The organism is Streptomyces sp. HmicA12 (assembly GCF_000373565.1).
GTDB lineage: Bacteria > Actinomycetota > Actinomycetes > Streptomycetales > Streptomycetaceae > Streptomyces.
The window spans coordinates 229,030-282,902 of the sequence record NZ_KB891801.1 but is presented as its reverse complement, the minus strand read 5'-3'; the positions used below and the strand labels follow the sequence as shown (position 1 = coordinate 282,902).

Here is a 53,873-nt window from a genome sequence, read left to right as displayed (position 1 = left end):
GTTTCGGTGGTCATAGCGTGAGGGAAACGCCCGGTTACATTCCGAACCCGGAAGCTAAGCCTTACAGCGCCGATGGTACTGCAGGGGGGACCCTGTGGGAGAGTAGGACGCCGCCGAACAAATTTTATGGGAAACCCCCGTGCTTTTCAGCACGGGGGTTTTCTGCGTTTAGGGTCCCTATATGCGCTACGAACTGGTCATTTTCGACAACGACGGTGTGCTCGTCGACAGCGAGCCGATCTCCAATACGCTCCTCGCCGGCTACCTCACCGAGCTCGGGCACCCGACCTCGTACGAGGACTCCCTGCGGGACTACATGGGCGCCGCCATGCACCGCGTACACGATCTCGTCCTCGAACGGACCGGGGAGCGGCTGCCCGACGACTTCGACGACGTTTTTCACGCGAGAGTCTTTGCCGCGTTCGAGCGGGAGCTGGAGCCGGTGGCGGGGGCCGTGGAAGTGCTGGAGAAGCTGACTGCGGACGGGGTGCCGTACTGCGTGGCGTCCTCGGGGAGCCATGAGCGGATCCGGGTCGGGCATCGGAAGACCGGGCTCGACCGGTGGTTCGGGGAAGGCCGCGTCTTCAGTTCGCAGGACGTGGGGCGGGGGAAGCCGGCGCCCGACCTGTTTCTCCATGCCGCCCGGCAGATGGGGGTCGCGCCGGAGAAGTGCGTCGTGGTCGAGGACAGCCCACTCGGGGTGCAGGCCGCTGTCGCCGCCGGGATGGACGTGTACGGATTCACGGCCATGACGCCGGCGGAACGGCTCACGGGAGCCGACCGGCTCTTCGCCGACATGCGGGAACTGCCCGGACTGCTGAGCGGATGACGAAGTCGGCGCCGCACCCCGGGAATTGAGTGCTTGATCTATCTACCCAGCGGTAGGTCTGGCGCATACGCTGAGCCGCCATGACCGATGGGAACGCAGGCATAACAGGTGCGATGCGGTGGGGGCGAAGAGCGCTGGGATTCAGCTTCTTCGCCCAGGGAGCGGCGTTCGCGCTGCTGGTGACCCGGATCCCTGCCATTCAGGACCAGTACGGGATCTCCGACGGGCTGCTGCCCGTCTTTCTGGCCGCCGTGCCCATCCTGGCCGGTGTCGGGAGCGTGTGCACCGAGCAGCTGGTCAAACGGGTCCGGCCGAGCCGGGTGCTGCGGTGGTCGCAGCCCGTCGTGCTGCTGGCGCTGCTCGGCGTCGGGGCCGGGGACAGCCTGGTCGAGGTCGGCGTCTCGCTCGCGGCCTTCGGTCTCGCCGTGGGAGCGCTCGACGCGTCGATGAACATGCTCGGCGTCAGCCTGCAGCGGGCCTACGGGCGCAGCATCATGCTCGGGTTCCACGCCGCGTACAGCCTGGGCGGAATCGTGGGTGCGTCGCTCGCATGGGCCGGGGCGCACTGGGACCTCTCACTGTTCGTGTCGTACCTGCCGGTCGCCGCCGTGCTGCTGCCCGCCTGCCTCGTGGGCAGCCGGTGGTACGTGGACAAGGGCGACCGGGTTGCCGACGCCGCGGAGAAGGCGGCCGAGGAGGCGCAGGCGAGCAAGATCGTCTTCAAGATGCTGCTGCCGCTGTGCCTGGTGATGTCCTTCGCCTACATCGGCGACTCCACCGTCTCCAACTGGAGCGCCAAGTACCTCCAGGACGTGCTGGGCAGCTCGGAGCAGCTGTCGACGGTTCCGTACAACGTCTACATGGTCATGACCCTGGTCGGGCGGGCCGTGGGCGATGTGGGAGTGCGGCGGTTCGGGGCCGTGGCCGTGGTGCGGGTCGGGGCCGTCGTGGCCGCCGCCGGGTTCGGTGTGGTGGCCGTGGCGCCGGGGCCGTGGGTCGGGATGCTCGGGTTCACCCTGCTGGGGCTCGGGCTCTGCGTGATCGTGCCGCAGACCTTCGCCGCCGCGGGGCGGCTCTTTCCCGGCGCGTCCGATGCCGCCGTCGCCCGGCTCAATATCTTCAACTACGTTGGTTTTCTGGTGGGTTCGCCGCTGGTGGGCGCTTTGGGTGATGCGTGGAGCTATCGCGGGGCGATGCTCGTACCGATGGCGTTGGTGCTGGTGACGCTCGTGTACGCCCCTTCGTTCGGTACGGGCGGCGACCGATACGGTGGCGGGCATGAGCGGCCGCGTGCAGTTGATGTGGGACCCAGCGGTAGCGGGGTATGACTTCGGGACCGGGCATCCGATGGACCCGGTCCGGCTCGAGCTGACCCGGAGCCTGGTGGGGGCCTTCGGGCTCGACCGGGACGAGAACGTCGAGGTGGTGGCCGCGGCGAGGGCCGGGGACTCGACCCTGCGGCTCGTCCACCGCGAGGACTACGTGGAGGCGGTCAAGGCCGCCTCCGTCGACCCGGACGGCGCCGACCAGGCGTACGGGCTCGGGACGATCGACGATCCCGCCTTCGCCGGGATGCACGAGGTGTCCGCGCTGATCGCCGGGCAGTCGGTGGGCGCCGCCGAAGCCGTGTGGCGGGGGAACGCGCTGCACGGCGTGAACTTCGCCGGTGGGCTGCACCACGCGATGCCGGGGGCCGCCTCCGGGTTCTGCGTGTACAACGACGCCGCGCTCGCCATCGCGCGGCTCCTGGAGCTCGGCGTGGAGCGCGTCGCGTACGTCGATGTCGATGTGCACCACGGGGACGGCGTCCAGGCCGCGTTCTGGGAGGACCCGCGGGTCCTGACGATCTCCCTGCACGAACACCCGCGGACGCTGTTCCCGCAGACCGGGTGGCCCGAGGAGACCGGGGCCGGCGGCGCCGGTGAGGGGTCCGCGGTGAATGTGGCGCTGCCGGCCGGTACGGGGGACGCCGGGTGGCTGCGGGCGTTCCACTCCGTGGTGCCGGAGCTGCTCGCCGAGTTCCGGCCGCAGGTGCTCGTCTCGCAGCACGGGGCCGATACGCACTTCGAGGACCCCCTCGCGCATCTCGCCGTGTCCCTGGACGCGCAGCGGGCCGTGCAGGTCGCCTGCCATGAGCTGGCGCACGAGTACGCGGACGGGAAGTGGGTCGCGCTCGGTGGCGGCGGGTACGCCGTGGTGGATGTCGTGCCGCGGTCGTGGACGCATCTGGTGGGTGTCGCGGCGGGGCGGGAGATCGCGCCCCAGACCGTGATTCCCGAGTCGTGGCGGCAGGAAGTCTTCGCGCGTACACGGCAGTTGGCGCCCGGGCGGATGACGGACGGGCGGTGGCCCGTGTCGTTCCGGGAGTGGGAGGAGGGGTACGACCCCGCGGACCGGCTGGATCAGGCGATCCTGGCCACGCGGAAGGCGGCCTTTCCGTTGCGGGGGCTGCTGCCGTAGCTCAGCGGGGCGGGGCCGGTGGCGGATCGGTTACTCCGACGGTGGGGTGTTTTCCCGGTTTTGGGGTGCTCAACGTGGTCAATGCAGCAGCATTTCAAGCGTGTTGAGCACCGGCGCCCTCCGCGCGCATCTGTTGGCGGCTCGGCTTGCCGGGCCCGTGGCGACCTCCCGCGAGGAGAGTCTGCGCAGTTACCGGCTCTTCGAGGCGAGGGACCCCCGTGTGCTTCTCGGGCTCGATCCCGAATGGTCGTGGGGGCAGCGGGACTTGCTCGCACTCATGGCCGACAAGTGTGGGGTGTCGCCGGATCCGGGGCACACCTCGGGGAACGATGTCATCGATCCCGAACGCACCCTGGCGGCTCTGGACGCCTTCGCGGACCGGCTCGGGAGAGCCGCAGGAAGCCGGTGTCCCGTGCTTTTCGGGACGGGACATCCGCACCGATTGCTCGGTTTCTACGCTTCGTTGGCGGACGCCTTGTCGGCGGCTGGATGCCCTGTTCTCACCCCCGCGCAGGGTCTCAGTGTCGACATAACGACCCGGTTCGGTCTACGCACGTACAACCTTGACTACGTACGAGGAGTCGCGCTGGTGCGAGAACCCGGCGCGTGGCCCCCCGGAAGCGAAGCCGGCGCGCACACCCACTCACCCCTCCCGGTTCGTACGGCTCTGACCGCTCTAGCGGAGGCCGGCGACCCCCTGCCGGGGCTTGTCGTGGGGGACCACGGATGGGTCTGCGGTGCAGGTCAGTTGGGGTTCGACGCCATCGGCCTGGCCGATACGGATGATCCCGCGCTGTTCGTCGGTGAGGCCGAGGGGCTGGTGTCCGTCGTCGTTCCGCTTGATGACGCTGTGCGGTCTGATTACTACCGACCGCTTACTCGCTATGTACTCAATCGAGCGTGTCTGTCACAGTAGGCGGCCGATCGCATCTCCTCTTCCCCACTCGCATCACACGCCCCTACATTGGGGAGTGAGCACGCAACGACGTTGAGTCACCGGAAGGGGAAGCCGGTGGCCGTCGAGTGCGGAAGGTTCAGGTGTGACATGGCTGCTGGTGAGAGTAGGCCTCTGAACGAGGTGCAGTTCCTGACCGTGGCGGAAGTCGCTTCGGTCATGCGAGTGTCCAAGATGACCGTGTACCGGTTGGTGCACAGTGGTCATCTGCCCGCGATCCGGGTGGGGCGGAGCTTCCGCGTCCCGGAGCAAGCGGTTCACGAGTACCTCCGCGAGTCCTATGTGGGGGTGGATGCGGGCTGATCCGCAGTCCGGGACGGCCTCGATTTCTGGCTCGGCGCTCGGGCGGGGTAGGCTGGCCCCCCGTAGGTCGTGTGGGCCCCAATGCAGCCCCGCACCGAGTGATTGTCCCCGCGATGCGGGGGTTGTCCGAGAAGTGAGCGAGGGTAGTCGTGGGCTCTGTTATCAAGAAGCGGCGTAAGCGGATGGCTAAGAAGAAGCACCGCAAGCTGCTGAAGCGCACCCGCGTGCAGCGTCGCAACAAGAAGTAAGCGATCGTTGCGTCAAAGCGCGCTCTCTGTGGCCCTTTCACCGTTCGGTGGGAGGGCCACAGTGCGTTGCTGGGCCTGGTGGTTCACGCCTGGCCGGTGGGCCTTTGGTTCACACCTGTACGTACAGCTGTGGCTGTCGTCACTTCATGCATCGTCCGGTCATCACAGCGCAACATCGAACCGCTAACGTGAGGCGCGAGCAGTGATTGCGGAGCGCGGCGGGCTGGGACGGAAGGTAGGCGCTGATCTTGGGCAAGGTCGTGCTCGTGACCGGGGTGGCCCGGCAGCTGGGGGGCCGGTTCGTCCGACGCATCCAGCGGGACCCGGAGGTGGACCGGGTCATCGGGGTGGATGCCGTGCCGCCCGCGCACCATCTGGGCGGGGCGGACTTCCTGCAGGCCGACATCCGGCAGCCGGCCATCGCGCGGGTGCTCGCCGAGCACTCCGTGGACACCGTGGTGCACCTGGACGTGACCGGGACCCCGCTGGCCAGCGGCGGTCGCGGCTCGGTCAAGGAGACCAACGTCATCGGCACGATGCAGCTGCTCGGGGCCTGCCAGAAGGCGCCCAGTGTGAAGCGGCTCGTGGTGAAGTCCAGTACGAACGTCTACGGCTCGGCGCCGCGTGATCCGGCCGTCTTCACCGAGACGACACCGCCCAAGTCGCTGCCGAGCGGCGGCTTCGCCAAGGACACGGTGGAGGTCGAGGGGTATGTGCGCGGGTTCGCCCGGCGCCGCCCGGACGTCGCCGTGTGTGTGCTCCGCTTCGCCAACATCCTCGGCCCCACCGCCGATTCACCGCTCGCCCAGTACTTCTCGCTGCCCGTCCTGCCGACCGTGCTCGGCTACGACCCGCGGCTGCAGTTCGTGCACGAGGACGACGTGATCGAGGTGCTGCGCATCGCGTCGCACGAACCGGAGCGCGGGACGCTGAACAGCGGCACCTTCAATGTCGCGGGGGACGGCGTGCTGCTGCTGTCGCAGTGTTCGCGGCGGCTCGGGCGGCCCACCGTTCCCGTGCTGCTGCCGGCCGTGACGTGGGTGGGCGGGGCTCTGCGTACGCTGGGTGCGACGGACTTCTCGCCCGAGCAGATTCGATTGCTCACGCACGGGCGGGTCGTCTCGACGGCGCAGATGCGCGACACCCTCGGGTTCCGGCCCAAGTACACGACCGCGGAAGCCTTCGCGGACTTCGTACGCGGCCGGGGACCCGGGCTGCTGCCGCCCCAGGCACTGGCGTCAGCCGTGGACAGGATCGCCGCTCTGCCGTTCGTGGGCGGCGGCGCCGGTACGCCCAGCCAGCCCCCGACGCAGAGCGCCAACTGAGGAGCGCATCAACGATGGCGGATGCCAAGGTCATTCCTTTCGACGACGACAGGTCGCGGGGGGCGACCGGCAAGGGTGCCGCACGCCGTAGGGGCACGGGCGGCAGCGCCGGCCGGCGCAAGGGTGAGCCCGCGGCTGTACGCGAGGTGAAGACCTTCCCCGCGCAGCAGCGGCAGCCGTCCGAGTCGCCGGAGACCGCCCCGGAGCCGGAGGCCGTCGAGGAGAAGCGCGGTGGGTGGGACCGGAAGATCGCGGGCGGGCTCGCTTTCCTGCGGCGCCGGATCACCGGTGATTACGACGTCGACGAGTTCGGCTACGACAAGGAGCTCACCGACCAGGTCCTGATGTCGCTGCTGCGTCCGATCGCGGAGAAGTACTTCCGCGTCGAGGTGAAGGGCATCGAGAACATCCCGTCGGAGGGCGGCGCGCTGATCGTCTCCAACCATTCGGGGACGCTGCCGCTGGACGGCCTGATGATGCAGGTCGCCGTGCACGACAACCATCCCGAGGGCCGCCATCTGCGGCTCCTGGCCGCCGACCTGGTGTTCATGCTGCCGGTCGTCAATGAGCTGGCCCGCAAGGCCGGGCACACCCTGGCCTGCGCGGAGGACGCGCAGCGGCTCCTGGAGAGCGGTGAGCTGGTCGGGGTGATGCCGGAGGGCTTCAAGGGCATCGGCAAGCCGTTCAGCGAGCGCTACAAGCTGCAGCGGTTCGGCCGCGGCGGCTTCGTGTCCACGGCGCTGCGGGCCGGGACGCCGATCGTGCCGTGCTCGATCGTCGGGGCGGAGGAGATCTACCCGATGATCGGCAACGCCAAGACGTTGGCGCGGGTGCTGGGGTTCCCGTACTTCCCGATCACGCCCACGTTTCCCTGGCTGGGGCCGTTGGGCGCGGTGCCGTTGCCGACGAAGTGGACGATTCAGTTCGGGGAGCCGATTCCGACGGACGGGTATCCGCCGGAGGCGGCCGAGGACCCGATGCTGATGTTCAACCTGACCGATCAGGTACGGGAGCAGATCCAGCACACGCTCTACAAGTTGCTGGTGCAGCGGCGGTCCGTGTTCTTCTGACGCGTGGACCGATGCGACGACGAGAAGGGCCCGGGGCGAACCCCGGGCCCTTCGTCGGTACGTCTCGGCGCTAGCTCGCGTCCTCGCCGTCGATGCCGATGCCGGGGAGCAGGCCCGGCAGGAGCGGGGGCAGAGTCACGTCAGGCTTGGGCGAACCGGTGCTGCCCTCGCCGGACTTGCCCGACTTGCCGTCGGACGGGGTCGGGGTCGACTCGTCCTTCGGGGGATCGAGCAGGCCGCCCGTGGTCTCGCCGAGCAGACCGTCCTCGTCCTTGCCGCTGTTGGAGCTGGACGGCTTGGGCTTGTCCGGGGACGTGCCGCGGTCGCTGCCGGTGGTGCCGGAGGGTGCCGAGCGGTCGCTGCCGGGCGAGCCCGGTGACGTACCGCCGCCGCGGCCGGGGCTGCTGGAGCCGCCCTTGTCGGGGACCTGCGGCAGCAGCGAGCGCAGCGGGCCGACCTCTTCGTCTATGGCGTCGAAGACCGAGCTGACCTGGTCCCGTACGTCACCGAGCTGGACCGGGAGCCGGTCGCTCAGGGCGCTCCAGCTCTTCCGGTGCGACTCGGAGAACGCGGACAGGGCCTGGATCGGGCCGAGCGAGCCGTCGCGCTTGTACGCGCCGCTGAGCAGCCGGTGGCCCTCGGAGGCGTCGTACTGCATGCCGGACAGGGCGCGGCGGACCTCGCCCACGGACTCGTGGTCCAGGTGTCCGGTGCGGCCGCGCTCCATCAGTCGCCGTGCCTCGTTCAACCGCGTCGAGGCCTGGTCCAGATAGATCTGGCCGCGGTCGGAGTCGCCGTCGGCCATGCCGAGCTTGAGGTCCTCCATGCCGCGCTTGAGGCCGTAGAGGTGGTCACCGGGCAGCGCGTCCGAACTCGCGGCCGCCACGCCGCTGAACGCGCCCGCGGCCACGCCGACCGTGAGGCCGCCCGCGGCGATGCCCTTGGTCAGGCGGGAGCGGGGCCGCAGCTTGCGCAACGGGCTCGCCCGGTGGGCGCCCTTGGCTTTGGACCGCTGTTCAGGAACGGAAGGGCTGCCGGCGGCCCCTTCCTTGAACATGGCCTCCATGGCGGCAACGAGCTGCGCTCGCTGCACCACTTTGACCTCGGGATCCATCTCGGGTTTGGGCAGCTCGCCGAGGCCCGCGGACAGGGACAGAAGCCTGCCCTGCTCGGACCGGTCGGACTGTTCGGCCTGGTCGCTCTGCTGAGCGGCCGGTTCCTCCGGCTGCTGAGCCGCCGCGTCCCGGTCGGACTGGTCCTCCAGGGCCTGGGCGAAGGCGTTCGCCCGCCGGTGTGCCGAGACATTCGCGATCACTGGCGGCACCTCCTCTCGTCATGACGGTCGACTCCCCAGGGGGTCCTGGGGTTGCACGCCGGAAGAGCTTGCACACGATCGAGTGAGTATCGCGCGTGTGCTGCCGATCCGTACGTGACCACAGGGAGCCTGCATCCCGCACAACGAGCGGCGCGGTACTTGGGTTACGGACGACTGATGATCCGACCGCGATCGCATCTCTCTTTCACAGAAGGTGAGTTGAGAGACGCGGTCAGTGACGGCTTCGGTCAGCGGACATCGTCGGGCAGCAGCCGGGCCAGGGTGCGGACGGCGCGGTACTGGAGGGTCTTGATCGCACCCTCGTTCTTGCCCATCACGCGCGCGGTCTCGGCGACGGACAGACCCTGCAGGAAGCGAAGCGTCACGCACTCCTGCTGTTGCGGGTTGAGCCGGCGCACGGCCTCCAGGAGTGCCGCGTTCGAGAGCGACTCCAGGACCGAGTCCTCGGGCGAGCGCTCCACCTCGTTGGCGTCGAGCATCTCGCCCGTGGTCACTTCCAGCCGGAAGCGGCTCGACTTGAAGTGGTCGGCGACCAGGTTGCGGGCGATCGTGACCAGCCAGGCGCCGAAGTCGCGGCCCTGCCAGGTGAACGTGCCGATGCGGCGCAGGGCGCGCAGGAAGGTCTCACTGGTGAGATCCTCCGCCGTCGCCTTTCCGCCCACGCGGTAGTAGATGTACCGGTACACGGTGTCGCTGTACTGGTCGTAGAGCCTGCCGAACGCGTCGGCCTCGCCGGCCTGGGCGCGCTCGACCAGCTCCATCATGCGGGCGCTGTCGCTGTCCGCGGCGGGACGGCGGGCGGTAGTAGGAGTGCCGGACGTGCCGGCGGCGCCGGAGCGCGCTCGTCTGCCCGCCGTGGCCGCACCTGAGTCGGCCATGGCGAAGCACGGACCGGCCGGTGCGGGGACAGCGAGGGCGGGGACGGCGTACGCGGTGGGGACGAAGCCGCGCAAGCGGTCCACGACCGTTGCGCGCAGCGTAGCCAGGCCCGAGGCGTCAACCCCGACGTGTTGAAACACGGGACTCCCAGAGGCAGAGCTTCCATCACGTGCAGTGCCGGACCGTTCACTCGTCGTACTGGCGAGTGGGTACCGGAATGCGTCTGAGGAGAATAACGCTTCGTGCAGGGAGCGCTACACCCAGTTGCTCAAATCATCGATTACGTCACTTCTGTAGCTGATCGACGATGGTTCAAGTACCTGAGAGTGACCACTTGTTGATCGGATTAGGTCATGTTCCGGCAGCTGTGATGACGCGTTGTGGTCGAGTGGTATCCGCGTGACTGGCGGGGGCCGGTGCCGGGTAAGACGTTCGGAATGCCGTCAGCGACGGCGGCGCTGGAGGGCGATCACGGCCGCGGTGCCGCCCGCGACGGCGCCGACGCCGGCCGCCGCCGGGATGCCGACCTTCGCCGCCTTGCGGCCCGTGCGGTAGTCGCGCAGCCGCCACTCCCGCTCCCGCGCGTAGGTGCGGAGCTTCGCGTCCGGGTTGATCGCGTACGGGTGCCCGACGAGGGAGAGCATCGGGATGTCGTTGTGGGAGTCGCTGTACGCGGCGCAGCGGCCGAGCTCCAGGCCCTCGGCGGAGGCGAGGGCGCGGACGGCCTCGGCCTTCGCGGGGCCGTGCAGCGGCTCACCCACGAGCTTGCCCGTATAAACGCCGCCGATGGACTCGGCGACCGTGCCGAGGGCGCCGGTCAGGCCGAGGCGGCGGGCGATGACCGTGGCGATCTCCACCGGGGCGGCCGTGACGAGCCAGACCTTCTGTCCCGCGTCGAGGTGGGCCTGGGCGAGGGCGCGGGTGCCGGGCCAGATCCGCTCCGCCATGTACTCGTCGTAGATCTCCTCGCCGATCGACATCAGCTCGGAGACGCGGTGGCCCTTGACGATGGACAGCGCGCTGTCGCGGGCGTCCTGCATGTGCTCGGGGTCCTCGACCCCGGCGATCCGGAACCACGCCTGCTGCCAGGCGAACCGGGTCAGCTCGCGGCGCTGGAAGAACTTCCGCTTGTAGAGGCCGCGGCCGAAGTGGAAGATCGCCGCGCCCTGCATGACGGTGTTGTCCAGGTCGAAGAAGGCGGCGGCCTTGTCGTCGCCGACGACCGGGAAATCCGGTTCCTGTTCCTCTTCACCCGGCGGCGCCTGCTCCTCCAGCTCCATGGAGGACTTGCGGGCGGCCTCCGCAGAAGCCTCGCCTGCCAGCACGCTCCGCGCGGTGGCGGAGCGCCTACGGGGTGTGAGCCATCCGAGAGCGGCCATGGCGTGAGCATAGCCAGTTTGTTCGGTGGTTCCGGAGTCGAGCGGATTTCGGGAGTCTGTCGTTCTGTGAAATCCGGGCGTCGTAAGGGGGGCGCGGGTGGGGCCAGAATGGCCGGTATGAGTCCCATTTTTCGGCGCAGTGAGAAGAAGAGTCCGTCGGAGCGCGTCGTCACGCTGATCGGGAAGCCCGGGTGTCATCTGTGCGACGACGCACAGGCGGTGATCGAGAAGGTGTGTGCCGAGGTCGGCGCTTCCTGGGAGAAGAAGGACATCAACGAGGACGAGGAACTGCATCGCAAGTACTGGGAGCAGATCCCGGTCGTTCTCGTCGACGGGGCGCAGCACGACTTCTGGCGCGTACAGGAGGAGCGGCTGCGGCGGGCGCTGACGGGCTGATCCGCCGCACAGTGGTCGCACAAGTCACTGACCGAGGAGTCCAAGTGGCCCCAAAAGTCGCTTAGGATCGAGGGCGGTTTTGGTCTCGGGGGCGTGGATCGTGAGGAGTGTGTGCGGTTTTGCCCCCAACAGGTGAGCAACGAAGCTGCCTGCGCGCCGGTTCCACACATGCGCGCCGGGGGCGCGTGACCCCGGTCACGTTGGCCGGGCAAATCGGACACCATCTTTGTGCACGCGTTCACAAAGACATAGCCTGCATTCGACGGGGCGGTCTGGGAACGAACGGCCGCCTGCAGCCCCGCTCTACCCGCAGGAGCACCGTGGCAACTGGCCGAACTCACCGACCGGCGACCCGCAGCCGAGGAATTCCCGAGGCCACCGTCGCCAGGCTTCCGCTGTACCTCCGAGCCCTGACCGCTCTCTCCGAGCGCTCGGTGCCCACGGTCTCCTCCGAGGAGCTCGCGGCCGCGGCGGGGGTCAACTCCGCGAAGCTGCGCAAGGACTTCTCGTACCTCGGGTCCTACGGGACGCGTGGTGTGGGGTACGACGTCGAGTATCTCGTCTACCAGATCTCGCGCGAGCTGGGCCTCACGCAGGACTGGCCGGTTGTGATCGTCGGTATCGGTAACCTCGGTGCGGCGCTGGCCAATTACGGCGGGTTCGCCTCCCGTGGCTTCCGGGTCGCCGCGCTCATAGACGCCGACCCCGCGATGGCCGGAAAGCCGGTCGCCGGGATGGCCGTGCGGCACACGGACGAGCTCGAGAAGATCATCGACGACAACGGCGTCTCCATCGGCGTCATCGCGACCCCGGCAGGCGCCGCGCAGCAGGTCTGCGACCGGCTCGTCGCCGCGGGCGTCACCTCCATCCTGAACTTCGCGCCGACCGTGCTGTCCGTGCCGGACGGGGTCGACGTACGCAAGGTGGACCTCTCCATCGAGCTGCAGATCCTCGCCTTCCACGAGCAGCGCAAGGCCGGCGAGGGCGCGATCGACGGGGAGAGCCCCGCCGAGGGCGCCGTCGGCGTCGAGGGCCCGGCCGCCAAGGTCACCAAGCCCACCGCCGCCACCGCGCAGAAGAACCGCAAGGGACCCGACGGGGACGTGCCCGCCGTGATGCCGGCATGAGTCTCCTCGTCGTCGGGCTGAGCCACCGCAGCGCCCCGGTCAGCGTCCTGGAGCGCGCCGCGCTGAACGCGGACACCCAGGCCAAGCTGCTCCAGGACGTCCTCGCCGCCGAACCGGCCGCCGAGGCCGCGGTGCTCGCCACCTGCAACCGCATCGAGCTCTACGCGGACGTGGACAAGTTCCACGCCGGTGTCGCCGAGCTGTCGACGCTGCTCGCGCAGCACAGCGGTGTGGGACTCGAGGAGCTCACTCCTTATCTGTACGTGCACTACGAGGACCGCGCGGTGCACCACCTGTTCTCGGTGGCGTGCGGGCTCGACTCCATGGTCGTCGGCGAGGGGCAGATCCTCGGCCAGATCAAGGACACCCTGGCCCGCGCCCAGGAGCTGCACTCCGCGGGCAAGCTGCTCAACGACCTCTTCCAGCAGGCCCTGCGGGTCGGCAAGCGCGCGCACTCCGAGACCGGGATCGACCGGGCCGGGCAGTCGCTCGTCACCTTCGGGCTCGAGCAGCTCGCCGCCGGTCCCGACGTGTCCGCGTGGGCGGCCGGCAAGCGTGCCCTCGTCATCGGCGCAGGGTCGATGTCCTCGCTGGCCGCGGCGACGCTCGCGCGCGTCGGAGTGGCCGAGGTCGTCGTCGCCAACCGGACCGTGGAGCGGGCCGAACGGCTCGTGGAGATCTTGAGCGAGAGTGGCACCGCCGCCCGCGCCGTCGTCATGGACTCCGTGGCGGAGGAACTGACACGTGCCGACGTCGCCATCTCCTGCACCGGCGCCACCGGCCTCGTCCTGACCGCCGACGCGGTGCGCGCGGCCGTCGCCGGGCGTACGCCGACCGCCGGCAGTGACGTGCCTGCGCCCACAACTCCCGCCGCGGGCAAGGCTGTTGCCGATGCCTGCCCGGTCGAGGTGGTGCGCGGCGGGTTCTCCGTCGAGGGCGAGGCCGCCGTCGCCGGATTCGATGCCGCCGCCCTGGAGCAGCACGGTGCCTGGGTGGAGAACGCTCCCGGTGAGCGCGTGCACCCGTCGGAGGCGGACGCCATCGCGGCGCTGGCCGCCGTCGGACGCGTACCGGAGATGCGGCGCGAGCGCGCCCCCGAGCCGGTGCGTCATGTCGCCCTGGCTCTCCTGGATCTGGCGATGCCGCGGGACATCGACGCGGCCGCGCACCGGATCGACGGGGTGCGCCTCGTCGACATCGAGTCCCTCGCCGACGCCTCCGTCGACGCGCCGATGGCCGCCGACGTGGACCAGGTGCGGGCGCTCGTGGCCGAGGAGGTCGCCGCGTTCGGCGCCGCGCAGCGGGCGGCGACCATCACGCCGACCGTCGTCGCGCTGCGCACGATGGCCGCGGACGTGGTGAGCAGCGAGATCGCGCGGCTCGACGGGCGCCTGCCCGGCCTCGACGACAAGCAGCGCGCGGAGATCACCCAGACCGTGCGGCGCGTGGTGGACAAGCTCCTGCACGCACCGACCGTTCGGGTCAAGCAGTTGGCGGCCGAGCCGGGTGGCACCGGATACGCGGACGCGCTGCGCACCCTGTTCGACCTGGACCAGGAGACGGTCGCGTCCGTCTCCCGGGCAACCCCCCAAGACCGTGAATCCGCTACCGGCACGGTAGGCAAGAATCGAGGCCCGGCATGACCGCCGAAAGAGCACTGCGGCTGGGCACCCGGCGCAGCAAGCTCGCCATGTCCCAGTCGGGGCATGTAGCCGAAGCCGTACGGCAGTTGACCGGCCGCGAGGTCGAGCTGGTCGAGATCACGACGTACGGCGACACCTCCCGTGAGCACCTCGCGCAGATCGGCGGCACGGGTGTCTTCGTGACCGCGCTGCGTGACGCGCTCCTGAGCGGCGAGGTCGACTTCGCCGTGCACTCCCTCAAGGACCTGCCGACCGCGCAGCCCGAGGACCTGGTGCTGGCGGCCGTGCCGCTGCGCGAGGACCCGCGGGACGTACTGATCGCGCGCGACGGCCTGACCTTCCCCGAGCTTCCCGCGGGCGCTCGGGTGGGTACCGGTTCGCCGCGCAGGATGGCGCAGCTCAACGCGTACGCGAAGAGCCACGGGCTGCGGATCGAGACCGTGCCGATCCGGGGGAACATCGACACCCGCATCGGCTACGTCGAGAAGGGGGAGCTGGACGCCGTCGTTCTCGCGGCGGCCGGCCTCAGCCGCATCGGCCGTACCGGGGAAGTCACCGACTTCCTCGCGACCGACATCGTCCTGCCCGCCCCCGGACAGGGGGCACTGGCAGTCGAGTGCACCGCAGCCAATGGTGAACTCGCCGCCGCGCTCGGAGAGTTGGACGACCCGTTCACCCGGGCCGCCGTGACCGCCGAGCGGTCCCTGCTCGCCGCCCTGGAGGCCGGCTGCAGCGCACCTGTGGGTGCGCTGGCCGACCTGCTGGCCGACGGGCAGATTGCCAAGGAAATGCGCCTGCGCGGCGTCGTCGGCACCACCGACGGCTCCGAGCTGGTGCAGCTGACCACCACCGGTCCCGTGCCCTCGTCGGAGGACGAGGCGCTGGCTCTCGGGCGGGAACTCGCCGCCGAGATGCTGGCCAAGGGTGCGGCCGGTCTGATGGGGGAGCGAGCACTTTGAGCCCCACCACCGCATCATCGACCGCCTGTACACCTGGGCACGTCACCTTCCTGGGTGCCGGTCCCGGTGATCCAGGACTGCTGACCCTACGGGCCGTGGAAGCCCTGACCCGAGCGGATGTGCTGATCGCCGAGCCCGAAGTGCTCGACGTCGTGCGCACGCATGCCAGGGCAGGCGTGACCGTCCTCGACGCCACGGGAGCGCAGCCGCAGCCGGACGCTGACGAGGCGTCAACTGCCGTCGCGGTCCCGGCTCTGAGGGACTGGGCCAATCTTGTCATGGAGGCCGCGCGGGGCGGCAAGCGGGTCGTGCGTGCGGTCACCGGGGACCCCGGACTCGACACGTACGCGGCCGAGGAGATGCTCGCCTGCGCGGCACAGGGCATCGGCTTCGAGGTCGTCCCGGGCATCGCCGCGGCCGTGGGCGTGCCCGCGTACGCCGGTGTGCCGCTGCGGGACGCGGAGGGCACGGACGTCCGTTTCGTCGACGCCCGCACCGCCTCCGACCGCTGCTGGACCGAGGTCGGCGCCTCCGACTGCACGGTCGTCGTGTCGACGACGCTCGACTCGGTGGCGGCCGCCGCCGGTGAGCTGGTCGCGGCCGGGCGCAAGCCCGATACGCCGCTGTCCGTCACCGTCGCCGGAACGACGACCCGGCAGAAGACGTGGACCGCCACCCTCGGCACCATCGCGCAGACCTTCAAGCAGGCCAAGGTGCTGCCGTCGCCGGAGGGAAACCGGCCGGTGATAGCCGTGGTCGGTGAGCGCAGTGCCGCCGCCCAGCGCGACCAGCTCTCCTGGTTCGAGTCGAAGCCGCTGTTCGGCTGGCGTGTGCTCGTCCCCAGGACGAAGGAGCAGGCGGCGTCGCTCTCCGACCAGCTCAGGTCGTACGGCGCCGTGCCGCACGAGGTCCCGACGATCGCCGTCGAGCCGCCTCGTACGCCGCAGCAGATGGAGCGCGCGGTCAAGGGTCTGGTCACCGGTCGCTACGAGTGGATCGCCTTCACGTCCGTCAACGCGGTGAAGGCCGTACGCGAGAAGTTCGAGGAGTACGGGCTCGACGCGCGTGCCTTCGCCGGGATCAAGGTCGCCGCGGTCGGCGAGCAGACGGCCGCCGCGCTGATCGCCTTCGGCGTGAAGCCGGACCTGGTGCCGAGCGGCGAGCAGTCGGCCGCCGGTCTTCTGGAGGACTGGCCGCCGTACGACCCCGTCTTCGACCCGATCGACCGGGTCTTCCTGCCGCGCGCCGACATCGCCACGGAGACCCTGGTCGCCGGTCTGATCGAGCTGGGCTGGGAGGTCGACGACGTGACGGCCTACCGGACCGTGCGCGCCTCGCCGCCCCCGGCCGAGACGCGTGAGGCGATCAAGGGCGGCGGGTTCGACGCCGTGCTGTTCACCTCGTCGTCGACGGTGCGGAACCTGGTCGGCATCGCGGGCAAGCCGCACAACGTGACGGTGATCGCCTGCATCGGTCCGGCCACCGCCAAGACCGCCGAGGAGCACGGGCTGCGCGTCGACGTCATGGCGCCGGAGCCGTCGGTGACCAAGCTGGCCGCCGCGCTCGCCGACTTCGGCGCGCGGCGCCGGGACGCGGCCGTCGAGGCCGGTGACCCGGTGACCCGGCCGAGCGAGCGGCGCCCCGGGGCGCGGCGTCGCAGGGCCGCGCCGTAGGGCAGGGTCGAGGGCGGGTGCCTGGAGTTGCTCCGGGTGCCCGCCCTCCGCTTTTTTCCGGGGTTCGCACCCTGGTGTTCAAAGTTCTCAAGAGGTTCGAGAAGTTCGAGGTGACAGTCCAGTGACTCGGTACGGTTCCTTCCCCGGTTCGCGGCCCCGGCGGCTGCGGACGACTCCCGCGATGCGCCGCATGGTCGCCGAGACGCGGCTGCATCCGGCCGACCTGATCCTCCCGGCGTTCGTGCGCGAGGGGATCGACGCCCCCGTCGAGATCGGCTCCATGCCGGGCGTGTACCAGCACACCCGGGACTCCCTGAAGAAGGCGGCCGCCGAGGCCGCCGAGGCGGGCGTCTCCGGGATCATGCTGTTCGGCGTGCCGGAGGAGGCGAAGAAGGACGCGGCCGGGACCGTGGGGACCGACCCCGACGGGATCCTCCAGGTCGCGCTGCGGGACGTGCGGGCCGAGGTCGGGGACGACCTCATCGTGATGTCCGACCTGTGCCTCGACGAGTTCACCGACCACGGGCACTGCGGGGTCCTCGACGAGCAGGGCCGGGTCGACAACGACGCGACGCTCGAGCGGTACGCCGAGATGGCGCAGGTGCAGGCGGACGCGGGCGCCCACGTGGTCGGCCCGAGCGGCATGATGGACGGTCAGATCGGCGTCATCCGCGACGCGTTGGACCAGATCGGGCGTGAGGACGTGTCGATCCTCGCGTACACGGTGAAGTACTCGTCGGCCTTCTTCGGGCCGTTCCGCGAGGCCGTCGGCTCCTCGCTGCAGGGCGACCGCAAGACGTACCAGCAGGACCCGGCCAACATCGGTGACTCCCTGCGGGAGCTGGCGCTCGACCTCGAAGAGGGCGCCGACATGGTGATGGTGAAGCCCGCGGGCCCGTACCTCGACATCCTGGCCAAGGTCGCGGAGGCGTCGGACGTGCCGGTGGCCGCGTACCAGATCAGTGGTGAGTACGCGATGATCGAGGCGGCCGCGCAGCGCGGCTGGATCGACCGGGACAAGGCGATCCTGGAGGCGCTGACCGGGATCAAGCGGGCCGGCGCGAACATGATTCTGACGTACTGGGCCACCGAGGTGGCGCGGCAGCTGTAGAGGCGGCGTCGGCGCCGGGCGAGAATGCTCGGCATGGCTGACACGATCACCGCACGAGGGCTCAACAGGGCCACTCTCGCCCGGCAGTTGCTGCTGGGGCGGGAGGCCCTGGGGGTCGAGGACGCGGTTCGGCGGGTTGTCGCGCTTCAGGCGCAGCAGCCCGCTTCGCCGTATGTGGCGCTGTGGAACCGGCTGGCGGGGTTCGACCCGGCGGAGCTGGACGCCGCGTTCGACGGTTTCCGGGTGGTGAAGTCGACGCTGATGCGGATCACGCTGCACGCGGTGCACGTCGACGACTACCGGGCGCTGCGGGCCGCGGTGGAGCCGACGGTGCGGGGCGCGCGGCTGCGCGACCCCCGGTTCCGGGCGTCGGGGCTGTCCGAGGCGGACGCGGCGGTGCTGCTCCCCGAGCTGCTGGCGCTGGTCGAACGGCCTTGTGGTGTGGGGGAGTTGGAGGAGTGGTTCGCGGGGCGGGTGCCCGGCGTCGAGCGTGGTGCGGCGCGGACCGCGTGGCGGATGCTGCGGCAGTGGGCGCCGCTGTGGCACGCGCCGGTGCCGGACGCGCCCTGGGGGTTCACCTCGGACCGGCGGCAGGGGTTCGTCGCGGCGGGGGCCGGGCGGCGGCCCGCGGTGAGTGACGAGGGGGCCGTGGCCGAGGGGCTGCGGGAGCTGGTGCGCCGGTATCTGGCCGGGTTCGGGCCCGCGACGGTGGCGGACGTCGCGCAGTTCGCCCTGGTGCAGAAGGGGCGGGTGCGGGCGGCGCTGCGTGAACTGGGCACCGAGGTCGAGGAGTTGGCGGGGGAGGACGGGGCGGTGCTGTTCGACGTGGTGGGCGGTGCGCGTCCCCCGGAGGACGTCGAGGCGCCGCCGCGGCTGATGGCGATGTGGGACAGCGTGCTGCTCGCGTACGCGGACCGGGCGCGGGTGCTGCCCGCGGAGTACCGCAAGCAGGTGACCCGGGTGAACGGGGACGTGCTGCCGACCGTGCTGGTCGACGGGTATGTGGCCGGTGTGTGGCGGCTGGTGGAGGACGGCGCCGGGGTGGAGGTGGGGGCGTTCCGACCGCTGCCCGAGGAGACGTGGGAGGCGCTGGCGGAGGAGGCCGGTGGGCTGCGGGGATTGCTGGTGGAGCGGGACGCGGCGGCGTACCGGCGCTATGACCACTGGTGGGTCAAGGGGCTGGCGGTGACGGAGGCGCGGGTGTTCGGCGGCTAGGGGCGTTCTGCTCTCGTCGGCGGGTGCGGCTCTCGTCGTGGCTGGTCGCGCCCCGCGGCGGAGCCGCACATGGATACGGTCCCGCGCCCCTGAAGGCATGCGCCGCGCGCGGCCTTTCCGCCTGCTTTTCCTAGTCGCCGGTGCGGCGGCGGGCGATGTGGAGGGCGCCGGCGACGGCTCCGGTCATGAGCAGTCCGCCCAGCGCGAGCTGGACGAGGTCGGTGGTCGAGGTGCCGTCGTCGGTGCCCACGCCCGCCTTGACGCCCTTGTCGATCGTGGTGCCGTAGTCGGTGCCGCCCGTGTGGCCGACCTGGATGCGGTGGGTCGACGTACCGCGGCCCGCGCAGGTGAAGGACACCGTGTGGGTGCCGACGGCGGACTCGGCGATGGTGGCCGTGCCGGTGTGGGAGCCGGCGGAACCGGCGGACAGTCGGACCGTCTCCGAGAACGCGGTGGAGGTCGCCGTCGAGGAGGTCGCGGTGCATCCCCCGGCCACCGAGACGACGGCCGTGGAGCCGGGGACGGCCGGGTCGGGGGTGATCGAGAGGGCCGGCTGCTCGTCGGCCGCGGCGGGCCCGGCCGGGGCCACGGCCAGCAGCGCGAGCGCGACTGCGGCGAGGGGGCGGTGGGCGCGGCGCATGCGGTCTCCGTTTCGAGGGCGTGGGTCCATCGAAAGCGGAGGGCGGCGGCGCGGCGCGTATTGGTAGGCCGATCGCGGGTGCGCGGGCCCTGCGGCCGGTTCCTCCCCGGACACACCTCGGCCGCGACGGCTCCCCCTCCGCGCCGCCGCGGCCGATCCCCGTTCGACAAGGTGCAGGTCAGGCGCTCTCGTCGGTGGCGTGGATGTTGTCGGTGCCGGCCGCGGCGACGGGCTTCTCGCCGGTGGCGTGGATGTTGTCCGTCGAGACCGGCTCGCTCGTCGCGTGGATGTTGTCCGTGGTGGCGTCGCCGGTCTCTTCGCCGGTGGCGTGGATGTTGTCCGTCGAGTTCTCGGTCATGTCGGCTGGCTCCCCATGAAGATGTGTGACGTGGGTGGTGCGGCCCGCCCGGCAACTCCCCCGAGGGTTGCCGGGCGGGCTTCGCTGGGCCGGACAACCGTAAGGCGCGGCCACAAGTCGTTCCGTCTGCCCCCCGTTGCGACGGACCGACACCATGAGAGTGCCGGGGCGGGATAAACGAATGATGAACGGTGTCGGGGCGGTGCCTCAGACCGTGGTCGCGGCGCCGAGCAGTGCGCGTACTTTGTCGGCTTCGGGCGCACCGAGGGTCTCGAAGATCTCGTACGCCTCCTGCCAGCACACCTGGGCCCGCTCGGGCTGGCCCACGCGGTCGAGTGCCTGGCCGAGGACGGTGAGTACGTTGGCCCGCCGCCATTCGCCGCCGATGTCCCGGAGCAGGGAGAGCGCGGACTCCGCGCTGACCGCGGCGCGGGTCGGCTCGTCCGCCGCGAGGTCGAGCTCGGCGAGACGGAAGAGCGTCATGCCCTCCCAGAGCCGCTGCCGGCTGGCGCGGAACACCTTCAGCGCTCCGTGCAGACAGTCGGCGGCCTGGTCGAGCAGGCCGCTCTCGGTCAGCGCGAGCGCGAGCGCGTACCTGCCGTTGGCGCCCCGGAGTTCGTGGCCGAGCTCCTCGTAGATGAGGGTGCCCTGGCGAGCGAGGTCCACGGCGCTCGTGGTGCGGGACGTGGCGAGGTGGATGCGGGAGAGGTTGCAGAGCGCGCTGGCCTCTCCCGGGCGGTCGTCGCAGGCCCGGAAGTTGTCGATGGCGACGGTGAGTTGAGCCTCGCCCTCCGCGTGGCGGCCCTGGTACAGGGCGATGACGCCGAGCGTGTTGGCGGCCCAGCAGTGGCTGAGCCGGTCCTGGCTCGCGAGGGTCAGGTCCACGGCCTCCTGGGCCTCCTGGGCGGCGCTCTCGAAGCGGCCGCCGAAGGCGTGGACGTAGGCGAGCGTCATCGCCGCCCGGCCCTCGGCGTGGCCGTCGCCGGCGTCCCGGGCCGCGTCCCGGGCGAACGCCGCGACCGCCTCGTACTCACGGGAGTTGGCGCCGGACTCGGCGAGGTCGACGGCTGCCCACAGGGTGTCGACGGACCGGCGCAGCTCACCGCGCACGGCGGACTGGCGGACGACGGCGAGCAGGGAGGTCGCCTCGGAGTAGAGCCAGTTCTGGGCGCTGTGGCGGTCCTCGAACCGCAGCCCGGGATACGCGGTCGGCGCCAGGTGCTCCACCAGCCGGTCCCCGGGCCGCTCGATCGCGTAGACCCCCGCCGCCGTGGCCAGGTAGAAGTCGAGGAGCCGGGACATCGCCGCGGTCCGCTCGTGCGGCGGGAGTTCGTCGCGCTCCGCGCACGCACGCGCGTAGAGCCGGACCAGGTCGTGGTAGCGGTAGCGGCCGGGGGCGGCGGATTCGACGAGGGACGTGTCGACCAGGGACTCCAGGAGTTCCTCGGTCTCGTCGATGTCCGCGTCGAGGACGGCCGCGGCCGCCGCCAGGGAGATGTCGGGGCCGTCGGCCAGGCCGAGGAGGCGGAAGGCGCGGGCCTGGGCCGGTTCCAGCTGGCCGTAGCCGAGTTCGAAGGTGGCCTTCACCGCGAGGTCGCCGGCCTGGAGTTCGTCCAGGCGGCGGCGCTCGTCGGCCAGCTTCGCCGCCAGGACCGACACCGTCCAGGTGCGGCGGGATGCCAGGCGGGAGGCGGCGATGCGGATGGCCAGGGGCAGGAAGCCGCAGGCCGCGACCACGTCCAGGGCCGCCTCGCGCTCGGACGCCACCCGCTCCTCGCCGACGATGCGGGTGAACAGGAGCAGCGCCTCTTCCGGGGACATGACGTCCAGGTCCACGAGGTGGGCCCCGGCCAGGTCGACCATCCGCACGCGGCCCGTGATCAGGGCCGCGCAGCCCTCCGTGCCGGGCAGGAGGGGTCTGACCTGGGCCGCGTCCCGCGCGTTGTCCAGCAGGACCAGGACGCGGCGGCCGTCGAGGGCCGAGCGGTACAGGGCCGCCCGGTCCTCCAGGGAGTCCGGGATCGAGGTGTCCGCCGTGCCGAGGGCGCGCAGGAAGGAGCCGAGGACCGTCTCCGGTTCGGCCGCGTGCGGGCCCGCGCCCTGCAGGTCGACGTACAACTGGCCGTCGGGGAAGGACGGGCGTGCCGCGTGGGCCACGTGCACGGCGAGGGTCGTCTTGCCGACGCCGCCGATGCCGGCCACCGCGGAGACCGCCATGACGCCGCCCGCGCCGGACGCGGACGAGGCCGAGGACAGTACGTCGCTCAGTTCGCGCACGAAGCTCGCGCGGCCCGTGAAGTCCGGGACGGTGGCGGGGAGTTGGGCGGGCCGGACGGGCGCCGACGGCGGTTCGGCGGCCGGCGCGGAGGGCTCCGCGAGGGCCGGGTCCGCCCGGAGGATGCGCTGCTGGAGTTCGGAGAGGCCCGGGCGCGGGTCCACGCCGAGCTCGTCGGCGAGCAGGCGGCGGGTGTCCGCGTAGACGGCGAGCGCCTCCGCCTGGCGGCCGGAGCGGTACAGCGCCAGCATCAGCAGCTCGCGCAGCCGCTCGCGCAGGGGGTGGGACGCGGTGAGCGCGGTCAGTTCGGAGACGGCCTCCGCGTGGCAGCCCTGCTCCAGGTCCATGTCGAGGCGGGATTCGAGGAGTTGCAGGCGCCACTCCTCCAGGCGGGCGCGCTGGGTCTCCGCGTACGGTCCCGGGACGTTCGCCAGGGGTTCGCCGTCCCACAGGGCGAGGGCCTCGTTCAGCAGCGCCCGGGCCCGGCACAGGTCCGCGCCCTGGCGGGCCTTCTCGGCGTCCGCCCACAGGTCCTGTGCCGTCGACAGGTCCAGCGCGTCGCGCCGGGCCAGCCGGATCGCGTAGCCCCCGGACTCGCTGACGAGGACGCCCGGGTCGAGGATCTTGCGCAGCCGGGACGCGTAGGTGCGCAGGGCCGCCAGGGCCTGCGACGGGGGCTCGTCGCCCCAGACCGCGTCGATCAGTTCGGACGCCGTCGCCGTGCGGCCCTCGCGCAGCAGCAGGGCGGCCAGCAGGGCGCGTTGCTGCGGGGATCCGGTCGCCAGCTGTTCGTCGCCGCGCCGGGCGCGGACCGGGCCGAGCACGCCGAAGCGCAGCCCGGACGCGTCGGCGGGCAGCGCGGTGTCCTCAGGCGTACCGGACCGTCGCTGTTCCGGCACCCGCGGTACACCGTCCATCGTCGCTGCCCCCTGTCCTGCCGCCGCACCAGCACCTGTCGTTCATGTCCCGAGCGTGTCCAGGCGGCACGCCGCAGCTCGCGCGCACCACCGATGACAACCCCGTCAGTTTGCCTTGTTCATGGCAGATGCGTCAGCCGTGGGAGACAGTCATCACAGACATCTCACGCACGCGAACCTTCACACCCGCTAGCTGACGGGTCGTCAGATCGGCGCTACCGTGAATCCATGGAGACCACGGAGACCGCAAACACCCAAAGTGCCCCGGAATCAGTCGACTTGCCGCTCATCATCTCCGTCGACGACCACACCGTCGAACCGCCCACCGTCTGGTCCGACCGGCTGCCGAAGAAGTACGCCGACGTCGGACCGCGCATCGTCCGCGCGCCCCTGAAGGAAATGACCTTCCTGGGCGGAAAGTTCGCGCCCGTCATGGGGAACCCCGGTGACGACGGACCCATCGGCGACTGGTGGGTCTACGAGGATCTGCACCGGCCGCTGACCCGGCTCGACACCGCCGTCGGCTACGACCGGGACGAGATCAAGCTGGAGGTCATCACCTACGAGCAGATGCGTCCCGGCTCCTTCGACGTGCCCGCCCGCCTCGCCGACATGGACGTCAACCACGTCCAGTCCGCGCTCTGCTTCCCGACCTTCCCGCGCTTCTGCGGCCAGACCTTCACCGAGGCCAAGGACCACGAGCTCGGGCTGCTCGGGGTGCGCGCGTACAACGACTGGATGGTGGAGGAGTGGTGCGGGCCGCAGGCCCGGGGGCGGCTCATACCGCTGACCCTCGTCCCGCTGTGGGACGCCGAGCTCGCCGCCGAGGAGGTGCGGCGCAACGCCGCCCGCGGTGTGCGCGCCGTCGCCTTCTCCGAGATCCCGCCGCACCTCGGGCTGCCCAGCATCCACACCGACGCGTGGGATCCGTTCCTGCGCGCGTGCGACGAGACCGGGACCGTCATCGCCATGCACATCGGGTCCAGCAGCAGGATGCCGTCCACGTCGCCGGACGCGCCGCCCGCCGTCGGGTCCACCATCACGTTCGCCAACTGCTGTTTCTCGATGGTCGACTGGCTGATGAGCGGCAAGTTCGAGCGCTTCCCGAACCTGCGGATCATGTACGCCGAGGGGCAGATCGGCTGGATCCCGTACATCCTGGAGCGCGCCGACGTGGTGTGGGAGGAGAACCGCGGCTGGGGCGGCGTCGCCGACAAGGTGCGCAAGCCGCCGAGCGAGTACTTCGCGGACCACGTCTACGGCTGCTTCTTCGACGACGCCTTCGGGCTGAAGAATCTCGACTCCATCGGTGTCGCCAACGTGCTGTACGAGACCGACTACCCGCACTCCGACTCCACCTGGCCGAAGTCGCGGGAGGTCGGCGAGGCGCAGATGGGGCATCTGGCGCCGGATCTCGTGGAGCGGATCGTGCGGGGCAACGCGATCGATCTTCTGGGGCTCACGGGGGAGGGGCTCTGGGAGGCGTAGGTCTGCGGCGGGGCTCGGGGCCGGCGGGGCTGGGGTGCGCTGGTTCGTCTGCCGGGCTGGTGATCGATGGCGGCTTGCGGTCCGGTGGGGCTTGTCGCGCCCCGCGGCGGAGCCGCTGACGGGTACGGTCCCGCGCCCCTGAGGCGTGCGCTTCGCGCCACCTCTCCCGGTGTCGCGAGTCTTGTCTGTCGGGCCAGGTGGACGCAGTATGTGACGGGCCGTCAGTTTCTGATGGTGGGTCAGATTCGGTCCTAGACAGAGGAGCCGCCGTCGTGGAGTACGGCATCCAACTGCCCATCCAGTCCCAGAGCACGATGTACGCCGAACCCTGGGAGGCGGGTGCGGGCGTCGCCGATCTCGTCGAGATCGCCCGCGCCGCCGACCGGGGCGGCTTCGCCTACATCGCCTGCTGCGACCACGTCGCCATCCCGCGGCGGCTCGCCGAGGCCATGTCGACGACCTGGTACGACCCCGTCGCCACGCTCTCCTTCCTGGCCGGGGTCACCGAACGGGTGCGGCTGCTCAGCCATGTCGCCATCGTCGGGCTGCGCCACCCGCTCGCCTCCGCCAAGCAGTACGCGACCGTGGACCACCTCAGCGGCGGCCGGCTGATCCTCGGGGTCGGGGCCGGGCACGTGGAGGAGGAGTTCGAGGCGCTCGGCGTCGACTTCGCGCGGCGCGGCGCCGTGCTCGACGAGAGCGTCGACGCGCTGAAGGCCGCCCTCGGTCCCGAGGAGTTCCCCTCCCACAAGGGGGAGCTGTTCTCATTCGAGGGGCTCGGGCAGCTGCCGCGGCCCGCTCAGGCGCGGGTTCCCGTATGGGTCGGAGGGTCGTCGGCGCCCGCGATGCGGCGGGCCGCCCTCAAGGGGGACGGCTGGCTCCCGCAGGGCGACCCGCGCGACCGGTTGCCGGAGAAGATCGAGAAGCTGCGCCGGATGCGCGCCGAGGCCGGCATCGAGGCGCCGCTCACCGTCGGGGCCATCGCCGAGCCGCTGTACATGGGCGAGCCGTCGTGGCACGTCGGGCGGCGCACCCTCACGGGCGAGCCCGAGGCGCTCGCCGAGTCGCTGCGCGCCTACGCCGCCATGGGGGTGCACCAGCTCCAGGTGCGCTTCCGCAGCCGTGGACGTACCGAACTCGTCGACCAGATGGCGGCCTTCGCCGCCGACGTCGCTCCGCACCTCAACTGACCGCGCAGGGATGGGAATTCACACATGGGAAAGCTCGAAGGGCGCGTCGTCCTCATCACGGGTGCGGCGCGCGGGCAGGGCGAGAAGGAGGCGCGGCTGTTCGCCGCCGAGGGGGCGAAGGTCGTCCTCGCCGACGTCCTCGACGACCAGGGCGAGGCCGTCGCCAAGGAGATCGGCGGGCTCTACGTCCATCTGGACGTGAGCAAGGAGGACGAGTGGGCCGCCGCCGTGCGCGCCGCCAAGGACGCCTTCGGGAAGATCGACGGGCTGGTCAACAACGCGGGGATCCTGCGGTTCAACGAGCTGGTCTCGACCCCCCTCGACGAGTTCCAGCAGATCGTGCAGGTCAATCAGGTGGGGGCCTTCCTCGGGATCAAGACCGTCGCGCCCGAGATCGAGGCCGCCGGGGGCGGGTCCATCGTCAACACCGCGTCCTACACCGGTGTCACGGGGATGGCGTACGTCGGTTCGTACACCGCCACCAAGCACGCCATCGTCGGCCTGACGCGGGTCGCCGCGCTCGAACTCGCCGCCAAGAGGATCCGGGTCAACGCCGTGTGCCCCGGCGCCATCGACACCGCCATGAGCAACCCCTCCCAGCTCGACCCCGGGGCGAACACCGAGGAGGCCGCGCAGGCGCTCGACGAGCTGTACCGCAAGCTCGTGCCGCTCGGCCGGGTCGGGCAGCCGGAGGAAGTGGCGCGGCTCGCGCTCTTCCTCACCGCGGAGGAGGACTCCTCGTACATCACCGGGCAGCCGTTCGTCGTCGACGGCGGCTGGCTGGCGGGCGTCTCAGTTCTCTGACGCTGCGTCAGGTATTGACGCTCACGCACCGCAGTGGAACAGTCTTCCCATCCAATCTGACGGATCGTCAGAAACTGACGAGGACGGTGAACCTCCTTGGAATTCGGGCTCTTTGTACAGGGATACGTGGGCAAGCAGGCGCTGACCGACCCCACCGCCGAGCACCGCGCGCTCATGAACGAGACCGAGTACGTCATCCAGGCTGACAAGTCCGGCTTCAAGTACGCCTGGGCGTCCGAGCACCACTTCCTGGAGGAGTACTCGCACCTCTCGGCGAACGACGTCTACCTCGGCTACCTCGCGCACGCCACCGACCGCATCCACCTCGGCTCGGGCATCTTCAACCCGCTCGCCCAGGTCAACCACCCGGTGAAGGTGGCCGAGAAGGTCGCCATGCTCGACCACCTCAGCGAGGGCCGGTTCGAGTTCGGCAGCGGGCGCGGGGCCGGCAGTCACGAGATCCTCGGGTTCATACCCGGGGTGACCGACATGAACTACACCAAGGAGATCTGGGAAGAGACCATCGCCGAGTTCCCGAAGATGTGGCTCCAGGAGGAGTACGTCGGGTTCCAGGGCAAGCACTGGCAGCTGCCGCCGCGCAAGATCTTCCCCAAGCCGTACGGGAAGTCGCACCCCGCCATGTGGTACGCGGCCGGGTCCCCGCCCTCGTACGCGATGGCGGCGAAGAAGGGTCTCGGGGTCCTCGGCTTCAGCGTCCAGAAGGTCTCCGACATGGAATGGGTGCTGGAGCAGTACAAGACCGCCATCCAGGACCCGGACCCCATCGGGGACTTCGTCAACGACAACGTCATGGTGACCTCGACCGCCATCTGCGCCGAGACCCACGACAAGGCCGTGGACATCGCCGTGGGCGGCGGGCTCAACTACCTCCAGTCGCTGGTCTTCCGCTACCACGACACCTTCCCGCGGCCCGAGGGCATCCCCGAGTGGCCGGAGGTGCTGCCCGAGTACAACCGGGAGATCATCGAACTCCTCATCGCCGAGGAGCTGATGATCTGCGGTGACCCGGACGAGGTGCTCCAGCAGTGCAAGCGCTGGGAGCAGGCCGGCGCCGACCAGCTGTCGTTCGGGCTGCCCATCGGCATCTCGCACGAGGACACGCTGAACTCGATCAAGCTGATCGGTGAGCACGTCATCCCGAAGATCGACACGGACCCCGTCCACCGGACGACCCGGTTCCGGGGGCAGGCCGGGGCCTGATCGCCGAGCTGCCCCGGTTCTCCTCCTCCCGGACAGGAGAGCCGGGGCCCTGTCGTTGCCGATGCCACGGGGCTCCGCCCCGGACCCCGCTCCTCAATCCCCGGAGAGGCTTGGAATCCCATGCTCGACCACCTGATCAAGGGCGCGACCGTCGTCGACGGGACCGGCGCCCCCGCCCAAGTCGCCGATCTCGGGATCCGGGACGGTCGGATCGCCGTCATCGCCGAACCCGGAACCCTCGCCGAGGAGGCGCGCACGAGCGAGGACGCCACAGGGCTCGTCCTCGCTCCCGGGTTCGTCGATCCGCACACGCACTACGACGCGCAGCTGTTCTGGGACCCGTACGCGACACCCTCCCTGAACCACGGGGTGACGACGGTCGCGGGCGGCAACTGCGGCTTCACCCTCGCCCCGTTGAACCCCGAGCGTCCGGACGACGCCGACTACACGCGGCGGATGATGTCCAAGGTGGAGGGGATGTCGCTGGTCGCCCTGGAGGAGGGCGCCCCGTGGACGTGGAACTCGTTCGGGGAGTACCTCGACGCGCTCGACGGGAGGATCGCCGTCAACGCCGGGTTCATGGTGGGGCACTGCGCGCTGCGGCGGTACGTGATGGGGGCGGACGCCGTCGGCGGGCAGCCCAGCGAGCAGCAGATGGACGCCATGCTCGCGCTCTTCCACGAGGCCATGGAGGCCGGCGCCTGGGGCCTGTCCACCACCCAGTCGTCCACGCACTCGGACGGGGACGGGAAGCCGGTCGCCTCGCGGCACGCGCTGCCCGCCGAACTCATCGCCCTCAGCAAGGCGGTCGGGGAGCATGAGGGTACGCAGATCGAGGCGATCGTCGCCGGGTGCCTCGACCAGTTCAGCGACGACGAGATCGACCTGTTCGTGGAGATGAGCGCCGCCGCCGGGCGTCCGCTCAACTGGAACGTGCTGACGATCGACGCCGCCGTGCCGGAGCGCGTGCCGCGCCAGCTCACCGCGAGCGAGCGGGCCAGGAAGTCCGGCGGCCGCATCGTCGCCCTGACCATGCCGATCCTCACCCCGATGAACATGTCGCTCGGCACGTTCTGCGCCCTCAACCTCATCCCCGGCTGGGGCGACGTCCTCGGCCTGCCGGTCGACGAGCGGATCGCGAAGCTCCGCGACCCGGACGTGCGCGCCGAGATGCTGCGGCGGGCCGACAGCAAGGAGGCCGGTGTCTTCCGGCGGCTCGCGAACTTCGGCCGTTACGTCATCGGGGACACGTACTCCGAGGCGAACGAGGGGCTCAGCGGGCGCGTGGTGAAGGACATCGCGGCCGAGCGCGGGCAGGAACCCTTCGAGTGCCTCGTCGAGATCTGCGCCAACGACCGCCTGCGCACGGTCCTCTGGCCGATGCCGACCGACAACGACCCGGACTCGTGGGCGCTGCGCGCCGAGGCCTGGAGCCACGAGGACGTCATGCTGGGCGGCTCCGACGCGGGCGCCCACCTGGACCGGATGTGCGGGGCGCCGTACACGACACGGTTCATCGGCGACTGCCTGCGCGGGCGGAAACTGGCGAGTCTGGAGCAGGCCGTGAAGATGCTCACCGACGACCCGGCCCAGCTGTTCGGGCTGCGCGAGCGCGGCCGCATCCAGGAGGGCTTCCACGCGGACCTGGTGCTCTTCGACCCGGAGGCGATCGACGCGGGCAAGGCCACCCTCGTGCACGACCTGCCCGGCGACAGCCCGCGCCTCGACTCGAAGGCGATCGGCATAACAGCCGTATGGGTCAACGGCGTCGAGGCGATGCGCCACGACGTCGTCAGCGGCGCCGTGCCCGGCAAGGTGCTGCGCTCCGGCCAGGACACCCGGACGGTGAGTACCAAGTGAGCATCTCTGAAGGCAAGTTGTTCATCGGGGGCGAGTGGGTCGAGCCCGACGGCGGCCACTACGACGTGGTCGACCCGGCGAGCGAGGAGATCGTGGGGCGGGCCCCGGAGGCCTCGCGGCAGCAGGTGCACGACGCCGCGCGCGCCGCCCACGACGCCTTCGAGACATGGTCGCGTACGACACCGGGGGAGCGCTCGGCGATCCTCGGCCGGGCCGCCGACGTCATGCAGCGCGACTTCGCCGCCAACGCCGAACTCGCGCAGGCCGAGAGCGGCGCCACCGCCGGGACCGCGCGCGGCATGCAGGTCGCCGTGGGCGTGGCCCGGTTCCGGCGGTACGCGCAGGGCGCCCTGGAACCCGTCGAGGAAGGGCTGCCGCCGCAGATCAACGAGGCAGGGCCGATGGGGAAGGCGGGGGTGATGGGCGCCCTCGCCGTGCGCCAGCCGGTCGGCGTCGTCACCTGCATCACCTCGTACAACAACCCGTGGGCCAACCCGGCGGGCAAGGTCGCGCCCGCGCTCGCCATGGGCAACACCGTCGTCGTGAAGCCCGCGCCGCAGGACCCGCTGTCCGTGTACCGGATGGCGGCCGCACTGGAGGAGGCCGGGGCGCCGCCGGGCGTGGTGAACGTGGTCAGCGGGGCGGCCGTGGACGTGGGGGAGGCGGCCGTCGACTCGGGGGACGTCGACATGGTCAGCTTCACCGGGTCCACCGCCGTCGGGCAGCGCATCGGCGAGGTGTGCGGGCGGACCATGAAGCGGCAGCTGATGGAGCTGGGCGGGAAGGGCGCGGCCGTCGTCTTCGGCGACGCCGACCTGGACTCGGCCGTCGCCGGGATCGGGACGACGTACGCCTTCTACAGCGGACAGATCTGCACGGCCCCGACCCGGGCGATCGTGCACCGCTCCGTGTACGACGAGTTCGTCGCGAAGCTCACCGCGTACATCGGGTTCATGAAGGTCGGCGACCCGCGGGCGAAGGGGACCGTCGTCGGCCCCGTCATCTCGGGCGCACACCGCGAACGGGTCGAGTCCTACGTGGAGTTGGGGCGCAAGGAAGGCGCGACGGTGGTCGCGGGCGGCGAGCGCCCGGCGTTCGACAAGGGCTTCTACGTGGCGCCCGCCCTGCTCGCCGACTGCACCAACGACATGCGGGTCGTCCGGGAGGAGATCTTCGGGCCGGTCGTCGCGGTCGTCCCCTTCGACGGGGACGAGGACGAGGCCGTCGCCCTCGCCAACGACTCCGACTACGGCCTCATCGACTACGTGTGGTCGGGCGACGTCGCCCGCGCCTTCCGCGTCGCGCGGCGGCTGCGGGCCGGCGGGGTCGGCGTGAACACGGTCGGACGGAACATGGAGGCGCCGTTCGGCGGGTTCAAGCAGAGCGGGGTCGGCCGGGACGTCGGCTCGTACGCGCTGCACGCCTACAGCGAGCTGCAGTCGATCGTCTGGCCCGGCTGACCGCACAGACACGGAAACCCCCTGCCCCGCCGCGCGTCCGCGCGCAGCGGGGCTTTCGCGTGCCGGGCCTTCGTGCGGGCGGATGACCGGCCGATATCGAGGGGATATCGGCGCGGCCCAAGGTGGACGACGTCATGCGGGCCGAGTCGGGACAGCGTGCCGGGCCATGGCGACGCAAGCGCGCGAATTCATTGAAGTGAGAGAGGTGCCGTGGCCAGGAACACGTTGCTGGAGCGGATCTGGGCGGAACACACCATCGAGGAGACCGGCGGCGAGCTGGTCTACGTGGATCTGCACCTGCTGCACGAACTGACCTCCCCGCAGGCCTTCGAGGGGCTCCGGGAAGCGGGACGGACGGTGCGGCGCCCGGATCTGACGATCGCGACAGCCGACCACGACGTGCCCACCAGCGTCCGGCAGATCCCGCTCGACGACACCGTCGGGCGCCGCCAGCTCGCCCTGCAGATCCGCAACAGCCGGGAGTTCGGGGTGGAGCTCCACCCGATGAACAGCCTCGGACAGGGCATCGTCCACGTCATCGGCCCGCAGATGGGACTCACCCAGCCCGGCATGCTGATCGTCTGCGGCGACAGCCACACCGCGACCCACGGCGCCTTCGGCGCGGTCGCCTTCGGTATCGGGACCAGCCAGGTCGAGCACGTCCTCGCCACCCAGACCCTGCGCATCTCCAAGCCGAAGAGCATGCGGGTCCTGCTGACGGGCACCCCGGCGCCCGACGCCACCGCCAAGGACATCGCCCTCGCCGTCATCCGCGCGATCGGCACCGACGGCGGCACGGGCCACCTCATCGAGTTCCAGGGCGAGGCCGTCGAGGCCATGAGCATGGAAGGCCGGATGACGCTGTGCAACATGGCCATCGAGGCCGGTGCGCGCAGCGGAATGATCGCCCCCGACGCGACCACCTTCGCCTACCTGGAGGGTCGCGAACGCTCCCCGCGGGGCGAGGACTGGGCGCGTGCCCTCAAGGCCTGGGCCGACTGCCGCAGCGCCCCGGACGCGGAGTTCGACCGGGACGTCGAGGTCGATGTGGAGGGCCTGGGCCCGATGGTCACCTGGGGGACCAACCCCGGCCAGGTGGCCGAGGTCGACGGCACCGTCCCCGACCCGGAGCGGATGACCGACCCGGTCGCCCGTGAGGCGGGCCGCAGGGCCCTGGAGTACATGGGGCTCACGGCAGGACAGAGCCTGTCGGACATCGAGATCGGCACCGTCTTCATCGGCTCCTGCACCAACGGACGGATGGAGGACCTGCGCGCCGCCGCCGCGGTCGTCCGGGGCCGCAAGGTGGCCGAAGCGGTGACGGCGCTGGTCGTACCCGGCTCGGAGCGGATCAAGCGGCAGGCGGAGGCCGAGGGCCTGGACCGGGTCTTCGCCGACGCCGGGTTCGAGTGGCGCAACCCCGGCTGCTCGATGTGCATCGCCGTCAACGGCGACCGGGTCCCCGCCGGCACCCACTCCGCGTCCACGTCGAACCGGAACTTCGAGGCGCGCCAGGGCCCCGGAGCCCGGACCCACCTGGTGTCCCCCGAGACGGCGGCCGCGACCGCGCTGGCCGGCCGGCTGACCCGCTCCGACGTCGTGTCCACCACCCCGATCACCCAGACCGCGCAGAACTGAAGGCGAGCATGGACAAGGTAGAGGTCATCCGCGGCCGGGCGGTCCCGCTCGACGCGTCCGACGTGGACACCGACCAGATCATCCCCGCCGTGTGGATGAAGCGCGTCGAACGTACGGGCTTCGAGGACGGGCTGTTCGAGAAGTGGCGCAGGGACCCGGAGTTCGTCCTGAACCGGCCGGAGCGCGCGGGCGCCACGGTGCTGGTGTCCGGGCCCAACTTCGGCTGCGGCTCCTCGCGCGAGCACGCTCCCTGGGCGCTGCGCGACTACGGCTTCAAGGCGGTCGTCGCCCCCGGCTTCGCCGACATCTTCCGCAACAACCTCCCCAATGTGGGCCTGGTGCCCGTCACCCTCGGCGAGGAGGCGACCCGGAGGATCATGGCCGCGGTCACCGCCGACCCCCGGGCGCTGATCACGGTGGACCTGCTGAAGGTCACCGTCACCTGTGAGTCCGCCGGCGTGCTCGACGAGCCGTTCCTCCTCGACGAGGGGGCCCGGTTCCGGCTCACCCACGGCATGGACCTGATCGACATGGCCTCCTCCGCCGAAGAGGCCGTCCGCCGGCACGAGGCGGCGCGTCCGTCCTGGATGCCGCGCACCAACGGCCAGGTCGAGGAGACCTTCGAGAACTCGGGAGTGACGGCATGAGCGCGGAGATCGTCGACGCACGGGACGGCGCGGGCCTGCTGCGGGCCGGGGAGGCCCTGCGGGCGGGCGCGGTGGTGGCCGCCCAGACCGACACCAACTACGGGGTCTTCTGCAATCCGTTCCTGGAGGACGTCTGCGGCCGCCTGTACGAGATGAAGCGCCGTGACGGCGGCAAGCCGCTGACGCTGTTCGTCTCCAGCCCCGCGGACTGGGCACGATGGGGCCGCCGTCCCGCGGGCGTGGACGTGGACGCGCTGGTGGAACGGTTCTGGCCGGGGCCGCTGAACCTGGTGATGGAGAAGCGGGAGATCGTCCCCGACTGGGTGACCTCGGGCCGCCCCACCGTGTCCGTCGTGCACAACGTCAGCCCGGTGCTCAACCTGCTGTCGCTCTACAGCGGGCTGCCGCTCGCCGCGACCTCCGCCAACATCAGCGGCACCATGGACGAGGGCCTGGTCACCTTCGACATCGCCCGCGAGCACATCGGCGACCACTGCGACCTGATCGTCCGCGGCGAGGCGCCCTCCAAGGCGACCCGCAGCAGCACCATCGTCAGCCTGCTCGGCACGCCCGCCGTGCTCCGCCAGGGCGACCTGCCGGCCGAGGAACTCGCCCCGTACCTGCCGGGGTTGACCCCATGAGTGCCGCACCGGGCTACGCGGGCCGGGTACAGGCCTACCGCGTCGTCTCCCGCGCCTACTTCCACCTCCCGGTCGTGGTCGTCTTCCTCGTCCAGCAGGGCTTCGGCGCTGCCGCCACGGCGCTGCTGCTCGCCCTGTACGGCCTGACCGCGGCGCTCGGCGACCACGTGGTGGCCCCGCTGCGCAGGCGGCTGAGCCTGGCGGGGTGCCTGGTGGTGGGGGAGGCCGTCAAGATCGCGGGACTGCTGGTGCTGCTCGCGCCGGTGTCCGCGGCGAGCGCGACCGTCTCCCAGCTCCTGTCCGGCCTCGGGTTCTGTCTGACGGCGGGCACGGACGCCGCCCTCGCCTCGTCGCTGACGTCCGGCGAACGGCACCGGCGCGGGGAGACGCGGGTCCAGGCCGGCATGTTCCTGATCTCGTTCGCCGCCGGAGCGCTCGGCGCCGTCGCCTACAGCGCGCAGGCGCGGGTGCCGTTCGCCCTGTCGGTGCTGGGCTGCGCGATCGCCGCGGCGGTGGTGTGGCCGCCGGGCGGCGCGCGGGCGTTGCGGTCCGAGTCCGTCACCGCGGCGCGGGCCCCCGGGGGACCCAAGGAGCCCGCAGTGCGGCGGGCGCTGCCGTGGGAGGTGCGGATGTGGTCCGCGTACTACTCGGTGTCCCGCGCCGTGCTGCTCACCGCCTACACCCTGCTGCTGCCGCTGGTGCTCTTCTTCGGAGTGCGGCTCTCGGTGGCCGCGTTCGGGGCGGTGCTCGGTCTGTACACGCTGTGCGGGCTGCTCTCCGTGCGGCTTGCCGCGGTGTGGCAGCGCCGGTACGCGGCGGTCGCGGCGGTGTCGTTGTTCTGGCTCAGCAGCGCGGCGATGGCGCTCGGCCTGCTGCTCGCGGCGTTCGGCGGCGCGGTCGGCACGGTCTGCGCCACCGCGTTCCTGGGCCTGGCGGGCGGCACCGTCCGGCCGACCACGATGGGTTTCCTCGGCCCCGCCATGACGGGCCTGCCCGCCCCGGAGCGCCAGCGGGTGACCCGGGGTCTGGAGCGGCGCCAGGGCATCCTCCAGGCGGCCCTGCTGTCCGGTTCGGGCCTGTGGCTCGGCCTCGGCCACAGCCCCGAGGGAGCCCTGGCCGGGTGCGCGGCGCTGGTCCTCGCGGGCCAGGCCGTGGCCGTCCGGCTGATCCTGCGCCGGCCCGCCCCGGTCCCCGCTCCCGCCGCGACTCCCGCTCCCTCGCGGCAGGCCGCCTGATCCGGCCCGCCCCGTTTCCCCGACCCCCTCACCGAGGAGAGAACCCACCGTGCTGAAGCGCTCCGTTCCGCCCGACCCCTACGCCTTCCTCCCCGAACTCCCGTCCCTCCGGCTCCTCTCGGACGACGTCGAGGAAGGCGGCTCGCTGGCCGGGGCCCACTTCCTGGAGGGCGGCAACGTCAGCCCGGCCCTCGCCTGGGGGCCGGGCCCCGAGGGCACCGTCTCGTACGCGGTGACCTGCTTCGACCCCGACGCCCCCACCCCGGGCGGCGTGTGGCACTGGATCCTTGCGGACCTCCCGGCCCACGTGCTCGGCCTGCCCGCCGGCGGGGAGCCCGGCATCGGCCGCGCGCTCCGCAACGACCTGGGCACCGTCGGGTACGCGGGCGCCGCCCCGCCGCCCGGTGACCGCGCCCACCGCTACATCTTCGCGGTGCACGCGCTGAGCGTCGCCGAACTGCCGGTGGACGAGGGGACGCCCGCCGCGCTCACCGGCTTCCACCTGACGCTGAACTCGCTGGCCCGCGGCACCTTCACCGCCCACGCGCGGACCCCGGTCCCCACGACCGCCTGACCGACCGACCGAGTGGAGAGAGATCCGATGCCGAGCAACACCCCACGGACCGCCTGGCAGGGCGAGCCCGTGCCCGAGGCCCTCGAGGCGCTGTCCGCGCCGGGCGGTCTGGTCGTCTGCGCGACCAAGGTGGGCTACATCCTGATGACCGCCGACGGCCGGGGCCTGGAGCGGAAGTTCGACGCCAAGCAGCGCAACCGGAACAAGCCCGGTGTCGTGCTCTGCGCCGACCTGGAGCAGCTCAAGGAACTGGCCGAGCTGAACGAGGAGACGCTCGCGTTCTACGAGAAGCACTGGGAGCGGGACGTACTGCTCGGCTGCATCCTGCCGTGGAAGCGGGAGGCGCTGGAGCTGCTGCCCGACGCGACCACCCGGGAACTGGCCCGGGACGCCCGCGGCACCAGCTGCTTCGTCGTCCGCTTCGGCCGGCCGGCCGAGCAGTTGGTGGAGCAGATGTGGGCCGAGCGCCGGCTCGTCTTCGCCAGCTCCGCCAACCCGTCCGGGATCGGCAACCGGGGCCGGGTGGAGAACATCGGCACCCGGATCGAGAAGGAGGCGGACTTCGTCGTCGCCGCGGACGACTACGTGGCGTCGGTCCAGCCGGGCAAGGACGAGGGCTCCCGCCACGAGCAGGGCGTCATGGTCTCCATGGTGGACGCCGAGGGCGCGCTCGTCCCGCTCCAGAAGGGCGAGCGGTCCGTCGCCCCGGCTCCCGTGCTGATCCGCCGGGGCCTCGACTACCCGCTGATCATGGAGAACCTGAGCGAGATCTTCCCGTCGTGGGACTACCGGCACGGCGAGTACTACTGACCGGCCGGTCGGCGCCACGGGCGGGCACCGCCGCCGAAGGGCGGCTCGGAGGAGGTGAGTTGGTCATGAACGACATCCAGGGCGCGTGGCTCGCACCACCCGAGGCCACCCCCGAACAGAGGGCCGCCGAGGAACGCTCGGAACGCCTCGAAGAACTTCTGGAACAGGTGGGCCGCCGGTTCTTCCGCCGGTCGGACCTGCGGGCCCACGCCCAGGAGTACCTCAGGGCGCTGGCCGGCGGAGGGGCGGCCTTCCTGGAGGACGAGCGCGGCGGTGCCTCCTGGCTGAGACAGCATTTCCTGGGGCGGGCGTCCTGGAACGCGGACGCGCTGCGGGACTTCACCGCGCGGTACGTGGTGGAGGGGCTGTCCCCGGGCGGGCCCGGCCACGGTCCGGGGGACGGGGTGCTGGTCCTGGACGAGGTGGCCTTCCGCAAGAAGGGCAACGCCTCGGCCGGGGTCGCCCGGCAGTACGTGGAGGAGTTCGGCGCCGCCGTCTCCTGCCAGATCGGGGTGATGGCCTCCTGGTCCACCCCGCTCGGCACCGCGCCGGTCGACCGCGAGCTGTACCTGCCCCCCGACTGGATCACCGACGCACCGCGCCGGCGCAGGGCCCATGTCCCGCAGGAGATCGACCATGTGACGAAGTCTCAGCTGGCGGTGCGGATCGCCGAGCGGCTCCTGCTGCCGGGCGGCTCCCCGCGGGGGACGGCGCCGCAGGACGGTGCGATGCCGTGGGTGGTGGCCGACACCCGGCTCGGCTGCGACGCCGTCTTCCGCTCCGCCCTGGCGGGCCGGGGCATCCCGCACCTCGTGGGGGTCGCCAGGAACCATGCCGTGCTGCCCCACCCGGGCTGGCGCCGGGTCTCCCTCCTCGTACAGCGGCACGCGGCGGAGGAGTCCTGGGGGCGGCTCGGCTCCGGGGGCTGGGAGTGGTGGGTGCGCCGGGTGCCGCCGGAACCCTCCGCGGGGCTCCCCGCCAGGGCCGGCCCCCGGACCACGGGGACGGCGGCCCGCTGGCTGGTCGCCTGCCGGCGGACCGGCGACCGGCATCCGCGCCGCTACTTCCTGGCCCACGGGCCCGCGCACACGGCCCTCGGTGAACTGGCCGACGCGGTCGCGGCCTGGCGGGAGAGCCGCGAGGTCCTCTCCCGGGCGACCGACAGCTGCGGCCTCGGCTCCTACCGGGTGCGGTCCTGGCAGGGCTGGTACCGGCACATCTCCCTGGCCCAGCTCGCGGCGGGGTTCCACGCCGTGCACGCCGCGCAGGACGGGACCGCCGTGCGGAGTTCGCCCGCCGTGGAGAGAGCGAGGGCCGCCTGAGCGGAGCCGGGGCGGGGCCGTCAGTCACGTACCCGGCCGCGCACGCCGTCGAGCCAGTCGTTCGCGTGGACGTCGGCGGTGGCGTCGTCGCGGAAGGCGTACGTCTTGAGGAGCCAGCGCAGCCGGGTGGTCCCGGCGTCCTGGATGTCGATCATCTGGCGGCTGTGCAGGCCGTCCTGGTTGGCGATGACCAGCAGGTCGCCGTCCTGGATGCGGTGGTACTGCTCGCGGCACTTGGCGAGCGCGTCGCGGAACTCGCGCAGCGCCTCGTAGTGCGCCGCCGACGCGCGGTCCGCGGGCTCGGTGCGCGTGTCGTAGTAGCGGAAGCTGTGCTCGTTCTCCAGGACCGCGTGGGCCTCGGACAGCCGCTGGCCCTTGTTGGAGTCGCGGGACAGCTCGTCGTAGGGGGTGACGAACTCGGGCCGCCGCAGCAGCTCCTGGGCCCGCGGGGATATGTACTTCAGGAGCTCACGGCCGTCCACGTACTTCGTGTAGACGAGGTCCTTGGTGGGGCACCGCATGCCGAGCAGGGCCAGATAGTCGGCGCGTACGGGGTGGGCCGTGCGGTCGTTGTGCCAGTGCAGTTCCCAGTCGGTCTTCTGGGTCTGGGTGCCGGCGTAGCGGTTGTCGGCGTAGACGTCGTGGAAGAAGTCTCCGTTGTTCCGCGTGGCATAGGAAAGAAGCGGGGTTCCGGTGAGCCGGCCGACGAGTTCGAGCATTCCCTCGCCCACGAAGGTCCGCTTCTGAAGGTACTTGTCGTCGACCGGGTTGGACTGGTCGAAGACCGGCCGCTCGGAATCGAGCGGGGAATTCGAGATCACGTGGGCGTAGGTCACGCGGGCCTCGCGCTGGCCGCGTATCAGGCGGCAGGCCGAGGTCAGGCCGTCGGGGACGCGGCCCTCCGCGATCAGCGCGGCGATGGCGTCGCTGAACTTCTCGTAGTCCTCGTAGGGGCTGGCGCCCAGGAATTCCAGGGACTCCTTGAGGCTGTCGCGGTCGGAGTCGGTGAAGGTGTAGACGGGCTTCATCGCGGATTCCCTCTCTCAAGTGGATACATCAGGCGGAGCCGATGGAGCGGGTGGAGCCGGGAGAACCGGTCGGGCGGGTGGAGCCAGCGGGTTCCGGATTGTGTCCGTATTTCCGCGCCGGCCCCCTTCCGGTTCGCTAATTCCCTCTTGAGGACGTTTGGAAATCTATAGGGATTCGCCTGCGAATCGGCCTTCCTGGCGCATTCTGAACCTATTCCGGGGGGATATATATTTTCCTGTGCTTTCTTTCGGTACGGGTCCCGAAGTGCTGCCGGCGTCTCGTTCGGTAGATAGCGGGCCGACGGCGGGACCTGCCGCGGCCCGGCGGTGGCGGGGCGGGCGGCGCGGTCCCGGAGTGACGAAGCAGGCACGGGAAAATTTGGAACCAGGGCAAAACGGGCGGCGCTTCGGTTACCGGATAGCGGACACCGGCATGATCCCCTTGTATCGGAAGCCGTAGCTTGCAAAACTCTGGCTGCTTCGAAGGCGTATGATCGAGTTGCCCGTTGATTGTTAAGCGGTCCAGTCGGGATGAATCCCACTAGATGCGGAAACCGCAGGATTTAACGTCCTGTTCATGACTCAGCTGGACGTGCGGCCCCAGGAGGGCGCCAAGAAGGGCAAGGGCCTCGGCGGGAACTCCGTCGGGCTGCTCGGCAGTGCGGTCATCGGTGTGTCCACCGTCGCGCCCGTCTACTGCCTCACCTCGACCCTCGGCTCCACCGCCGGTGAGGTCGGGCTCCAGATGCCGGCGGTGTTCCTGGCCGGCTTCCTGCCGATGCTGCTCGTCGCGTTCGCGTACCGCGAGCTCAACAAGGTGATGCCGGACTGCGGCACGTCGTTCACCTGGACCGTGAAGGCGTTCGGGCCGCGGGTGGGCTGGATGTGCGGCTGGGGCCTGGTGATCGCCACGATCATCGTCCTGTCGAACCTGGCCGGGGTCGCGACGTCGTACTTCTGGCTGCTGGCCGGGGAGATCACGGGCAGCGACGCGGTGGCGTCCCTCGACGGGAACAAGGCCGTCCACATCGTCACGTGCCTCGTCCTGATCGCCGCCGCGACGGCGATCAGCTACCGCGGCATGACCGCCACGAAGGGCGTGCAGTACACGCTGGTCGGGCTCCAGCTGGTGGTGCTCGCCGTGTTCGTGGTGATGGCGCTGACGAAGGCGGGCTCGGTGGACTTCCCCACCTCGGTGCCCTTCTCCTGGTCGTGGCTGAACCCGTTCTCGGTGCGGTCCTTCGGCGCGTTCACCGCGGGGCTGTCCCTGTCGATCTTCATGTACTGGGGCTGGGACACCTGCCTGACCGCCAACGAGGAGACGATCGGCTCGGAGAAGACGCCGGGCCGGGCCGCGCTCATCGCGATGGTCGTGCTCGTCGGCTCGTACCTGGCGACCGGTGTCGCGGCGCAGATGATCGTCGGCTCCGGCGGCAAGGGCCTCGGCCTCGCCAACCCGGACACCTCCGACAACGTCTTCGCGGCGCTGGCCGGACCGGTGATGGGCCCCACCCTCGGCATCCTGCTCTTCCTCGCCGTCCTCGCCTCGGCGGCGGCCAGCCTCCAGACGACCTTCATCCCGGTCGCCCGCACGGTCCTCGCCATGTCGACGTACGAGGCGCTCCCGGCGTCGTACGCCCGCGTCCACCCGCGCTTCAGGACGCCGGGCCGCGCGACCGTCACGGCGGGCGTGGCCACGGCCGTCTTCTACACGGTCATGACGCTGGTCTCCGAGCACGTCCTGGTCGACACGATCTACGCGCTCGGCCTCATGATCTGCTTCTACTACGCGCTCACCGCGTTCGCCTGCGCCTGGTACTTCAAGGCCGAGCTGCGCTCCTCGGCCCGGGACCTCGCCTTCAAGGGCCTGTTCCCGGTCCTGGGCGGGGTGCTCCTGTCGGCGGTCTTCGTCAAGACGCTGGTGGACATGTGGAACCCGGCGTACGGCAGCGGCTCGTCCGTGCTCGGAGTGGGCTCGGTCTTCGTCATCGGGGTCGGCCTGCTGCTCGTCGGCGTCGTGATCATGCTGGTGATGGAGCGCCGCAGCCCGGCGTTCTTCCGGGGCGAGGTGCTGAACCGGGGGACCGCGGTGCTGGTGGTCGAGGAGTAGCGGATGCTGGGCGGATGACGGACCCGCGCCTGCCCGTGCTCTTCCTGGATGTCGACGGCCCGCTGATCCCCTTCGGGAACCCGGCGGGCCATCACACGTACGAGGGGCCCTACGCCCCCGGCCCGGACGCGCCCCCGCTCCTCACCCGCGTCGACCCGGCCCTCGGGCCGTTGCTGCGCTCGCTGCCGTGCGAACCGGTGTGGGCCACGACGTGGGGCGCCGAGGCCAACGCGTGCGTGGCCCCGTGGCTGGGACTGCCCGCGCTCCCCGTCGTGGAGTGGCCCGCCACGGCCGACGAACAGCCTCCTGACGGCCTGCACTGGAAGCTCCGGCCCCTGGCGGCGTGGGCGGCCGGGCGGCCCTTCATCTGGGTCGACGACGAGATCGGCCCCGCGGACCGGGCGTGGGCGCGGGACCGGTGTCCGGGGGCGGCGCTGCTGTACCGGGTGGAGGCGGGGCGGGGCCTGCGCGCCGACGACTTCGGGGTGATCGGGGCGTGGCTCGGGGAGCGCCCTGTTGCTCGTTAACCCATGCTCTTCGCGCCGTCCAGGGACTCCCGGATGATGTCGGCGTGGCCGCAGTGCTGGGCCGTCTCGGCCACCACGTGCATCAGTACGCGGCGGACCGACCAGCGGGCGCCGGGCTCGTGCCACGGTGCCTTCGGCAGCGGCCACGAGGCGTCCAGGTCGGGCAGCGAGGCCACCACGGCGTCGGTGGCGCGGGCCGCCTCCTCGTAGGCCGCCAGGACGCCCGCCAGCGTCTCGCCGGGCAGCATCCGGAAGCCCGCCGCGCGCTCGGCCCAGTCCGCCTCGGTCATCGCGGTGAAGTCGGGCATCGAGGACGGACCGTCCAGGATGAACCGCACCCAGTTCCGCTCCACCGCGGTGACGTGCTTGATCAGCCCGCCCACGCACAGCTCACTGGCGGTGGTCCGCAGGCCGGCCTGCTCATCGGTGAGGTCGCGCGCGGTGAACCGGAGGAAGTGCCGCTGCTTGGCCAGTCCTTCGAGCCAGTCGGCGTGCTCGCCGGTGGCCACCGGCGCGGTCCGCTCGTCCTGCTCGATGGTGATCGCCTTGTCGCTGGTCATCGTGTCCACCTTCCGTGAGCTGCTCGGAGCCCGTCGCGGGCGCCGATGCGTGTCACGGTAGGAGCGATCTAGGTCAGTTCCTGTCCTAGAAGGCGGACGTGCGGATGTTCAGTGCTGCCAGGGCAGCTCGACCGGTGAGGTGGGCACCCGGCCCGCCGTCAGGTCGGCCATCAGCGCGGGCAGGCCGAGCGGGTAGACCGGGGCGCCGCTCGCCGCCAGTTCGGCGACGGGCCACCAGCGGTGGGACCGGTAGTGGCGGAGCTCGTCCGCGTTCTGGCCGCTGACGTCGACCGGGCAGCCGGTCGGGACGCGGTGGTGGAAGAAGGCGTTCAGGAGCATGCCCTCGACCCAACCGAGGTCCGCGTACCCGGAGTTCAGTGCCACCACCGGGCCGAGGGCGGCGGGGGAGACCGAGAGGCCGGTCTCCTCCCGCAGTTCGCGGGACGCCGCCTCGGCCAGGGTCTCGCCCTCCTCCACGCCGCCGCCCGGCGTCCACCAACTCGTACCGGCCTCCGGGCGGCCGGGGACGTCGTACTCCTCGAAGAGCAGGACACGGTCGTCCCCGTCGATCAGGAGGACGCGGGCGGAACGGCGGGCGTAGGCGGTCATGGTCGCGGGGTCACTCCCCCAGGAAGATCGGGTTCGTGAACGCCGTGAGGGCGCCCGGGAGGCCGGGCACCGTCGCCGCGTGCCGGACCTCCGCGCGGACGTAGGCGGCGTAGGACGGTGTCGTCGTCCAACTCGCCTTTCCGGTACCGGAGTCGGGCAGCGCCGGTGACGTGAACAGGGTGCCCTGGTCCGTGACGAGGTGCAGGGTGCAGCCGGGTGCGCCCTGCACCTCCAGGTTCACCGTCACCGGGCTGTCGAGGCCGACGGCGAGGCGTTCGCCGAGGCCCGCGACCCTGCCCTTGCCGCCGGTCGCCGTGAAACCGACCTCGACCGAGGAGGACTCGGCGACGTAGGAACGGCCGGCCCTGATGCCCGCCTGGATCGCGTCCCGCGTCAGATCGTCGGCCAGGACCACCGTCTGGGGCCCGCCGATCCGGTCCGGGTCGCGGTGGGCGTCGCTGTTGCCCATGGCCGGGATCCAGCCACCGCCCTTCCCGGCGCCGCGCGAACGGGCGTAGGAGACAAGGGTGTTGTCCCAGTCCTGCAGCGAGACCTCGTCGTCCGGCGTGTACGGGCCGTTCCACACCTCCACCGCGTCCGCCTCGCCGAAGCCGAACTTCCAGCCGCAGCCGATGCACGTCGCGTGCGGGTGTGCCGGGACGACCAGGCCCCCGGCGCGGCGGATCTGGTCGGCGTACTTCGCCCAGCGGTTGTCGCGGGCCCGGTAGCGCCAGTCGACGAACGTGCCCGGGTCGGTGCCGAGGGCGACGACGTGGCCGTTGCGGGTGGTGATCTCCTCGCCGAGCATGACGAGGAGGTCGTCGCCCGCCACGTCCGCCCAATGGGCCTGCGAGGAGTGGGTGTTGTGGTCCGAGGTGTTGATGAAGTCCAGGCCCGCAGCCCGCGCGAGCTCACCGATCTCGGCCGGGGTGCGGCGGCCGTCCGAGTACCAGGAGTGCAGATGGCAGTCGCCGCGGTACCAGGCCCGGCCGCGGCCGCGCGCCCGCTGCGGCGGATACACCGGCTTCGGCGCCGGACCCGCGTCGGGGCCGTGCGTCAGCGTCACCGTCACCGAGTACGGCAGGCCCTTTGGCGCCACCGTGTACGGGCCGAGCGCGATGTGCCAGGTCCCGGCGTGCACCGGGCCCGGGATGTAGCCGGGCGTCGCGTCGTCGGCGCGGACGAAGAACTCCGTGCGCGCACCGCCCGACCAGCCGCGGAAGCCGTGGCCGCCGAGCGCCGTGCCGCGCTCGTCGAAGATGCCGATGTCGAGCGCGTTGTTCTGCGTGCCCGCCGGGACGGTGGCCTTCGTGTACGTGTAGGAGACCTTGATCTCCCGTACCCCGCGCGGCACCTCCACCGGCAGGTACACGAAGTCGGGGGCGCCCGGCGGCAGCGTGCCGGTGAGCGTCCTGGTGGACTGCGAGCCCTCGGCGGCGTCGGCGAAGCTCATGGTGCCGAGCGTAAGCGCGGTGGCGGCTCCGGTCACGAGCAACGCCCGTCTGCCGAGGCCGCTCTCGCCCCCGTGGTCAGCGTCTGTGCACATGTCGCGGCTCCCCAGAGTGTTGGATGTGGCGCGTGCAACCCTGGTATTGAGCCGTGAACTGCTCCCCAAGGGAAGGGGAGCGGCACGTGACGACTGACCTGTGACGACCGGCCTGTGACGACCTGTCCGTCACGACCTGCCGGTCACGACGAGCGGCGCCTGCGGAACATGGTGGCCAGGACGAGCAGGACCACGAGCAGGATCCCGATCAGCAGGATGAGGCCGAGGATCTTGAACACCCCGCCCTTCGACTTCTTCTTCTTGCTCTTGCTCTTGCCGATCTTGCCGGCCCGGCTGACGTGCCCGGCCTCGGTGACCGAGCCGGTGCCGGCCCGGTGCGACGCCGTCAGCGCCCCCGAGGACCCTGCCCCGGCCCCGGTACGGGCCCCGGCCGCCGCGGAGACAGCCGATGACGTGGACGTCTGCCCGTACGCCACCGTCGGCGCGCCCGCGAACAGCAGCGCGCCGGACAACAACAGCACCGTCATGGGACGTGTGCGCTTCACCATGTCGAACCCCCGTCGAAAGGACCCGGCGAGCGTAGACCCGTCCATGGTCCGCCGGGAACCCCGTCACCGGATCGCCGCATGTGGATCTCGCCCTCGAAGGGCGCGGGCCACGCTCGTATGCTCGGTTCATGAGTGATCCGGACGCCGTGACCCACCCGCAGCCGAACACGCCCCAGGCCGACCGTCCCACCGCCAACGCGATGCGCCGCGCACTGAAACGGGCCAGGGACGGCGTCGCCCTCGACGTCACCGAGGCCGCCGTGCTGCTCCAGGCGCGCGGCACGGACCTGGACGACCTGACCGCGTCTGCGGCCCGGGTGCGCGACGCGGGCCTGGAAGCGGCCGGGCGGCCCGGCGTCATCACGTACTCGAAGAGCGTCTTCATCCCGCTGACCCGGCTGTGCCGCGACAAGTGCCACTACTGCACGTTCGTGACCGTCCCCGGCAAGCTGCGCCGGGCCGGGCACGGGATGTTCATGTCGCCGGACGAGGTCCTCGACGTCGCGCGCAAGGGTGCCGAACTCGGCTGCAAGGAAGCCCTGATCACCCTCGGCGACAAGCCGGAGGACCGCTGGCCCGAGGCGCGCGAGTGGCTGGACGCGCACGGCTACGACGACACGATCGCGTACGTGCGGGCCATATCGATCCGCATCCTGGAGGAGACGGGCCTGCTCCCGCACCTCAACCCCGGGGTGCTCTCCTGGACGGACTTCCAGCGGCTCAAGCCCGTCGCGCCGTCCATGGGCATGATGCTGGAGACGACCGCCGAGCGGCTCTGGTCCGAGCCCGGCGGCCCGCACTTCGGCTCCCCGGACAAGGAACCGGCCGTGCGGCTGCGGGTCCTTGAGGACGCGGGCCGCTCGTCGGTCCCCTTCACTTCCGGGCTGCTCATCGGGATCGGGGAGACGTACGAGGAGCGCGCCGACTCGCTGTTCGCGCTGCGCCGCGTCGCCCGCTCGTACCACGGCGTCCAGGAACTGATCATCCAGAACTTCCGCGCCAAGCCGGACACGGCGATGCGCGGCATGCCCGACGCCGAGCTCGACGACCTGGTCGCCACGGTGGCCGTCGCCCGGCACATCATGGGCCCGGCCGGGAACATCCAGGCCCCGCCGAACCTCGTCGACGGCGAGTACGCCCGTCTCATCGGCGCCGGTATCGACGACTGGGGCGGCGTCTCCCCGGTCACCATCGACCACGTCAACCCCGAGAAGCCGTGGCCGCGCCTCGACGAACTCGCGGCCCAGGCCCGTGAGTCGGGCTTCGAGCTGCGCGAACGCCTGTGCGTGTACCCGGAGTTCGTGACACGCGGCGAACCGTGGCTCGACCCCCGGCTGCTCCCGCACGTACGCGCCCTCGCCGACCCTTCGAGCGGGCTGGCCATCGCGGACGCGCCGGTCGTCGGCCGCCCCTGGCAGGAGCCCGACGAGGGGTACGTCGCCGCGTCCGGCCGCACCGACCTGCACCGCACCATCGACACCGAGGGCCGCACGGCCGACCGCCGCGACGACTTCGACGAGGTCTACGGCGACTGGGAGGCGCTGCGCGAGCAGGCGGCGCCCGGCATGGTGCCGTCCCGGATCGACGGGGATGTGCGCGAGGCCCTCGCGGTGGCCGCCGACGATCCGACGCGGCTCAGCGACGACCAGGCCCTCGCCCTGCTCCACGCGGACGGCCCGGCCCTCGACGCGCTGTGCGGCATCGCCGACGACATCCGCAAGTCGGTGAACGGCGACGACGTCACGTACATCGTCACGCGGAACATCAACTTCACGAACGTCTGCTACACCGGCTGCCGGTTCTGCGCCTTCGCGCAGCGCCGCACGGACGCCGACGCGTACACCCTCTCCCTCGACCAGGTCGCCGACCGTGCCCAACAGGCCTGGGAAGTCGGGGCGGTCGAGGTCTGCATGCAGGGCGGCATCCACCCGGACCTGCCCGGCACCGCGTACTTCGACATCGCGAAGGCCGTGAAGGAGCGCGTGCCCGGCATGCACGTGCACGCCTTCTCGCCCATGGAGGTCGTGAACGGCGCGACCCGCACCGGCCTGTCCATCCGCGAGTGGCTGACGGCGGCCAAGGAGGCGGGCCTCGACTCGATCCCCGGCACCGCCGCCGAGATCCTCGACGACGAGGTCCGCTGGGTCCTGACCAAGGGCAAACTGCCCACGGCCACCTGGATCGAGGTCGTGAAGACCGCGCACGAACTCGGCATCCGCTCGTCCTCGACGATGATGTACGGGCATGTGGACCAGCCGCGCCACTGGCTCGGGCACTTCCGGACCCTCGCCGGGATCCAGCGGGAGACGGGCGGTTTCACGGAGTTCGTCACGCTGCCCTTCATCCACACGAACGCGCCCGTGTACCTGGCGGGCATCGCGCGCCCGGGACCGACCACCCGCGACAACCGGGCCGTCACGGCGATGGCCCGGGTCCTCCTGCACCCGTACATCCCCAACATCCAGACCAGCTGGGTGAAGCTGGGCACGGAGGGCGCGGCCGAGATGCTGCGCTCCGGCGCCAACGACCTCGGCGGCACGCTGATGGAGGAGACCATCTCGCGGATGGCGGGCTCCTCCTACGGCTCGTACAAGTCGGTCAAGGACCTGGTGGCGGTCGCGGACGCGGCCGGCCGCCCGGCGAAGCCGCGCACCACCCTGTACGGGGAGGTGCCGGACGAGCGGGTGCGGGCGGCGGCGGCGTCGGACGGTCATCTGCCGGAGCTGTTGCCGGTGCTGGACAGCTGAGAGCCGGCCCACGCTGATCCACCCGGCGCCGAGGGGCGCGCTCGGCGCCGGGTGGATCAGACGAGCAACTCCCGCTTCAGCTGACGGAGTTCCTGCGCGTCGATCCCGAGCGCCTGCTGCTCGTACGCCCGGAACGACCCGAACTTCGCGCGCACTTCGTCGAACCCGGAGTTCAGATACTCGGCCCGGACGTCCAGCATCGGCTTGTACACCTTCGCCTGCTCGGCCGGCATCGAGGCCAGGGTCGCCGCGTTGGCCTCGGCGCGGTAGTCGTTGGAGGCCAGGTAGTCCGCCGTCACCGTCTCGCGGGGCACGCCGAGCGCGGTGAGCAGGGCGGCGTTCGCCCAGCCCGTGCGGTCCTTGCCGGCCGTGCAGTGGAACAGGTCGCCGCCGCCGTCCACGATGCCCGCGAAGACCGTGCGGTAGGCGGCCTTGGCGGGGGCGGAGCTCACCATCGACTTCTCGCCCTGGACCATCATCTCGGCGGCCGCCTCCGCGGAGGTCGGCATGGAGAAGATCGGGCTGTCGTCGCCGAGGACGTTGGCGACGACGTACGTGGTGCCGGCCGGGACCTTGTCGGGCGCGGAGGTGCGCTCGCTCGTGGTGCGCAGGTCGTAGTCCGTGCCGATGCCGAGCCGCTTGAGCTTCGCGAGGTCGGCGTCGGTGAGGCTGTTCAGGGCGTCCGAGCGGTAGACCGCGCCCATCTTCACCCAGTGCCCGTCGGTGGTCCGGTAGCCGCCCGCGTCCCGGAAGTTGACCGCGCCGTCCAGCTTGATCAGCCGGTCCGCGAGGTGCAGGCCGCGGCCGTGGTCGGGGGTGAGGTCGAACCACTGGCGGTCGACGTGCGCCGGGAGGCCGGTGACCTTCACCGTGCCGGTGGAGCCGCCGCCCGCCACCGTGCGGCCGTTCGCCTTGACGGCCACGTGCCGCACGCCGGGCGCCTTCCAGGTGATCTCGTACGTGCCCGGGGTCGCCGTCGCGGTGACGGTGGCCCGGGTGAACGGGATCCGCTCGCAGTGGTGGCCGGGCGCGGCCGAGGCGGCCGGGGCCGTCACGGCGACCAGGAGGGCCGCGGTGGCGAGGGCGTAGGGCGTGGTGGCACGCGTCATCTGCTTCATGGGGCGGATGTTTCGGGCCCCCGGGAAGCGGGGCGCGACGCGCCGGTGAACGGCGGGCGAAGCGCGGACGAGGTCCCGGCGCCGACGGCCGCGTACACCTTCGCGAACTGGGCAAACCCGATCCCAACCGACTCCGAGGGCGACTTCTGGCATACCAGTTGAGGTCGCTTGAGTCGCTGAAGCGAACGTTCCGGAGCGTCTCCCCGTCCGTTCCTGGTCGATTACAGTGCTGCGAGTCGAAGGCCGCAGGGCAGGGGAGGAGAGCCATGGGCGCACCGCCCGCCGCCGCGGCCGTCTGGGGCCGCGCGGAGCAGCAGGACTTCCGCAGCCGGGTGCGCGGCGCGCTGCTCGGCACCGCGCTGGGCGACGCGCTGGGCGCCCCGCTCGACGAGACGGCCGTCGACGGCGCACCGCCCGCGCAGGGCGCCGAACTCGTCCCCGCCTACGGCCGCACCGGTGCGATCACCGCGGCGACCCAGCTCGCCCTCTTCACCGTCGACGGCCTGATCCGCGCCCAGGTGCGCCGGGACACGGGTGCCTGGCATCCGCCCACCGATGTGCACCGGGCGTATCTGCGGTGGGCCGCGACCCAGCGCGACTGGGGGCCCGACGAGCGCCGCAAGGAGGACGGCTGGCTGGCCCGCGAGGAGTGGCTGTACTCCCGCCGCGGCGCGTCCTCCGCCTGCCTGCTCGGGCTCGGCAACGACGTCATGGGCACCGTGGACAAGCCGAAGAACCCCGACGCGGCGGGCCCGGAGGCGGCGACCCGCTCCGCCGGGTTCGGGCTGCTGGTCGGCTGGGAGCCGCAGCTCGTGCTCCAGCTGGCCGTCGAGTGCGCCGTCCACACGCACGGCGCCCCCGAGGCGTACCTGTCCGCGGGCGCGTACGCCGTGATCGTGCACGCCCTGGCGCGCGGTGACTCGATGGACGCCGCCGTCCAGCGTGCCCTCGCCCTGCTCGCCGCCCGCCCCGGGCATCCGCCGGTCGTGGACGCCCTCAAGCACGCGCTCGGCGCGGTGCGGCAGGGGATGCCGAACGCGGCGCGGGTCGGTGAACTCGTGGACGACGGCGGGGCGGTGGGGGCGCTCGCCGCGGCCGTGTACTGCGCGCTGGTCGGCGAGGACGTCCGGCACGGGCTGGGCCTCGCCGTCCAGCACGACGGTCCTTCCGCCGCGGTGGGGGCGCTGTGCGGTGGGCTGCTCGGGGCGCTGCACGGGGAGACCGCGTTGCCGCCGGCCTGGGTGGTCGAGCTGGAGGGGCGGGCGACGATGCTCGAACTGGCCGACGACTTCGCCATGGAGATGACGCAGGGGGCGGCCCTGCACGGCCCTGCCGGGGCGTCGGGGGGTTGGCTGACCCGGTATCCGCGGGCGTAGCGCCTTCTCGTCTGCCGGGTTGCTGACTCGTTCGCGGCTGACGGCCGGTGGGGCTTCTCGCGCAGTTCCCCGCGCCCCTGAAGCGAGCTTCGCTCGCTCAGGGCCACCGGCCGTCAGCCGCGATCCGACCTAGAGACGCTGGACGTCGTCCTGGGCGGCCGCGGGGGCCGGTACCGCCGCCGCGCCGGCCGAGTCGGGGCCGTCGGTGTTGATGCGCTCGATGATGTCGTCGCGCTCCGGGGTGTCCTCCGGCTTGATGAAGCCGATGCCGATGTAGAGGATCAGCGAGACGGCCAGCGGGATCGACACCTGGTACTGGAGCGGGACGCCGCCCTCGACGTTCCAGCTGATCGGGTAGTTGACCAGCCAGAAGGCGAACAGACCCATGGCCCAGCTGGTGAGCGCGGCGGTCGGCCCGGACTTGCGGAACGGCCGCAGCAGACCCAGCATCATCGGGATCGCGATCGGGCCCATCAGCCCCGCGACCCACTTGATGACGACGGTGATGATGTCCTTGAAGGTCGGCGAGTTGACCTGCGTGGCCACCGCCATGGAGAGCCCGAGGAAGATCACCGTCGTGAGGCGGGCGGCGATCAGGCCCTTGCGCTCGTTCCAGGCGCGCGCCTTCGCCGAGATCACCGGAGCGACGTCACGGGTGAAGACGGCCGCGATGGCGTTGGCGTCCGAGGAGCACATGGCCATCGTGTGCGAGAAGAAGCCGACGATGACGAGGCCCAACAGGCCGTGCGGCAGCAGCTGTTCGGTCATCAGGCCGTACGAGTCCGAGCCGTCGGGCTTCTGCGCGTTCACGAGCAGCGGCGACATCCACATGGGGAAGAACAGCACGACCGGCCACACCAGCCACAGGATCGCCGAGAGCCGGGCCGAGCGCGTCGCCTCCTTCGGCGTGGCCGTCGCCATGTAGCGCTGGGCCTGGTTGAGCATGCCGCCGTTGTACTCGAAGAGCTTGATGAACAGGAACGCGATCAGGAACACCGCGCCGTACTGACCGACGAGCGGCTTGTCGTGGCCGTGCAGTTCGGGCCGGTTCCAGGCGTCGAGGAAGCCGATGTTCTTGTCGTCGAGCTTGACCACGACGGCGACGAACATCGAGACGCCGGCCAGCAGCTGGATGATGAACTGCCCCAGCTCCGTGAGGGCGTCCGCCCACAGACCGCCGATGGTGCAGTAGACGGCCGTGATGGCGCCGGTGATGAAGATGCCCTGGTTCAGCGAGATGCCCGTGAACACCGAGAGCAGGGTGGCGATGGCCGCCCACTTCGCCGCCACGTCCACGATCTTCAGCAGCATGCCGGACCAGGCGAGCGCCTGCTGGGTCGGCAGGTTGTAGCGGTTCTTCAGGTACTCCAGCGGCGACGCCACGTGGAGCCGCGAGCGCAGCCGGTTGACGCGGGGCGCGAACAGGTTCGCGCCGATGGCGATGCCGAGCGCGATGGGGAAGGACCAGGTGACGAAGGACGTCACGCCGTACGTGTACGCGATACCGGCGTAGCCGGTGAACATCACCGCGCTGTAGCCGGACATGTGGTGCGAGATGCCGGAAAGCCACCAGGGCATCTTTCCGCCGGCCGTGAAGAAGTCGGAGACGTTGTCCACACGCTTGTGGGACCAGACGCCGATCGCGACCATCACGCCGAAGTAGCCGATGAGCACGACCCAGTCGAGACTGTTCATGTGCCCCCTCCAGGGGTCCGCCTTGTGAACGTTGCGGCTCTTCGTCAGTACGTCCGTTCCAGCGGGCGCCCCCGTGCGGGAGTGGGGACTTGGGGGATTGAACCCCTTGTTCGGTGGGCCGGTCAAGGGTCCTGACGGTCATGGATGTGAACCGAGATCAGCAAGTCGAACGATTTTGCATTTTCGTGACCAGGTGGGGAGTTGTCGTGAACGTGACGTCGGCCACACGATGGGCGGGCACTTCGTCAGTAGTCGCGCAACGCGAAAGACCGCACGGGATGCGGGTCCCGTGCGGTCGCGTGAAAGGAGCCCAACTCCCTTCGTGAGTGAACGAGTTCAGTGCATGAGCTCGCCGGCGTTCACCAGTAACTGCTGGCCGGTGATGGCTCGTGCGCGGTCCGAGGTCAGGAAGGCCGCCGCGTCCGCGACATCGCCGTCCGTGGCGAGCTCCGGCAGGGCCATCCGTTCGGTGAGCCGGGACAGGACCTCGTCCTCCGGCACGCCCTCGGTCTGCGCCGTGAACTGGACGTAGGCCTGCACCGGCGGGCCCCACATCCAGCCCGGCAGCACCGTGTTCACCCGGATCCGGTGCGGCCCGAGCTCCCGTGCCAGGGAGTACATCGCGCTCGTCAGCGCACCCTTGGACGCCGCGTACGCCGCCTGCCGCACCTGGGACGGCGCGGCCACCGCCGACTGGGTCCCGATGATGACGACCGAGCCGCCGCGCTCCTTGAGGGCGGGCAGGCAGGCCCGGGTCATCCGCAGCGTCCCGAGCAGGTTCACGTCGATCACCTGGCTCCAGGTCGCGAAGTCCGCGTCCTCCAGGCCGCCGAAGTAGCTGTCCCAGGCCGCGACGTGGACCACCGCGTCCACGGAGCCGAACCGCTCGCGCGCCAGTGCCACCAGCGCCTCGCACTGCCCCTCGTCGCCGATGTCCGTCGCCCGGTACGCGGTCCGGGCGCCCCCGGGGTCCAACTCCCCGGCCGCTTTGGCCAGGTTGGCCTCGGTGCGCGCCCCGAGCACGGCGTTGCCGCCGTCGCGCAGCACGGCCGCCGCCACCTGGTGGCCGAGCCCGGCGCCGACCCCCGAGACGATCACGGTCCTTCCGGCGAGCAGTCCACCGTTCCCCATCGGTTGCCTCCCGGCTCTGGCCTTCTATCTGACGGGGCGTCAGAGTATGGGCACGGCGCGGAAGTCGGAACCCTCACGGCGAAAGGGCAGCGACATGAGTGAGACCCACGGCGACACCCGCAGCGACACGTACGCGGAACTGGCGGCCGTCGGCCCGTACGGGGTGCGCCCGGGGCACGCCCTGATCACCATGGTCGAACCGCATCCGGGTCACGAGTACGCGTACAACCGCTGGTACGAGGACGACCACTACTACGCCGGCGCGATGGCGATGCCCTGGATGTACGCCGGGCGCCGCTGGGTCGCCACCCGGGATCTCCAACTCCTGCGCTACCCGGAGAAGTCGGCGGTCGCCGAGCCGGTCACCGCGGGCTGCTACCTCTCCACGTACTGGGTCACCGAGGGCCGCTACGACGAGCACATGAAGTGGACCGTCGGCATCAACAAGCGGCTCAACCGCGACGGTCGCGTCTACCAGGACCGCACCCACGTCTTCACGGCCTTCCAGGACCACGCGGCGACCGTGTACCGCGACGGCGCGGCGGGCCCCCGCGACTTCCACGCCCTCGACCACCCGTACGCGGGCCTGGTGCTGGAGGTCGTCGACGTGGAACTCGCCGAGCAGCGCGAGGAGCTGCTGGAGTGGCTCAGGTCCCGCCATCTGCCGAAGGCGCTCGCGGGCTCACCGGCCGCGATGGTCACGATCTTCCGGCCCACACCGCTGCCGGGCGACAGGATGACGTACGTGAAGCAGGTCGAGGGCGTCGACACCCGGCTGACCCTGCTGTGGTTCCTGGAGTCGGATCCGCGCGAATGCTGGCAGGAGCGCTTCACGGGTCTCGGGGACCAGGTGGCGGGCGCGGGGCTCGGGGCGCGGGTGGAGCTGATGGCGCCGTTCGTCCCGACGGTGCCGGGGACCGACCGCTACG

General features: G+C 71.2%; 47 protein-coding genes and 1 rRNA gene (1 of these 48 running past the window's edge). 34 read left to right on the top strand and 14 right to left on the bottom strand.

Annotated elements, in window-relative coordinates:
- Nucleotides 1-2: 2 nt before the first annotated feature.
- The 9 genes from rrf to B072_RS0110915 all read left to right on the top strand — a co-directional run bounded on the left by rrf (nucleotide 3) and on the right by B072_RS0110915 (nucleotide 7,190).
- A 5S ribosomal RNA gene (gene rrf / locus B072_RS0110950) occupies nucleotides 3-119 on the top strand.
- 62 nt (nucleotides 120-181) lie between these two features.
- Complete coding sequence (locus tag B072_RS0110945) at nucleotides 182-829, top strand: HAD family hydrolase (RefSeq protein ID WP_018529983.1); 648 nt, start codon at nucleotides 182-184, stop codon at nucleotides 827-829.
- Between the two features lie 80 nt (nucleotides 830-909).
- Entirely contained in the window at nucleotides 910-2,157 is a 1,248-nt protein-coding gene (locus B072_RS0110940) for an MFS transporter (protein ID WP_202539551.1), read from the top strand.
- Entirely contained in the window at nucleotides 2,108-3,289 is a 1,182-nt protein-coding gene (locus tag B072_RS0110935) for an acetoin utilization protein AcuC (RefSeq protein ID WP_026245687.1), read from the top strand. The genes B072_RS0110940 and B072_RS0110935 overlap by 50 nt, the downstream gene beginning before the upstream one ends.
- A gap of 100 nt (nucleotides 3,290-3,389) precedes the next feature.
- Nucleotides 3,390-4,205, top strand: coding sequence for a phosphatase (locus tag B072_RS0110930; RefSeq protein WP_018529980.1), 816 nt, complete (start codon nucleotides 3,390-3,392; stop codon nucleotides 4,203-4,205).
- A 129-nt stretch (nucleotides 4,206-4,334) separates the two neighbouring features.
- Nucleotides 4,335-4,547 (top strand): helix-turn-helix domain-containing protein, encoded by a 213-nt coding sequence (locus B072_RS0110925; RefSeq protein WP_158689180.1) that lies wholly within the window; start codon nucleotides 4,335-4,337, stop codon nucleotides 4,545-4,547.
- 149 nt (nucleotides 4,548-4,696) lie between these two features.
- Nucleotides 4,697-4,795, top strand: coding sequence for a 30S ribosomal protein bS22 (locus B072_RS46405; protein ID WP_003948845.1), 99 nt, complete (start codon nucleotides 4,697-4,699; stop codon nucleotides 4,793-4,795).
- Nucleotides 4,796-5,043: 248 nt separating this feature from the next.
- Nucleotides 5,044-6,120: an NAD-dependent epimerase/dehydratase family protein gene (locus tag B072_RS0110920; protein ID WP_018529978.1), complete on the top strand. Its 1,077-nt coding sequence runs from the start codon at nucleotides 5,044-5,046 to the stop codon at nucleotides 6,118-6,120.
- Nucleotides 6,121-6,134: 14 nt separating this feature from the next.
- Nucleotides 6,135-7,190, top strand: a complete 1,056-nt coding sequence (locus tag B072_RS0110915; protein ID WP_018529977.1) for a lysophospholipid acyltransferase family protein — start codon at nucleotides 6,135-6,137, stop codon at nucleotides 7,188-7,190.
- A gap of 70 nt (nucleotides 7,191-7,260) precedes the next feature.
- On the opposite strand, the gene B072_RS0110910 is transcribed toward B072_RS0110915, so the two are convergent.
- From B072_RS0110910 to B072_RS0110900, 3 genes are all read right to left on the bottom strand, one after another.
- Complete coding sequence (locus B072_RS0110910) at nucleotides 7,261-8,505, bottom strand: DUF5667 domain-containing protein (protein ID WP_018529976.1); 1,245 nt, start codon at nucleotides 8,503-8,505, stop codon at nucleotides 7,261-7,263.
- Between the two features lie 248 nt (nucleotides 8,506-8,753).
- The gene (locus B072_RS0110905) at nucleotides 8,754-9,545 is read right to left on the bottom strand and encodes an ECF subfamily RNA polymerase sigma factor, BldN family (protein ID WP_026245686.1); all 792 of its coding nucleotides are present in this window, start codon (nucleotides 9,543-9,545) and stop codon (nucleotides 8,754-8,756) included.
- A gap of 303 nt (nucleotides 9,546-9,848) precedes the next feature.
- The gene (locus B072_RS0110900; protein WP_026245685.1) at nucleotides 9,849-10,784 is read right to left on the bottom strand and encodes an HAD family hydrolase; all 936 of its coding nucleotides are present in this window, start codon (nucleotides 10,782-10,784) and stop codon (nucleotides 9,849-9,851) included.
- 117 nt (nucleotides 10,785-10,901) lie between these two features.
- Here B072_RS0110900 and B072_RS0110895 point away from each other — a divergent pair, with 117 nt between their 5' ends.
- From B072_RS0110895 to B072_RS0110865, 7 genes are all read left to right on the top strand, one after another.
- Nucleotides 10,902-11,180, top strand: coding sequence for a glutaredoxin family protein (locus B072_RS0110895; RefSeq protein WP_026245684.1), 279 nt, complete (start codon nucleotides 10,902-10,904; stop codon nucleotides 11,178-11,180).
- Nucleotides 11,181-11,500: 320 nt separating this feature from the next.
- Nucleotides 11,501-12,307, top strand: a complete 807-nt coding sequence (locus B072_RS0110890; RefSeq protein WP_026245683.1) for a redox-sensing transcriptional repressor Rex — start codon at nucleotides 11,501-11,503, stop codon at nucleotides 12,305-12,307.
- Nucleotides 12,304-13,950 (top strand): glutamyl-tRNA reductase, encoded by a 1,647-nt coding sequence (locus tag B072_RS0110885; RefSeq protein ID WP_018529971.1) that lies wholly within the window; start codon nucleotides 12,304-12,306, stop codon nucleotides 13,948-13,950. The genes B072_RS0110890 and B072_RS0110885 overlap by 4 nt, the downstream gene beginning before the upstream one ends.
- Nucleotides 13,947-14,909, top strand: coding sequence for a hydroxymethylbilane synthase (gene hemC, locus B072_RS0110880; RefSeq protein ID WP_018529970.1), 963 nt, complete (start codon nucleotides 13,947-13,949; stop codon nucleotides 14,907-14,909). The genes B072_RS0110885 and hemC overlap by 4 nt, the downstream gene beginning before the upstream one ends.
- A complete protein-coding gene (locus B072_RS0110875) occupies nucleotides 14,906-16,582 on the top strand; it encodes a uroporphyrinogen-III synthase (protein ID WP_026245682.1) in 1,677 nt (558 codons plus the stop codon). Before hemC ends, B072_RS0110875 begins: the two co-directional genes overlap by 4 nt.
- Before the next feature lie 121 nt (nucleotides 16,583-16,703).
- On the top strand, nucleotides 16,704-17,693 hold the full coding sequence (gene hemB / locus B072_RS0110870; protein WP_026245681.1) for a porphobilinogen synthase: 990 nt from the start codon (nucleotides 16,704-16,706) through the stop codon (nucleotides 17,691-17,693).
- Nucleotides 17,694-17,717: 24 nt separating this feature from the next.
- Nucleotides 17,718-18,908, top strand: a complete 1,191-nt coding sequence (locus B072_RS0110865; RefSeq protein WP_018529967.1) for a winged helix DNA-binding domain-containing protein — start codon at nucleotides 17,718-17,720, stop codon at nucleotides 18,906-18,908.
- Nucleotides 18,909-19,038: 130 nt separating this feature from the next.
- Here B072_RS0110865 and B072_RS49610 read toward each other — a convergent pair whose 3' ends face one another.
- The 3 genes from B072_RS49610 to B072_RS0110850 form a co-directional block, all read right to left on the bottom strand.
- Nucleotides 19,039-19,548, bottom strand: a complete 510-nt coding sequence (locus B072_RS49610; protein WP_018529966.1) for a hypothetical protein — start codon at nucleotides 19,546-19,548, stop codon at nucleotides 19,039-19,041.
- A 178-nt stretch (nucleotides 19,549-19,726) separates the two neighbouring features.
- Nucleotides 19,727-19,906 (bottom strand): hypothetical protein, encoded by a 180-nt coding sequence (locus B072_RS0110855; RefSeq protein ID WP_018529965.1) that lies wholly within the window; start codon nucleotides 19,904-19,906, stop codon nucleotides 19,727-19,729.
- Between the two features lie 207 nt (nucleotides 19,907-20,113).
- Nucleotides 20,114-23,098, bottom strand: coding sequence for an AfsR/SARP family transcriptional regulator (locus B072_RS0110850; protein WP_018529964.1), 2,985 nt, complete (start codon nucleotides 23,096-23,098; stop codon nucleotides 20,114-20,116).
- A gap of 228 nt (nucleotides 23,099-23,326) precedes the next feature.
- Here B072_RS0110850 and B072_RS0110845 point away from each other — a divergent pair, with 228 nt between their 5' ends.
- From B072_RS0110845 to B072_RS0110785, 13 genes are all read left to right on the top strand, one after another.
- Nucleotides 23,327-24,586, top strand: coding sequence for an amidohydrolase family protein (locus B072_RS0110845; RefSeq protein WP_026245680.1), 1,260 nt, complete (start codon nucleotides 23,327-23,329; stop codon nucleotides 24,584-24,586).
- Between the two features lie 272 nt (nucleotides 24,587-24,858).
- Nucleotides 24,859-25,776, top strand: a complete 918-nt coding sequence (locus B072_RS0110840) for an LLM class F420-dependent oxidoreductase (RefSeq protein WP_018529962.1) — start codon at nucleotides 24,859-24,861, stop codon at nucleotides 25,774-25,776.
- A 24-nt stretch (nucleotides 25,777-25,800) separates the two neighbouring features.
- Nucleotides 25,801-26,580, top strand: coding sequence for an SDR family NAD(P)-dependent oxidoreductase (locus B072_RS0110835; protein WP_018529961.1), 780 nt, complete (start codon nucleotides 25,801-25,803; stop codon nucleotides 26,578-26,580).
- Nucleotides 26,581-26,676: 96 nt separating this feature from the next.
- On the top strand, nucleotides 26,677-27,801 hold the full coding sequence (locus tag B072_RS0110830) for an LLM class flavin-dependent oxidoreductase (RefSeq protein WP_078506380.1): 1,125 nt from the start codon (nucleotides 26,677-26,679) through the stop codon (nucleotides 27,799-27,801).
- 120 nt (nucleotides 27,802-27,921) lie between these two features.
- Entirely contained in the window at nucleotides 27,922-29,661 is a 1,740-nt protein-coding gene (locus B072_RS0110825) for an N-acyl-D-amino-acid deacylase family protein (protein ID WP_018529959.1), read from the top strand.
- Nucleotides 29,658-31,121, top strand: coding sequence for an aldehyde dehydrogenase family protein (locus B072_RS0110820; RefSeq protein WP_018529958.1), 1,464 nt, complete (start codon nucleotides 29,658-29,660; stop codon nucleotides 31,119-31,121). The genes B072_RS0110825 and B072_RS0110820 overlap by 4 nt, the downstream gene beginning before the upstream one ends.
- Before the next feature lie 210 nt (nucleotides 31,122-31,331).
- Complete coding sequence (leuC, locus tag B072_RS0110815) at nucleotides 31,332-32,759, top strand: 3-isopropylmalate dehydratase large subunit (protein WP_026245679.1); 1,428 nt, start codon at nucleotides 31,332-31,334, stop codon at nucleotides 32,757-32,759.
- 8 nt (nucleotides 32,760-32,767) lie between these two features.
- On the top strand, nucleotides 32,768-33,406 hold the full coding sequence (gene leuD, locus B072_RS0110810) for a 3-isopropylmalate dehydratase small subunit (RefSeq protein WP_018529956.1): 639 nt from the start codon (nucleotides 32,768-32,770) through the stop codon (nucleotides 33,404-33,406).
- Nucleotides 33,403-34,047, top strand: coding sequence for an L-threonylcarbamoyladenylate synthase (locus B072_RS0110805; protein WP_018529955.1), 645 nt, complete (start codon nucleotides 33,403-33,405; stop codon nucleotides 34,045-34,047). The genes leuD and B072_RS0110805 overlap by 4 nt, the downstream gene beginning before the upstream one ends.
- Nucleotides 34,044-35,282, top strand: a complete 1,239-nt coding sequence (locus tag B072_RS0110800) for a hypothetical protein (protein ID WP_018529954.1) — start codon at nucleotides 34,044-34,046, stop codon at nucleotides 35,280-35,282. Before B072_RS0110805 ends, B072_RS0110800 begins: the two co-directional genes overlap by 4 nt.
- A 49-nt stretch (nucleotides 35,283-35,331) precedes the next feature.
- Entirely contained in the window at nucleotides 35,332-35,856 is a 525-nt protein-coding gene (locus B072_RS0110795) for a YbhB/YbcL family Raf kinase inhibitor-like protein (RefSeq protein WP_018529953.1), read from the top strand.
- 27 nt (nucleotides 35,857-35,883) lie between these two features.
- Nucleotides 35,884-36,666, top strand: coding sequence for an L-threonylcarbamoyladenylate synthase (locus B072_RS0110790; protein WP_018529952.1), 783 nt, complete (start codon nucleotides 35,884-35,886; stop codon nucleotides 36,664-36,666).
- A gap of 65 nt (nucleotides 36,667-36,731) precedes the next feature.
- Nucleotides 36,732-37,988 (top strand): IS701 family transposase, encoded by a 1,257-nt coding sequence (locus tag B072_RS0110785; RefSeq protein WP_018529951.1) that lies wholly within the window; start codon nucleotides 36,732-36,734, stop codon nucleotides 37,986-37,988.
- Between the two features lie 20 nt (nucleotides 37,989-38,008).
- On the opposite strand, the gene B072_RS0110780 is transcribed toward B072_RS0110785, so the two are convergent.
- Nucleotides 38,009-39,016: a TauD/TfdA family dioxygenase gene (locus tag B072_RS0110780; RefSeq protein WP_018529950.1), complete on the bottom strand. Its 1,008-nt coding sequence runs from the start codon at nucleotides 39,014-39,016 to the stop codon at nucleotides 38,009-38,011.
- A gap of 577 nt (nucleotides 39,017-39,593) precedes the next feature.
- On the opposite strand from B072_RS0110780, the gene B072_RS0110775 reads away from it, so the two are divergent.
- Together B072_RS0110775 and B072_RS0110770 are read left to right on the top strand one after the other, a co-directional pair.
- Entirely contained in the window at nucleotides 39,594-41,126 is a 1,533-nt protein-coding gene (locus B072_RS0110775) for an APC family permease (RefSeq protein WP_018529949.1), read from the top strand.
- Between the two features lie 14 nt (nucleotides 41,127-41,140).
- Nucleotides 41,141-41,653 (top strand): hypothetical protein, encoded by a 513-nt coding sequence (locus tag B072_RS0110770; RefSeq protein WP_018529948.1) that lies wholly within the window; start codon nucleotides 41,141-41,143, stop codon nucleotides 41,651-41,653.
- Here B072_RS0110770 and B072_RS0110765 read toward each other — a convergent pair.
- The 4 genes from B072_RS0110765 to B072_RS0110750 all read right to left on the bottom strand — a co-directional run bounded on the left by B072_RS0110765 (nucleotide 41,650) and on the right by B072_RS0110750 (nucleotide 44,877).
- Complete coding sequence (locus B072_RS0110765; RefSeq protein WP_018529947.1) at nucleotides 41,650-42,213, bottom strand: DinB family protein; 564 nt, start codon at nucleotides 42,211-42,213, stop codon at nucleotides 41,650-41,652. The two genes, B072_RS0110770 and B072_RS0110765, sit on opposite strands and share 4 nt — an antisense overlap.
- A 108-nt stretch (nucleotides 42,214-42,321) precedes the next feature.
- A complete protein-coding gene (locus tag B072_RS0110760; RefSeq protein ID WP_018529946.1) occupies nucleotides 42,322-42,822 on the bottom strand; it encodes an NUDIX hydrolase in 501 nt (166 codons plus the stop codon).
- Nucleotides 42,823-42,832: 10 nt separating this feature from the next.
- On the bottom strand, nucleotides 42,833-44,368 hold the full coding sequence (locus B072_RS0110755) for a CehA/McbA family metallohydrolase (RefSeq protein ID WP_018529945.1): 1,536 nt from the start codon (nucleotides 44,366-44,368) through the stop codon (nucleotides 42,833-42,835).
- A 143-nt stretch (nucleotides 44,369-44,511) separates the two neighbouring features.
- Nucleotides 44,512-44,877 carry a hypothetical protein gene (locus tag B072_RS0110750; RefSeq protein WP_158689179.1) on the bottom strand — a complete coding sequence of 122 codons (366 nt, stop codon included), beginning with the start codon at nucleotides 44,875-44,877 and terminating at the stop codon, nucleotides 44,512-44,514.
- A gap of 128 nt (nucleotides 44,878-45,005) precedes the next feature.
- Between B072_RS0110750 and B072_RS0110745 the strand changes: the two genes are divergently transcribed.
- Nucleotides 45,006-47,624 carry a bifunctional FO biosynthesis protein CofGH gene (locus B072_RS0110745; protein ID WP_018529943.1) on the top strand — a complete coding sequence of 873 codons (2,619 nt, stop codon included), beginning with the start codon at nucleotides 45,006-45,008 and terminating at the stop codon, nucleotides 47,622-47,624.
- Between the two features lie 56 nt (nucleotides 47,625-47,680).
- Here B072_RS0110745 and B072_RS0110740 read toward each other — a convergent pair whose 3' ends face one another.
- Nucleotides 47,681-48,742 (bottom strand): tyrosine-protein phosphatase, encoded by a 1,062-nt coding sequence (locus B072_RS0110740; RefSeq protein ID WP_018529942.1) that lies wholly within the window; start codon nucleotides 48,740-48,742, stop codon nucleotides 47,681-47,683.
- A 266-nt stretch (nucleotides 48,743-49,008) separates the two neighbouring features.
- On the opposite strand from B072_RS0110740, the gene B072_RS0110735 reads away from it, so the two are divergent.
- Nucleotides 49,009-50,118, top strand: a complete 1,110-nt coding sequence (locus B072_RS0110735; RefSeq protein ID WP_018529941.1) for an ADP-ribosylglycohydrolase family protein — start codon at nucleotides 49,009-49,011, stop codon at nucleotides 50,116-50,118.
- A gap of 129 nt (nucleotides 50,119-50,247) precedes the next feature.
- Here B072_RS0110735 and B072_RS0110730 read toward each other — a convergent pair whose 3' ends face one another.
- Both B072_RS0110730 and B072_RS0110725 read right to left on the bottom strand, forming a co-directional pair.
- Nucleotides 50,248-51,813: a sodium:solute symporter family protein gene (locus B072_RS0110730; protein ID WP_018529940.1), complete on the bottom strand. Its 1,566-nt coding sequence runs from the start codon at nucleotides 51,811-51,813 to the stop codon at nucleotides 50,248-50,250.
- 336 nt (nucleotides 51,814-52,149) lie between these two features.
- A complete protein-coding gene (locus B072_RS0110725) occupies nucleotides 52,150-52,944 on the bottom strand; it encodes an SDR family oxidoreductase (protein WP_018529939.1) in 795 nt (264 codons plus the stop codon).
- A 94-nt stretch (nucleotides 52,945-53,038) separates the two neighbouring features.
- Here B072_RS0110725 and B072_RS0110720 point away from each other — a divergent pair, with 94 nt between their 5' ends.
- Nucleotides 53,039-53,873, top strand: the 5' portion of a protein-coding gene (locus tag B072_RS0110720) for a hypothetical protein (RefSeq protein WP_018529938.1). 17 nt of this gene lie beyond the right edge of the window; only the first 835 of its 852 coding nucleotides appear in the window; its start codon is at nucleotides 53,039-53,041; its stop codon lies off the right edge, out of view.

Bases quoted from the DNA above. Each gene is read 5' to 3' on its own strand.
- leuD (WP_018529956.1), top strand. From the start codon at position 32,768: ATGGACAAGGTAGAGGTCATCCGCGGCCGGGCGGTCCCGCTCGACGCG.
- B072_RS0110945 (WP_018529983.1), top strand. From the start codon at position 182: ATGCGCTACGAACTGGTCATTTTCGACAACGACGGTGTGCTCGTCGAC.
- B072_RS0110725 (WP_018529939.1), bottom strand. From the start codon at position 52,944: ATGGGGAACGGTGGACTGCTCGCCGGAAGGACCGTGATCGTCTCGGGG.
- B072_RS0110925 (WP_158689180.1), top strand. From the start codon at position 4,335: ATGGCTGCTGGTGAGAGTAGGCCTCTGAACGAGGTGCAGTTCCTGACC.
- B072_RS0110780 (WP_018529950.1), bottom strand. From the start codon at position 39,016: ATGAAGCCCGTCTACACCTTCACCGACTCCGACCGCGACAGCCTCAAG.
- B072_RS0110825 (WP_018529959.1), top strand. From the start codon at position 27,922: ATGCTCGACCACCTGATCAAGGGCGCGACCGTCGTCGACGGGACCGGC.
- B072_RS0110900 (WP_026245685.1), bottom strand. From the start codon at position 10,784: ATGGCCGCTCTCGGATGGCTCACACCCCGTAGGCGCTCCGCCACCGCG.
- B072_RS0110770 (WP_018529948.1), top strand. From the start codon at position 41,141: ATGACGGACCCGCGCCTGCCCGTGCTCTTCCTGGATGTCGACGGCCCG.
- B072_RS0110730 (WP_018529940.1), bottom strand. From the start codon at position 51,813: ATGAACAGTCTCGACTGGGTCGTGCTCATCGGCTACTTCGGCGTGATG.
- B072_RS0110775 (WP_018529949.1), top strand. From the start codon at position 39,594: ATGACTCAGCTGGACGTGCGGCCCCAGGAGGGCGCCAAGAAGGGCAAG.
- B072_RS0110755 (WP_018529945.1), bottom strand. From the start codon at position 44,368: ATGTGCACAGACGCTGACCACGGGGGCGAGAGCGGCCTCGGCAGACGG.
- B072_RS0110750 (WP_158689179.1), bottom strand. From the start codon at position 44,877: ATGGTGAAGCGCACACGTCCCATGACGGTGCTGTTGTTGTCCGGCGCG.
- B072_RS0110735 (WP_018529941.1), top strand. From the start codon at position 49,009: ATGGGCGCACCGCCCGCCGCCGCGGCCGTCTGGGGCCGCGCGGAGCAG.
- B072_RS0110915 (WP_018529977.1), top strand. From the start codon at position 6,135: ATGGCGGATGCCAAGGTCATTCCTTTCGACGACGACAGGTCGCGGGGG.
- B072_RS0110740 (WP_018529942.1), bottom strand. From the start codon at position 48,742: ATGAAGCAGATGACGCGTGCCACCACGCCCTACGCCCTCGCCACCGCG.
- B072_RS0110785 (WP_018529951.1), top strand. From the start codon at position 36,732: ATGAACGACATCCAGGGCGCGTGGCTCGCACCACCCGAGGCCACCCCC.
- B072_RS0110855 (WP_018529965.1), bottom strand. From the start codon at position 19,906: ATGACCGAGAACTCGACGGACAACATCCACGCCACCGGCGAAGAGACC.
- hemC (WP_018529970.1), top strand. From the start codon at position 13,947: ATGACCGCCGAAAGAGCACTGCGGCTGGGCACCCGGCGCAGCAAGCTC.
- B072_RS0110895 (WP_026245684.1), top strand. From the start codon at position 10,902: ATGAGTCCCATTTTTCGGCGCAGTGAGAAGAAGAGTCCGTCGGAGCGC.
- B072_RS0110835 (WP_018529961.1), top strand. From the start codon at position 25,801: ATGGGAAAGCTCGAAGGGCGCGTCGTCCTCATCACGGGTGCGGCGCGC.
- B072_RS0110745 (WP_018529943.1), top strand. From the start codon at position 45,006: ATGAGTGATCCGGACGCCGTGACCCACCCGCAGCCGAACACGCCCCAG.
- B072_RS0110765 (WP_018529947.1), bottom strand. From the start codon at position 42,213: ATGACCAGCGACAAGGCGATCACCATCGAGCAGGACGAGCGGACCGCG.
- B072_RS0110885 (WP_018529971.1), top strand. From the start codon at position 12,304: ATGAGTCTCCTCGTCGTCGGGCTGAGCCACCGCAGCGCCCCGGTCAGC.
- B072_RS0110790 (WP_018529952.1), top strand. From the start codon at position 35,884: ATGCCGAGCAACACCCCACGGACCGCCTGGCAGGGCGAGCCCGTGCCC.
- B072_RS0110935 (WP_026245687.1), top strand. From the start codon at position 2,108: ATGAGCGGCCGCGTGCAGTTGATGTGGGACCCAGCGGTAGCGGGGTAT.
- B072_RS0110805 (WP_018529955.1), top strand. From the start codon at position 33,403: ATGAGCGCGGAGATCGTCGACGCACGGGACGGCGCGGGCCTGCTGCGG.
- B072_RS0110850 (WP_018529964.1), bottom strand. From the start codon at position 23,098: ATGGACGGTGTACCGCGGGTGCCGGAACAGCGACGGTCCGGTACGCCT.
- B072_RS0110800 (WP_018529954.1), top strand. From the start codon at position 34,044: ATGAGTGCCGCACCGGGCTACGCGGGCCGGGTACAGGCCTACCGCGTC.
- B072_RS0110865 (WP_018529967.1), top strand. From the start codon at position 17,718: ATGCTCGGCATGGCTGACACGATCACCGCACGAGGGCTCAACAGGGCC.
- B072_RS0110940 (WP_202539551.1), top strand. From the start codon at position 910: ATGACCGATGGGAACGCAGGCATAACAGGTGCGATGCGGTGGGGGCGA.
- B072_RS0110760 (WP_018529946.1), bottom strand. From the start codon at position 42,822: ATGACCGCCTACGCCCGCCGTTCCGCCCGCGTCCTCCTGATCGACGGG.
- B072_RS49610 (WP_018529966.1), bottom strand. From the start codon at position 19,548: ATGCGCCGCGCCCACCGCCCCCTCGCCGCAGTCGCGCTCGCGCTGCTG.
- B072_RS0110845 (WP_026245680.1), top strand. From the start codon at position 23,327: ATGGAGACCACGGAGACCGCAAACACCCAAAGTGCCCCGGAATCAGTC.